Source organism: Chryseobacterium antibioticum (genome assembly GCF_012927325.1).
GTDB classification, from domain to species: Bacteria; Bacteroidota; Bacteroidia; order Flavobacteriales; family Weeksellaceae; genus Chryseobacterium; species Chryseobacterium antibioticum.
Window position 1 is genome coordinate 1 of sequence record NZ_JABBGI010000027.1, and the last position, 57,671, is coordinate 57,671.

The window sequence follows — 57,671 nt, forward strand, 5'->3', positions numbered from 1 at the left end:
AGTTTTCGATCATTGCTTAATCGTTTTGACACAACAGTATCGAGTTGGAAGTCTTTTAATTATATCGCTTTTATGGTTATAGCTCTGAACAAATTTTATAAATCTAAAAAAGTTTAAATGACCTCAATAATTTAACCATAAAGGGACAAGAGTTTTTTTTAACACTTAAGTAATTTTCTTTAAGTTTATGTATTGCGTAGTAGGAAGTACACTTAAGTTTTAAACATCAAAGATTTCATTTGCTGTGATAAAAATCTGTCTGATCTGTTTAATCTGCGGAAGATAAATATTTGAGTGGTTTTTGAAACATTAAGATTAGTGAAGGAGGTAAGGCAAGTTAAGAAAAAATCAGATGATTTTTTTCAGCGTTTCTTAAAGGGAGTTTTACTTAAAAACTTTCACTTTAACCAACAAAAAAAGCCCTTTAGATTAACAAAAGGACTTTTATGATTTAGATCGTCATGTTGTTTTAAGCCATGACCATATTGTTTCTTCTTGGAGCTTTGTCGCAAAGAACGTCTGCAATACTCTTTGAAATAAAATTGTCTTCGGTCAGGTTATCCAGCCAGAAAAATTCGCCGGCTGCATTGATTTCGATGAAATAATATTCATCTTCAGGGGAAACAATGATGTCTATTGCCCCGTAATCTACATTATAAATATCTAAAAGTTCAAGAAGTTTTGCTTCGATATCTGCAGGAAGTTCTGTTCTCACCCATTTGGTCAAAAGGTTGACACCGTCTTTTCTCCAGTCAACTTTAGCATCTTCAGACTGCTGGGAATCTATTTCGAAAGCATACACGTCCTGTCCTACAATAGTAACGCGAAGCTCTTTTTTCTTTTCTATTTTTTTCTGAAACTGCATCGGGCAATACACCAATGAATCCAGTTCTTCAAGTTTATCTTCACCAACCACATTGGTAAAAACGACACTTTCTACACCGTCTTCATAGATCGCGAAACCGGTCTGCATTTTTGCGACTACATTCTGATGTTTAAGGATGAATTTTCTCGCTTCCTCAGGGTTGTTGGTAAGGCAGGTTTCAGGAATTTTAAGTCCTAATTTAACCGCAACTTTTAACTGCTCTTCTTTACTGTCTAATCTTCTGTAAACCCCGGGCTTTCCAAGCGCATAAGCATCTACAGACTCTATAAATCCGAAAAGCGTATTGCGGATCTCACCCATAGCAGCACCATAGAATTTTTTATCCATTTCTTCTTTCACCCCGTTTCCAATGTTATAAGCTCTTCTATACCAAATGGCGGCAATATCGTCCAAACGGTATTGTGCATCTTTGGTTTCTAGGATACTTACCCATTCTCCATCCTGAAAAATGGTCGATAGTTTATTTTGTATAGGATACAGGTCTACATCGAAACGGATGACCTCACAACCGTTTTTCTCTATGTATTCTGTTACTTTCTCGATTGAAAAATTATCTGCAGTATGCGTAATGATTAGTATTTTATTCATGGATATTGATTCTTTTTATAAGGTTATCGGCAATTCTTTCTGCAATGGGAAAGCCCAGTTCTTTCTGCAGCATTCCCCATTCTCCCTGAGGATTTACTTCCAGAAAATAATAGGCTCCGTCTTTTCCCTTGATCATGTCAATGGCTCCGATATAAAGTCCCATTTCTTCCATCATGGAGGCAAGACCGGTTTTGACATTTCCAGGAAGCTCATAGGCTGACCAGAAATAATCTCCCTGTGCTACTCTCCAGTCGACATTATCACTATTGTTGATCTTTCCTGTAAAAAATTCTCCCGCGATATAGACAATTCTTAATTCATATTCTTTGTCCACATACGGCTGGAAGATCATTGGGCAATAAGCAATGTCTGAAATATGTTCCAAAGTATCCTCTTCAATGATCATTGTTGAGATAAGATTCTCTCCGTTCATGGTCTTTGCAGTCAGACTGTGAAGTTTTGCAACCGCTTTTCCGCCACAGAATTCATGAAAAAAGGCAGTGATCTTTTCCTCGTCGTTAGAAAAAATAGTTGGTGGGACTTTCAGATTATTTTCTTTGGCTAATTTTAACTGAAGCATTTTACTTCCGTCGATTTTTCTTTCGTCTTCAAAAGGATTGATCCACGGAACGTCTTCTAATAAAGTGATCAGGTTGTAACGAAGGTTTCCGTACCCGCTCAGGAATACTTTTCTGTAATCGTCATCCAGTTCTTCAGGAGTACTTATCCCCCATGCTTTCCTGTGCCATACTCCCTGAATGTCTTTGGAATGAACCGTATTTCCGAATTCATCTGTCAGTTCAAATGAATTTTCATTCACACTGATCTTCTGGAAATGATTCATACGGTCAGAATTGAGTCTGAAGTATGAAATATTTTTAGAGGCCAGATATTCAAAAAAGATGTCGATATTGTAAAAATCGTTTGAGTGGGTGATGCAGAGAATCATTTGCCGTTTTTTATTAAAAAAGGAAACTTAATGGTAAGTTTCCTTTGAATATGATTGTATTAATACGATTAATATTTAATTTTTAATGTATTAGTCTACTGGAACAGATGGAGAATCGTCATCTCCGTCAGATGGATATTTCATGGTAACCATAAGATCATCCTGAGGAGATGTTACGTTATCCACTACAGGTTTTGTGATCACGTCTCTTTCAGGGATTGTAATGACTCCTCCTCCTTTTACAGTTTCAGGATCTTTAAGTTGTTTTTCTAAGAATGACGCAAAAAACGGCTTCTTTTTTGAATTTTTGTCTTTCATAATAATTTAGTTTGGGTTAAAAGTATAATTGTAATTTCCTTTATGATAGAAATTTAAATAACAGATTCATCGCCATCTGAAGGATACTTCATGGTCACCAAAAGATCCTTGCTAGGTGAAGTTGCATTATCTAATATAGGTCTTGTTACATTATCCATAGAGGGTACTGTAATCACATCAATATCCGGCGTGGTTACGATTCCACCTCCCTGAACGGTTTCAAGATCTTTAATCTGCTTTTCTAAAAATGAAGCAAAAAAAGGTTTCTTTTTTGAATTCTCGTCTTTCATTGTGATTGAGTTGGATTAATAGTTTTTATTCTAGCTTGATTATAAAATTTCCAATTCTCCAGACTCATCGCTGTCAGACGGATACTTCATCGTTACGACCTGATCTCTTACAGGAAGTGTTGCATTGTCTACAAGCGGTGAAGTGGTCACGATATCTCTCGTTGGTACCGTAAGAACATCTGTAGTAGGTGTAGTGATTCCTCCTCCCTGAATAGCTTCAGGATCCTTAATTTGTTTCTCTAAAAATGAAGCAAAGAAAGGTTTTTTTGAGTTTTTCTTTTCCATAAGTTATTATATTTAGTTTTTATGTAAAACTAAAGTACAAAAAATATCAACACGTGGGGAAATATAATCTTATTTTAAGAAAATTTTAACTAAATAATCAAATAGACGGAATTAAATCAATGCAATTCCAAAAATTCCTTGACAACATTCGCGAAGTCTACAGGATTTTCTGCCTGAACCCAATGTCCGGCCTTTTTTACTGTCACTATTTTCGCTTTTGGAAACTGCTGTCTGATCCCATATTCATCCTGTGGAAGGATATAATTTGATTTTTCACCGGCAATAAATAAAGAATCACCTTCAAAAACACCAAATTTTACGGCATTCGACACAAACTCGTTATATTTTTCAGATAACGTTTTGAGATTAAATCTCCAGTTCAGTTTCTTATCATCATCCCAGTATAAGTTTTTTGCTAAAAACTGGATGGTAGATTTCTCCGGAATATACTGACTCAAAACAGTTTCTACCTCACCTCTTGAACTTACCGTATTGAAATCTACAGTTTCAAGAGCCTTAATAATGCCCTGGTGATGCGGAGGATACGCTTTTGGCGAAATGTCTACCACAATTAGTTTTTCTAATCTTTCAGGATATTTCAAAGCAAACTGCATGACCGCTTTTCCTCCTAAAGAATGTCCTAAAACATGAGCTTTCTGAATACCATAATGATCCATATAACGGGCAATATCATCTGCCAGATCATCGTGGGTCATGCTTTCCGAGTGAGAGCTTCTCCCGTGGTTTCTAAGATCAATAAGATGTACGGGAAGGTATTCACCTAAGTCTTTTCCAAAACTTCCCCAGTTGTCTAGCATTCCAAACAGTCCGTGAAATACAAGAAGTGGCGTAACATTAAGGTTTTCGCCGAATATTTTTGAGTTAAGTATATTATTATCCATAATGTATTAGTCTAAAAATGATGAAAAAAACTCTCCGACTGCCTGAAAAAGATCTCCAAGATCCAACCAGGATAAATCAATTTCTGCGTCAGAAAGTTCAGGAAGAACGAAATTTAACCCCTCTGAAGAAATTCCGTCAAGCATGGTTTGCTTCATTTCAGCATAATCACAGATTTCTCCCGAAGCTTTATGATAAGAATCAAAATCCTCATGTGAAGAGAAAACAGACATCCCCCAACAGGAATAATCACTGCCACTACCCCATGGAGCCTTTTGATTAGCCTTTTTTATTTCTTCAGGTTTATAAAAATCTTTTTTGCCGTAATCATCTACAAGAATGCTTCCCAGATCTTTAATATATTTTTTCCTGTCTTCAGGTAAATGTGTACAAAATTCGCTCATTGTATTAATCAGCTACCATTTTGCCAGTCTCTTCAAATAAGCCTGAACTGTATTTTCAAGTCCCATATAAAGGGCTTCAGAAACTAAAGCATGTCCGATGGATACTTCAAGAAGGTTGGGAATATGGTCGGCAAAGTATTTTACATTTTCCAGGCTCAGATCATGTCCTGCATTAATTCCTAATCCGAATTCTGTAGCAGCAAGTGCTGTATCATAATAAGGTTTTATTGCCTGTTCCTTGTTCGTAAGATAATTTTTCGCGTAGGCTTCTGTATACAGTTCAATTCTGTCAGCTCCTGTTTTTGCAGCGTGCTCTACCAATTCCGGCAAAGGATCCAGAAAAATTGAAGTACGGATTCCTGCATTTTTAAATTCTGCAATAATTTCTGTTAGAAAATCGAAGTGTTTTTTGGTATCCCAGCCTGCGTTGGATGTAATGGCATCATCTGCATCAGGAACCAGCGTAACCTGCTCCGGCTTTACTTCCAAAACCATATCAATAAAAGAGCGGTGTGGGTTTCCTTCAATGTTGAATTCAGTGGTAACCAACGGTTTCAGATCGTACACATCTTTTCTGGTGATGTGTCTCTCATCAGGTCTTGGATGAATGGTAATCCCCTGTCCACCGAATTCCTGAATTTTCACTGCCGCTTCTGTTACACTTGGCGTTTCGCCTCCTCTTGCATTTCTTATGGTCGCAATTTTATTAATGTTTACGCTTAGTTTTGTCATTTCTTTATTTAGATGTTAGATAATAAAAGAGGGAAGTTTGAAGATAGAAGCCTGAAGTAATTCAGCGTTTATCAATCTCTCTATTCCTTAATCATTATCAAAATTTAATTTAAAAATTTACGGGAAGTTCTATGACTTCCCCTTTTACTTTTTCTGCATCAGACTCTAACGCTTATCTGCATCACCTGAAGGTCAAATTCTTTTGAAGCAACCAGCAAATGGTCAAAAATATCAGCCTGGATCTGTTCAAAATGTTCCCATTTGGAATCATTAGCAAAGCAGTACACTTCAAGAGGAAGCCCCTGCGGAGTAATATCCAGCTGACGGACCATTCTTGTTCCATTTTCATCGATGTCCGGATCGTTTTCTATATATTTCTGTGCGTAATATCTGAAAACGCCAATATTGGTTAACTGCCTGCCATTGATGGTTTTATCATTATGTTCCACCCCTTGGTTTTCCTGTCTAATTTCCTGTGTTTTTTCTTCCAGATAGTCCGAGATCAGATTGATATCTTTTAAACGTTCAATATCTTCTTCATTTAAAAATTTAAAGGAATTGATATTGAAATAAACAGATTTCTTGATCCTTCTTGTATTGGATTCAGACATCACCTGAAGGTTTTTGATCTCCGTGGTCAGAAGGTCGTAGGTAGGAATCGTTGAAACGGTTTTATCAAAGTTGGTGATCTTCGTGGTCAGAAGACTTATATCTGTAATATTTCCTTCAATACTGTATTTCGGAATGCTTACCCAGTCCCCTACTTTCAGGTTCTTGGAGGTAGCCACATGTATCCCGGTCACAAAACCTAAAATCGTATCCCTGAAAACAAGTACCAATACTGCGGTAATAGCTCCCAAACTCCCGACAATCGTGGTTCCTTTGATCCCGAATATGACACAGAGACCCACTACAGAAAAGACAAAGATTCCCAGGATCTTTACGGTTTCTGAAATGGCATTCAGTGCCATAATTTTATAAAAGTCCTGCTTTATGGTAAAGTAATATCTAAAACCTGTGAGTGAACGGTAAAGCATTCCTGCAAGAATCATTACCAAACCTAAATTGATAGATCTGTTGATGAAAATATTCGTTTTAGGGAGTGCTGTTGCCGGAAATATTGAGGGATGGATCGCTCCTACGACCAAAAGTGCAGAGAAATGAGCAACAGAATTGCTTATTTTAGACTGATAAATGGATCGGATGATCGGATATTTTTCGTCATTTCGGAAAAACCTGAATATAAAGTTGATGGCGAATTTAAAAACAAAATCAACCACTAAAAATACGGCACACAGCAGTGCCAGTTTGATCATAATATGAACAATCCAATCCATCCCGCCTGGCGTTACCTGGCTGATATAGATGTAAAGCTGATCACTTATTTCCTGTAAAAAGTTTTTAGTGTCCTGTATTTCGTCTTTCATTACAGCAAATTTATAAAATTAAGAATGATGATGTCACTATTAACAATCAATTTTCATCCCAAATATTTAAAACGTCTTTGTAAATCTTCTTTTTTCCTATCTTGCATTGATAATTTTAAAGAATGGATACAACCTTAATTAATATTCTATGCCTCATTTTACTGTTCCTTGGGATGCTGGGAACTTTTCTGCCAGTCCTTCCAGGGCTTGTACTAAGTATTTGCGGTCTTTTGATCTATAAATTCGGAACGGATGCCGATCTGCCAATGATTTATATCTGGGCATTCGGAATTCTTACGGTTATTTCAGTGGTGCTGAGCTACGTTATTCCCGCAAAAACCAACAGGAAATATGGAGGAACCCGTTGGGGAAGCATTGGATCTATTATCGGAACAATTGTAGGGATCTTTATTCCTATTCCTCTAGGATTTCTGATAGGAATGTTTGCTGGGGTATTTATCGGGGAGCTTCTTCATGACAGCAAGGATATGAACAAAGCACTTCAGTCTACTAAAGGGGCATTTATCGGCTTCATTTACGGAACAGGTTTCAGTCTTGTGGTAGGTGTGGCAATGTTTTTGGTAGTAGTTTTAGATATGCTTAATATTATATAAAAAAAGATATGTTCCATAAAGCCATCATATTCAGCCTTGGATTGCTAACCTTAGCGGGATGCAATGCCCAAAAGAAAACGAAAACACCGGAACAAACTTCCGGAACAACCGCTCCAATGAATGACACTAAGAATTCAGCACAAAAAGGAGGCATCATTTATTTTAATCAGGGAGAAAATAAATTCCTGAAAGACTACCAAATGAATGTCACCTTCAAAGGTATTTCTGAAGACAGCCGCTGTCCCGAAGGGGTTGCATGTGTCTGGGCGGGAATAGCCGTAGCACAGATAGAAATGATGGGAACGTACTCCCGGCCTATGGTCTTAAGTCTCGCTACTTCTGACAATGCAGGGCGAAATTACCGCCGGTCAGAAGTATACAACGGTTACAGTATTTCACTGGAAGAAGTGACTCCTTCCCGGAAAGCTGAACCCGGAGGAAAAGATCTGGAAGGAAAATATAAAATCGGGATTAAAATAAAAAAAACAGAAGGTCCCGGAGATCCTACCACGAAATAGGTTTCTTTCCTTTTGAGACCAGATATTCGTTGATCTTCGAGAACGGTTTGCTTCCATAAAAACCTCTGTACACAGAAAACGGTGAAGGGTGCGCCGATTTTAAAATAAAATGCTTAGCCGGATCAATAAGTTCGGCTTTTTTTTGTGCAAAAGCTCCCCAAAGAACGAAAACCACATTTTCTTTCTTATCCGAAATTTCCTTGATGATAAAGTCTGTGAATTTTTCCCAGCCCAGGTCTTTGTGAGAATTCGGTGAATGGGCACGTACAGTTAAGGTTGCATTTAATAATAAAAACCCTTGTTTTCCCCAGTCATCTAATTCTTTTGAAGTTCTTTCAACACCCAGATCATCTTTTAGTTCAGTAAAAATATTTTTCAAGGAAGGTGGCGCTGTTACCTGTTCTGAAACAGAAAAGCACAAACCATTTGCCTGAAAATCATTATGGTAAGGATCCTGCCCGATGATCACCACCTCAATATCATCAAAAGGTGTGATTTCCAGGGCTCTGAATATTTGATTTTTAGGAGGGAAAACTTTGGTTGTAGCATATTCCTGTTTTACTTTTTCCCACAGGGTTGTAAAATAGGTTGTGCTTTTTATGGGGGCTAAAACGTCTGTCCAGGTCATGGTCATGGGATTGATATGATAATTTGAAAATGTATTAATATGATATAATTCTTCCTTTACCGGAAACTATATTACAAAAATATTCTTTAATTCCTGGATGGCCAAATCTGGTAATATAATGATTGGATGATCTAGTTATTGACATGGCTGGGCGAGCTACGTTTTAAATATTTTCACTCTTTTTTCAATAAGTATATAAGAGAAATAGGACAATAGTATGGAAAATCCAATCAACAGAAAATTATTAAGATGGTAAGATTCTACAATGACTATTTTCTGTCTCCTTACGATATAATGGATAATATATAATGAATATGAAATATTTCCTAAAAAATAAACTGCTTTTGTTTCTAAAAAAGTTTTCACAAGACTTTCTTTTTTTGAATATAAATTTTTTATGATCACAGCCGACAAAAGTGGGATAAAAAACAAGCCTCTTCCAGTGTAAAGCAGTAAAAAGGATTGAATAACTACACCATAAACAAAAAAATTATTCTTCTTTATTTTTATTTCCGGTATAAATGCAATGCCTATTCCCAAAAAATAAGATGATACTGTTCGTACTAAAGAGCTTATCCCAAAAACTACATCAAGATATTGCGAAGATCTGTCTATCTCAAGCGATGCATCATCAAAATACATGTCCGGCAGATAAGAAACAATACCTCTTAAAGCTAAACCTAATATGATAAGGAACCAACTTTTTATTTTATATTTAAGTATGCCCCATAGCAAAAAGGGAAATATCAGATAACAGATCCATTCTGTGCTCAATGACCAGTACACTTCATTTAATGAATAATTTGGATTAAAAAAACACTGTAGAAGTGCTGCATTGACTAAAAATTGAGACCATGAAGGATCTTTTGCTATAAAAAAGATGATAAAAACAATAGACAAAAAATAGACGGGATAGATCCTGTTGACTCTTTTTTTATAAAACGTCTGTACTCCTTCAAAAGTCAGGTGCTGAAATTTTCCGGAATAAGATACAGTCAGCAGAAAAGCACTCAATACAAAAAAAATATCTACTGCTACATATCCCTTCCCATTCACCGACTGAATCCAAAAACTTTTAAAGTAACTGAAATGGAAAAACGTGACCCATAGCGCAACAATGCCTCTAAGTCCCGTTAATGATTTTATTTCATTTTTCATATGCTAAAACAATGTAGTAGAGAGATCAATAATTACAATTTAATTGTTTTCTTTAAACTAAAAATAATATTTTCAGGAAAACCATCATCTGTTCTGCCTTCTTCCAAAATAAAATGGTGTTTTGCCAGAAGTGATTTTGAGTTTTCATTGAATTTATTAGTAAAAGCTAAAATTTCCTGCAGATGTAATTCATTAAATCCAAAATTTAAAACAACTTTCAAAGCCTCAGACATAATTCCTTTTCTATGATGATCAGGTAACAATTCATAACCGACTTCAGCTGTTTCCCGGTCTTCAGAAAATTTCCAGAGACAAATGGTTCCGATAAGATTAGATTGGCCTTTATAAGAGATTCCGAAGAAAATAATTTCCTTACTTTGAGTCCTTCTTTTGATGCTTAAAATAAATTCCAGCGCATCATAATTGGATTTTGGAGACACTCTTTTAACAAACTTGTTGATCTCCTGATTGCTGCGGATCGTCAGAATATCATCAACGTGACTTTCATTAATTTCATTTAAAACTAATCTTTCGGTTTCTAATTTCATTTTTCAAATGTACTAAAAACAGACGGTCGAAAATCACCTCATCTCCCCCATTAATAGATGCTGTCAACTATTCAAATTAACTCATTTTCAAATTGTCCGTCAAGAGATTCACATTTTCTCACTAAATTTGCAGTGTGTATATAAATAAAGAAGATTTAAACGAATTAGAGTTTCCGCAATTGCTCGCGGAGATCTCTCCATTTGCGTATTCTCCGAAAACGAGAGAAAAAATTCTTCAACTTCGTCCCATGGAAATTGACGAGGCGGAACTTTCCCTGAAAAAAACGTCGGAATATCTTTCGAGTTTTGAGAGTTCAAATGCAATTCCGTTCGCTGAGTATGAAGATATTGAAACCGAGCTAAAGGTAATGCTGATTGAGAATTACCGCTTGGAAAACAATGCTTTTATTAAAATAAAAACCTTAACTGAACAGATAGGAAAACTTCAGAAGTTTTTTGCCAGTATGCCGGATACCTTCCCTACTTTGGTAGGTGATGTTTCTGTGCTGGAGTTTAAGAAAGAGATCATTGATAAAGTAGATAAAGTTTTTAACCGTTTTGGGGAAATAAAAAGTGATGCCTCACCCATTTTAAAAGAACTGAGGGCAGAAATCCAGCTTGCTAAAAAAGCAATCCAGGAAAACTTCAACCGTGCTTTGTTCAATTACGGACAAAGCGAATTTCTGGATGATATCCGGGAAACTATTATTGAAGACCAGAGGGTTTTAGCTGTAAAATCAGGGTTTAAGAAGAGAGTTGCGGGAAGGGTTTTAGGAATTTCAAAAACAGGTTCTATTACCTATATGCAGCCGGACAGTGTGGTAAAACCCTACTTCAAGCTGAAGGAAAGTGAAGAGGAAGAGAAGAAAGAAATCGACAAGATTCTTAGAAAACTTACGGCTGAACTCGCGGAATTCCAGCCTCAATTATGGAAATACCAAGTATATATTTTTGACCTTGACTTGACGAGAGCGAAAGCAAAATTTGCTGAACAGGTCAACGGAATACTTCCGAAGATCAACCGTCACAGAACGCTGAAGCTGAAAGATGCATTCCATCCGCTGTTATGGCTTAGAAATAAAATTGAAAACAAGACTATTTTTCCACAAACCCTGTCATTGACGGACCAAAACAGAATTATCTGTATTTCAGGACCGAATGCGGGAGGAAAATCCATTACCCTGAAAACAGTCGGACTGCTTCAGCTGATGATCCAAAGCGGAATTCTGGTCCCTGTGCATCCAAGATCTGAAATGTTCTTTTTTGAAAAGATGATGACGGATATCGGAGACAACCAGTCTATCGAGAATCATTTGTCGACTTATTCTTCAAGGCTTAAGAAAATGTCGGGAATCATCCGTGAGGCAGATGCCAATACTCTGCTTCTTATTGATGAATTCGGAACAGGATCTGATCCTGAGCTTGGTGGTGCACTGGCTGAAAGTTTCATGGAGTATTTCTATGATAAAAAAAGTTTTGCGATCATTACCACTCACTATACGAACATCAAACTGGTAATCGAAGAGCTTCCGAATGCTGAAAATGCAGCCATGCTTTTTGATGAAGAAACGCTGGAACCGATGTATAAGCTGGAGGTAGGACAGGCAGGAAGTTCGTTCACTTTTGAGGTTGCGGAGAAAAACAGGATTCCACGATTTATCATTCATGCGGCAAAAAAGAAGGTAGAGCATGACATTGTGAATCTTGACAAAACAATTGTGAAGCTTCAGCAGGAAAAATTTGAAGTTGAAAAGCTGAAAACCGATCTTGCGGAAAGAAAGGAATCTGTGGAAGACAAACGTGACAATCTACAGAAGCTTAATGAGCAGCTGCAACAAAAACTGTTCAATTTCCAAAAACTGTATGAAGAGGAACACCGTAAGCTTCAGTTTGGAAATAAAATTGAAACGTTCATCGACAGTTACGTAAAAGGTAGATCGAGAAAAGATGTTGTCAAGGATTTTGTGAAAATTCTTGAACAGGAAAAATTCAGGAAAATTGGCGCTGATAAAGACGAAACTAAGCGTCTTCAGGTGGTTAAAAGAAAGATCACCCAGCAACTCAAAAAGGATGATGTGATTGAAAAAATCGCTGAAACCAATGAAAAAATGGAGGAGAAACGTAAAACTGACCGCGCCGTATGGATGAAGGAGGGACAACGTGTCCGTATTCCCGGAAGTACGAGCGTAGGAACAATTGAAAAGATTTCTAAAAATAAAGTGATCGTCAACTATGGAACTTTTAAGACCACGATTAATGCGGATGAGCTTGAAAGAATTTAATGATGTATACCTTTTAATCCTATAAAAATAGCGCTGAATGTTCAGCGCTATTTTATTTTAACTACTAAACATTTGCATGTTGAAGCATACAGATCAAATTTTCTTGTTATTTTTGGATCATGGATAAAAGCTTTACTGTCCTTTGGATTTTTTATAGAAAATTAATGATTCCTGCGGTATTATTTTCTCTGTTGTTATGCTTTGGTACTCAATTTACTTTTGAAAACTTTGGGCTTTATTTTTTCCTGATTCTTCCCCTTCTCCACTTTTTTATTTATGATATAAGGCTGAAAGGCGAATATTTTTTCTACGCCAATTTTGGATTTTCAAAATGGTTTTTGTGGGGTTTCACCGGATCATTAAGTTTAATTATTAAAGTCATTACCCGATTCTTATGAATAAACTTCACATCGACAGTGTTACCAAATCTTTCGGCGGAAGAAAAATCCTCCAGGATATCTATTTAGGCTGCGAAACTGGAAAAATAACAGGAATTCTTGGTCCGGCGGGCGGCGGAAAATCTACTTTATTAGAGATCATCTTTGGAACAATTAAAGGGGATACGCAGTTTATTAAATTAAATGATACTATTCTTAAAAGCCTGTCCAACAGGAAAAATAAAATTGCTTATCTGCCTCAGCGTTCTTCATTTCTCCCTAAAGAATGTAAGATCAGGAAGCTCATCCCACTATTCTGTACCCAAGAAAATGCGGAAAAGCTTTACGACTTAAAAATGATACAGCCCTTTTTGAATGAAACACCAAGAAACCTTTCAGGCGGTGAGAAAAAAATTATTGAAACCCTGATCATTACTTATTCAGACGCGGAATTTATTTTACTGGATGAACCTTTCAGCGGTGTTTCTCCTAAAAACGTTGATGAATTGGAAATGATCATTAAAAGGCAGGTACCCTATAAAGGAATGATCATCTCCGATCATAATTATATGACCTTATTCAATATGGCTGATGATATTTATCTTCTCTCGGATACCCATTTGAGAAAGGTGAAAGACCTTAAAGAACTGCAACAATTTAATTATCTTCCGAAAAATTAAAAATTGATTTAAAAATAATCGGCATCAGCCTCCCAATGAAGAATTTTACAAGCTTTTGAGAGTATATTGACAATTTTAATCAAATACCATTACATTTTACTAATCAAAAAAACATTTAATTTATATATTTGAGGGATCAAAAAATTTCATAGAATGATTTCCGTAAACAGAGCATTGTACTTATCCGCTTTCAGTCTTTTTTCCTTAGCATTTGTTAAAGGACAGAATAAAGTTCCTTTCGGTGTTGTAAAGGCTGAAGAAGGCTACGCCAATGTACGTGTCCACAAGGATGACTACAGAAAAATCGTAGACAAGATCAGGATGCGTAAAGGTGATGTATTTGTTTATGTAAAGCCTGCTCCGGGAGAAACAGAATGGATCTGGATCAAATATCCTGAAAAACAGGATGAGGAAAAACCTTTTGTGAGATATGAAAATCTTGAAAAGGAAGGGATGGTGAATAAAGGGCGTATTGCTTTTATCGACCAGCTTCCTCAGTTTACCCCTTCTAAATCCAAAAACGGAAAATCACTTATTTTTACAGACAACAGCAATCCCAAGATACCGACTTCCCAAAGAACCAAGGTGGTGATCGATGTTTATCCGTCGAATGCTGGCTATAGAAAACAGGAAAAAGATACAGATGGAAAGATCCTTACGATAGATAAAGTAAAACCCTGGGGAATCAAGGACGGACTTCCGGAAGGCATGACGGAGATCAAATCGATCCGGGTTCAGCAACCTGGAAGAGGTTCTGTTTTTGTAAGGGAAGCTATTAAAAATATGTTCCAGCCTACTATGGATTTCAACAATGTCGGAGTAACCGCTCTTGACAACGATCACATCTATCTTTATATGATTAATGGTTCCGGTGAGAACAGGTATATCACGCTTTGGACCATCAAGGAAGGAAGGGTGATGAGCCAGATTATTTACAATAGTCCGGAATAATTGCCGTTTTTCTCTGTAATATTCTTATTTTTGCCCTGAAAAAGTTTAACGCTTATTCATCACAGAAACTGGTTCTGCTTAATGCAGATTAAAAGGGAACCGTGTGAAAATCACGGACTGTCGCGCAACTGTAAGTAACTGAAGTCTTTATCAAGGATCCACTGTGCAGGGCACGGGAAGGAGATAAATGATGTTACAAGTCAGGAGACCTGCCTATTTCTTTAAACAAAAAACTTTCGCGATTTGAAGTTTATTGATCTGACGGACTGCTTCAGGAATTCCTATGATTCTTGTCACTGTTCTGTTATTTTGATCTATTTCATTTCGCATTAATTAATAATGAAATATGACTACAGAAGAAAGAATTGCAGCATCCGAAACCCGAATTTTTAAAGCGGTTTTCCCAAACACCACTAACCATTACGATACTCTTTTCGGAGGTACAGCCATGCAGCTGATGGATGAAGTAGCCTTTATCACAGCAACCCGTTTTGCAAGAAAAAGAGTGGTAACTGTAAGCAGCGATAAAATCGACTTTAAAAAACCAATCCCTGCTGGAACCATTGTAGAACTGATCGGAAAGGTTTCCTATGTGGGAAAAACAAGTATGAAGGTAAATGTAGAGATCTATACGGAGCAGATGTACTCTTATGAAAGAGAAAGAGCGATCGTTGGTGATTTTACTTTTGTGGCTATTGATGAAGAGAAAAAGCCAATCAGAATACTATAATTGGTAAGTTTCGGGCGGCCTTTGGCCGCCCGAAACCATTTTATACTATAATTATTTTAATTTGTTCTTTTGCCTTGAAGCAAAATGAACCAAAAATTCAAGACTAGAAACTTCCACTAAAAATGAAATCTGCTCTCTAAAAACTCTAAAACTCGTGCGGTAGCTATCTACATTAAGAATCATACTTTGTCCCGCACTCAGACATAAGAGTTTTCTTAACGTTCACAGAATCCAGTTTCTTAACGTTACAGTTTCTTAGGTCGACCTCTTAATAACTTAAGGTAGCCATCTAAAATAGATAGAATTCATTAACTCATATGATTTCGGGCGGCCTTTGGCCGCCCGAAACTATTATAAAAAACAGCGATTTAAAAACCACTGTCTTGCTTCTCTGTAAAATTATCTAACTACCTTATCAGTATCCAAACTTCTGCTCAGCAATGTTTCAAAAGCCTCTCCCATTTCATCAGATGCTCTTGTAATTGCATTTTCGAGCATATTTCTGATCTGTTTTTCGGTAACCCCGGCTTCTGTCCAGCTTTTCCCTGACGTGTGGGAGTTTAGAATAAACGGCATGATCCTGTCAATGGAACAGGCAAAAATAGCATCCGGAGTTTTTTCTTCTTCAAATTCTAGCCATAGCTCAAAAAATTCTGTACGCAAAGGCTCATTCAGGATTCCGAAGATCTTCTGTGCAGAAATTTTTTCTCTTTCGAATTTCCCAACCATGGCAGCTTCATCAAATAGAAATGTGTCTCCTGCTTCAATCTCCACCAGATCATGAATGGACAGCATTCTGATCACCCTTAAAAGATCAATATCTGTGCGGTTTTTAGCATAGGGATATAGAATCTGTGCCAGAATAATGATCTGCCATGAATGTTCGGCAGTATTTTCCCTTCTGGAATCATCAGCATTGTAATTTCTCCTCTGTACATTTTTCAGGGCATCTACGGCCAGGATAAAATCGATCTCCTTTTGTATCTTCATTTTCTTTCTTATTATACTATTATTTAGATGATTTTTTAACCACCCATTTATTATTGATCTTCTCTTTTATGGTTATTTTTGATGGTTCTTCACTTACATCTCCAATTTTTTCATATACCAGATCTATCCCTTTATTAGGAATCACCTGATATTCATAGGTATAATGTAAAGAAGCTCCGGACCTTGCATAAGTAATCAATCGTCTGCGTGCGTAATCTACTTCAAACATTCCCTGATAACTGCTGGCAATTTCGGTAAGTTCTTTACTTGGGACAAATTGATTCTGTGTCGAATTAAAGACATACACATCATATGAAGCACTCCCATAATTTCCTCCGTTTCCGTTTCTGATGGCAACATCTTCGGTCCCATCAAAATTAAAATCACCGAATACCACAGGACTTTCATAGACCATTTCTGAAGTAAACGGTATTACATTTACTTTGGAGGGTTTAAATTTTTCCTTAAAAGATAAAACCAGATCATCTGAAACCAAAGTCTGTATTTTTTCACCGTTTTTATTGAAAAGGACTACGTTTGCCTTATATCTGCACTGATCAGTGAGGCATTCTTCCACATCAATTTCAGTGTTATATTTTTTGGATGCATTTTCAATGGCAAAGCGGTATTGTCCGAAACAAAGAGGTCCAAGCAGCATCAACGCTGATAAAGACTTATAAAACAGGGATGTATTGATCATGTGTGATTTGGATATTGATTGAATATTTTAAACAAATTCTATGCAAAAATAAGGGTTTTGGTTGAAAGCTATTTCATATAATAGATTAGTTGTATTTTTAGTGAAAATATATAATATGGCTCCAGAATTCAATTATCCAACGGAAATTAAAGGAACAAGAAAGTTGTATTCTCTATTGAAAGGATTGAAAAATCCGCTATTGGTGATTACCGGAAACCATGACATTGCAGGAGATAACTACTGCATCAAAGACAGTCTTACGAATAAAAACTTTATTTTTTCTCAGGATAAAGAATTCACAGAATATATTTTAAAACAGAATCACAAAAACTATTACAAATCCGAGATCCAATCCATCACTTTAGGAAAGTATCTGGGAAACGGTTTGCTCACTAACAACGGAAAAGATTGGCTAAAACAAAGAAGACTGATCCAACCCGGTTTCAGTAAAACAAAAATCATCAACCTTGTTTCCATTATGGAAGAAGAAATTGATAAAGCTTTTCAATCATTTAAACCTGAACAGGATCTGGACTTGTATGATTTCTTTCACAAGCTTGCTTTTAACATTGTAGCCAAGACCCTTTTCAGTTCTGATATTGATGAAAATCGGGTGAAAGAACTGGGTAAAATCATTACAGAAGTTCAGGAAGTTTTCGCGAAAGAAGTCCGTTTGCCTTTTTATTCTAAAATATTAAAAATGTTTGGAGTGCTTGACAAGACTCTTGAAAAAAGCGAAAGAGCAAAGGCTATTATTCAAGGGGTTTTGGATAAACGAAGAAGTTCAGGAGAAGAGAAAAATGATTTGCTGGACATGCTTATCCAGACAAGATATGAAGACACGCAGCTTCCGATGTCCGATGAACAACTGGTCGATGAAATGCTCATTCTCTTCATTGCGGGCCACGAAACAACTGCTAATGCTTTAAGTTTTATCTTTTTCGAGATCGGTCAGAATCCTGAAGCCGAGGAAAAATTAAGAAAAGAAATCACAGAAGAAAATGAAATGGTTTTTACTTCTGACAGCTTAATGAAAAAATCTTTTACTTCAAATATTATCAAAGAATCTATGCGACTGCATTCTCCAGCCTGGGCCATTGATCGTCAGGCTTTGGAAAATGACAGTTTCAAAGAATATTCCTGGCCGAAAGATACTTTGATCATCCTTTATATCACTGGTCTCCACAGAAACCCTAAATATTGGAAAGATCCAAACTCTTTTATTCCGGAGCGTTTTGATGATGAAAATGCCAAGAATTTTGCATACTACCCTTTTGGTGCAGGGCCCAGACTTTGTATTGGTGAGCACTTTGCCATGATGGAAATGGCTCTTATCATCCGTAAATTCTACAAAAAATTCAGTTTTATATCCTATCAGAAAGAATTAGAAAAAAAAGCTCTTGTTACTCTAAGACCAACCAGCTTAAAAGGAAAATTAATAACAATTTGATCCGGTTTCTTTAAAATTTTCATTTCTTAAAATTCATCAATAAAAATAATTATACTGATTATCAATTAGTTATATTGTTTATTTATATTTTTTCACTACTTTGTATTGCATATTACCATTTTAATTACATATCTTTGTAATGTAAAATAAGAAGAAGCTCATCTAGCTAGGAGTATTATTCTTAAAACATAACTAATTAACAAAACTTATTAAAGATGAATACTGAAAATACCAAAGCGCAAATGCGTAAAGGGATTCTGGAATTCTGCATATTAAGTCTCATCAATCACCGTGAAATGTATGTTTCTGACCTAATTGATGAACTTAAAAAAGGAAAACTGGATGTAGTGGAAGGAACCCTCTATCCTCTCCTTACAAGACTGAAAAATGGAGAATTTCTTTCCTACAGATGGGAAGAATCTACAGGAGGACCACCAAGAAAATATTACCAGATCACAGAAAAAGGAAAACTTTTCTTGACTGAACTTCAAAATACCTGGGCAGAGCTGACAGCGTCAGTCAATCAAATCACTCAAAAAATATAAAAAACAAAGCTATGAACAAGACACTCTCAATAGGACTCGCAGGTTTTTCTTTCACCATAGAAGAACACGCATATATAAAGCTCAGCGATTATCTGAATGCACTGAGAAGCTCATTAGATGCTTCAGAGGAGGAGGAGGTAATGCATGATATAGAAATAAGAATGGTTGAAATCTTCAGAGATTCTTTAGGAAAACGTGAAGTGGTAAATGATTCTGATGTAGAAAGAGTAATTGCTCAAATCGGAACTCCTGAAAAGATCGAAGAGCAGGAAGAAGCATATTTTTCTGAGAAAAACACTAAAAAAACCAATACTTCAGGTACTGAATATACAGATAAAAAGCAATTATTCCGTGATCCTGAAAGACAAAAGATAGCAGGAGTATGTGCAGGTCTTGCCTACTATGTAGGAATGGACATTACTGCGATGAGAGCTATCTGGCTTGGAATCTTTGTATTAGGTATTTTCACAGCAGCTATCTCTTCTTCACTGATTGGCCTTCTTTATGTAATTCTCTGGATCGTACTTCCTAAAGCAGAAACAGCTGCAGACTTCCTGAAAATGAAGGGAAAGCCTATGAACTTCGACAATCTTAAGAATGAGTCTAATAAATTGGTTCAGTTTGCCAATGAATCTACTCAGAGAGTTGGAGAAATTTACATCGAAAACAAACCTTATATCAACAATGCAGGGAGCGGAATCTGGAATGTAATAAGATATATTCTGGGAGGAATTTTCGCATTAATGGCATTCGGAAGCTTATTAGGTGCATTTGTAGCATTTGGATTTATGGGAAATAACGATTTTCCTCCTATCAATCATATGAACTACCTGTTTGATGATGGGAACATGAAATATGTACTGATGGCAATGATCATTATTGGAAGTTTAATCCCGGCAATGATATTCGCACTGTTAAGTATTAAACTTATTTCACCAAAAACTAAATTAAGAAATACAGGATGGGTTTTAGGAGCATTATTCCTTACATTAATTGCAATTTCTACTTATTTCGGAATTAGTATGGCGAAAAAAGAAATGTTCTTGAAAGGACATAAGGAAGATACGGAAGAGATTTCTATCAATACAGCTTCTGATAGTTTATATGTAGATATGAAACAGATATCTATTCCACAAAACTTTACAGGATACGATGATGATCTTTACTCTGACAAAGTCTCTGTGTTTGAAAAAGACTGGGTACATGTAGAAGTTACAAGAAAGGCAGATATTAAAACACCTTACCTGATTATTAAGAAAGAAGCTAAAGGATACAATCTTCCTCTTAACGTAAACGTTCCGGTAGAAATTGTTAACAACAAAGTTATTCTTCCAAATTATATCAAATATCCTTATGAACACAGATTCAGAGATTACAGTATTAATTACGAACTGGTAGTTCCTCAAAATATGATTGTCCTTCCAGTGAAAAAAGACGGAATCAATTTTGACGGAGATCTAAACGGGGACGGAATCAACGACAGTGATCAGGAAAAAGATGAAGACGGAAAAATCAGAATTGAAAAGAACAAAATTTCTGTCAATGGTTCTACAATTGAATATAACTCTGACGATAAAGACAGTATTATCATCAATGGGAAAAAAGTTCCGAATTCCCAGGCTGACAAAGTAATGGATTCTATGAAGTCTACCATCAAAAAGATGAACAAAAATGTAGACATCAAAATCAAAGACGGAAAAGACGAAATTTCCATACAAACTAAATAATTACCTTCAGAGAGTGCAGGAGGTGTGAATGGAAGGCAACCGTTTGAAATTCACACTCTTCTTCTCTCAGAAAACTAAAAAAAAAGAGTATTTAGTTCGCTATGTTAAAAAAATGTTATACATTCGTATAGTTAAAAATAATTAACCAAATCAATAAAAAACACCCTAACCATGGTACAAGTTGCATTAGAAATTGTAATGAAAATCGTAGATTTAATCAGCGGTTTGTTTTAAGAGCGATAATATTTCAATATATTTGTAAAGTATAACCTGTTTGGTTGTACTTTTTTGTTTTTAATCTAAAGATATATGAGAAAACTGATAGGTAAAATAATGTTAAAGATACTGGGCTGGAAAGTCGTTCTACAAGGCGATGCAAAAAGCCTGGACAGATGTATCCTTGTGGTAGCACCACATACCCACAACATGGAATATCTATTGGGAAATCTTGCCTACTGGTCTTTGGGGAAACCTTTGAAAATTATCATCAAAGATGCCCACACAAAAGCATGGTACGGTAGTGTGGTAAGAAGCCTGGGAGGAATTGGAATCGACAGAACCCAGAAAAATGATCTGGTGAGTTTTGTAGCCAGGCAATTTGAAAAAGAAGATTTCAGTCTTGTTATTACCCCAGAAGGAACGAGAAGCTGGGTTCCGAAATGGAGAAAAGGATTCTATCATATGGCATTAGCTGCAAAAGTTCCTATCGTTCTCGCAGCCGGTGATTTTAAAAGAAATATTGTTTATTTAGGCTATACCATTCCTTATGAAAGGATTGCTTCTGTTCCTTTTTCTGAGATCATGGACGAGATTCAGGATTATTATATTAAAAATGACATCGGACCTAAAATCCCTGCTAACTGGAACCCGAATATTATGGGAACAGACAATGAGGAAGAAGTTAGAAGTTAGAAGTTAGAAGTTAGAAGTTAGAAGTTAGAAGTTAGAAGTTAGCGAAATTACTTTGACTCATCCGATCATCAATTATCATTCATTATTTATCATTCATCACTTATAAAATGAAAGGTCAGACTAAAGAAGAGCTCCTTACGTTCTTAAACAACTGGGGAAACGGTGTAACATTAGCAAAAACACTTGAAATACAATTCATCGATATCGACATTGACAATGAAACCCTTACTGCGACCATGCCGGTTGAGCCCAAGGTACATCAGCCTTTTGGTATTCTGCATGGTGGTGCAAGCTGTGTTCTGGCAGAAACTTTAGGGTCAAGCCTGTCTAATATTTTTATCGATGGCAGTAAATATTATGGGGTAGGAACGAATATTAATTCTAACCACCTCAAAAGTAAAAAAGATGGAATTGTAACGGCTACGGCACGTTTCATCAGAAAAGGAAAGACAATGCATGTTTCTGAAATTGAAATCAGGGATGAAAAAGGAACGCTCATCAACCATACCACGATGACAAACAATATTATTCTGAAATAGTTTTAAAACACCAACTAAAAAATATGAGACTCAATTTTTTTGAGTCTTTTTTTATTTGTTCAAAATTCAATACCGAATCATGCCGAAATTTCTTCTGTCTTTAGAATACCAGGAATATAAAATGAGAAATATTTCGCTAAAAAACAGCTCTTTTAATTTTGACATTTTTAAGACTAATAATACCTTTGCTGAAAGGAAAATCAACTTGGGAATTTCCTACACTATTTCCGGGTGGTAATTTTCAAAACCTATCCACAGCTCATGATTTATTTCAAACTTCCTTTCGACGAAACATTATATTCAACCGATCAAAAACAAGATGGAGAATCCATCAGTTTTCACTCTTTTGATCTCTTGAGGCACATCAGTTTCGAAAGCAATATCACCGAAGCTTCCGAACCATTTGAGCAGACAGCGATGACCAATGAAACACTGCTGAAAGATGAAAGTCATTTCAAGGCAGAAACCAAAGACGAATATACAAATACTCTCCAGCAGGTTATTGATGTTATCAAAGACCATCAGCTTCCTAAACTTGTGTACTCAAGAAGAAAGATATTCACTGGTTTTAACGGAATCGATTATAAGGAAAGTTTCAAAAAGCTTTGTATTACGTACCCAAACGCATTCAGGTATATTTTTAATGATGGAGAGAACGCGTGGATGGGTGCTTTTTCGGAGACCCTTGGGAAATTCAATAAAACCACTCACGAGTTTGAAACTATGAGCCTTGCCGGAACACTTCCGGTATCCGAGGAATGGACAGAAAAGGAGATTGAAGAACAGAAACCCGTTACATCTTACATTAAAGACATTCTTGAAGATTATTCGGAGAACATAGAGTTGTCAGAAACACACGATCATATTTCAGGAAACATCAAACATCTGAGAACGGATTTCAAAGCCCGTATCCGGCCTGAAGACCTGGACAATCTGATCCATGACCTCCATCCTACTCCCGCTGTCTGCGGAATTCCAAAGGATTTCTGTAAAAAGAGTATTCAGCAATTTGAGAAATTTCCACGTGAATTCTATGCCGGCTTTATTAAAGTGGAAACAGACGAATGGGTCATGTATTTTGTGAACCTCAGATGTGCAAGGCTATATAAAGATTCCGTACACGTCTTTGTAGGAGGCGGCATTACAGCGCAAAGCAATCCTGAAAAAGAATGGCGGGAGACAGAACTCAAATCAGAAGCAATTTTAAAGAATCTTATTATTTCTTAGGATTAAAATCCAGGTAAAGGTGCCTTCGAGGACCTCAGCCACCGGAACCGATACACCCCCTTCTATTTCTAAATCATAATATAAAACAATCATGGGCGGCTGAGGCTCTCGAAGCCACATACCATAATTAGCTCATACAAACAGAAAAACCTCCTTCAAACGAAAGAGGTTTTAGTATATAGAATAATGTGATTCTTAAATTATTTCTTCACTCCAATTCTGCTCCATGTATCTAACACAAAAAGCAAAATCAAACCGAGAACTGCTGAAGCAATTGAAAATACAAACTTCAGGTTATCTTCTGATAAAAGATCCGTCTGCCAGTCTAATGCATAAAGATTGATGGCAATGAAAACGATAAACACAACTAGAAATACTTTATAAAACTTCTGCATGATTCTTAAAAATTAATATAATTCTGCACCAATTGGGCAAAGTTAGCGGTGAATAATTTTATTGAAATAGCCAAAAGGATGATTCCGAAAACCTTCTGAAGAATAGACAGGGTAGCCTCTCCCATTTTGTTTTCCAGCCACTTCGCTGATTTCAGCACCAAATATACGAAAATTGTGTTGAGAACAATTCCTAAAATAATATTAATATCATGAAATTCAGCTCTAAGAGATAGCGTTGTGGTCAGGGTTCCGGCTCCAGCTACCAGCGGAAACGCAATAGGGACAATGGATGCAGCCTTTGCTTCTGTCGTTTTGTTGATTTCAATTCCAAGAATCATTTCCAGTGCTATGATAAAAATCACAAAAGCTCCGGCAATGGCAAATGAATTGACATCTACTCCAATAAGCTTAAGGATTTTGTTTCCTACGAATAAAAAAACAATCATGATCACTCCGGCAGTAATCGATGCCTTTCCGGCTTCAATCTTTCCGAATTTCTGCTGAAGGCTTACCACAATAGGAACAGAACCGATAATATCGATTACCGCAAAAAGAACCATAAAGCAGGTAACGATCTCTTTAATAGAGAAATCATTAAGTATTTCCATCTCTTTGTAATTAATAATTTCGCAAAAATATGAAAAAAAAGTGATTATTTGCTAATTCGTGAATACAAATTAACAACTGCTTTCAAAAGTTCCTCCATTCCTTCAGGTGATTTCAAAGGTGAGTATTTCTCCATTTGAATTCTTTGGGATAGATTTCTGTATTCCTCAGCAACAGCAGGTCCTTTATAACTTTCCAAAAATGTTCTGAAATCTTCTGAAGGGCTCTGGAAATAATGTTTTCTTACATCCAGGTCCATATCCTCTACAGTATCAAAGAACTTTTCATAATCTCCGTTATCTTTAAGGTTTTCAAGATAGCTGAAGTAATCGTTAATATCCGTTTTCAGCGTTTCTCTGATTTCTTTTTCTGTTTCAGCCACAGAGCCAAGTGGTTTCGGAGATGTTGTTTCTCTAACTAACGTTCGCTTTTTTTGCCAAGTCTTAAATAACAGATAGACAATAAATAATCCTACAAGAATAGCAATATTGGTTAAAAGAATATTCCAGTGGAATTTACTCTTTTCTTTTACTTTAAATGTTGTTGTCTTTAGAACAGGCGTATTTACTGTTTCTAAAAGAGTATTGGTATATTCGTTTACTTTCTCAACGGTCGTACGTGATTCCAGAATCTGATCATGAGAAAATGCATTCAGTGCAAGGATTTTCTGTCCAAGGTCTACATATTCGCGGCTGGCCGGGTCAAAGAAAGCAAACTGCTCGGTTTGGATGGAAATAGGTCCTGCTTTTTTAGGAATCACCACATAATGAGCGAAAATGTCCCCTTTCATTCCTGTAGTTCCGGGAGCCACTTTGGAAGTGATTTTTGGAGTAAAAACCTCATAATCCGGAGATGACATGATCTTCGGAAGATACATATCGGGCAGGTTCCCCTCTCCTGAAACTTTCACAATTACGTTAATTGGTTTTTCAACCTCTATTTTATCCTTTGATGCATTATAAACATTCACAGTGAAATTCCCGACTGCATTTTTAAAGTATTCAGGCGATCCCTCGGGAAGTTTTTTTACATTAAGTTTTACTTTATTGGAAACAATTTTATTCTTGTTGGAGTAAGAGCTTACAGACGCTGAGACCGAAGGAACATCTACATACCCTGATTCATTAGGAAACACCATAAATACTGCTACAATCTGGGAAGCCATATTTCCGGCCCCTGAAGGGTCAATCTCCGACTTGCTGAAGCTTATAGGATGGACATTAATATTATCCTGATGCGGAAGACGAACATCTTTCACTTTTCTGAAGTTGTCCATGTTTTTAGAATATACCCTCAATACAGCTATGGTTGGCTGATCCTGGTATACCTCACGGTCTTCTATCTCCATATTAAGATACATCTCGCTGGACATATTACTCGCAAGAGATCTCTTTTCAATGATATCTTTTATATTGACGTCGAAAGGTTCTGTCTTGTAGATCTTATTGTTAACCGTTACCAAAACGGAACCTATTTTAATTTTCCCTTTTTTCTTAGGTTCAAGAGCAATTCTGGATACTTTCTGGGTAACAAGTGTATTGGTTGCGGGATCAATCAACGTATTGGTTACGGATCCGCTTCCTATGATGGTAAATTTTGAAAGATCAGGAAGCTGAAAACGGGTCTGTGGTTCAAGATCAACGCCATTAAGTTCCAGAATAATCGTAAGGTTGACAACATCCTTTCCATTGTACTCTGCTTTATCAGACTCCATATACAGGTTAACCTGTCCGTAAGAAATTACGGATGCAAAAATGAATAATATGTAAATTAATTTCTGTTGCATCACCAATCTTTTTCGTTGCTCTGGGGCACCGAATAAGAATTCTTGTTTAATATTTTTTTGGCGGTTTCTTTTTCTTTTTCGCTTACTTTATCTAATATGGCATTTTCAAGGTTTTTAGGCATTTTCCCTTCATCATTCTGATCCTGCTTAGAAGTATCTCCTTTTTCGCTCTTCCCTTCTTCCTGCTGGCCACTACCCTGATCCTGCTTTTGATCTTTTTTGTCGCCTTTCTGATCATCATTTTTATTCTTATCATCTCCGCCACCGCCTTTTCCTGAATTTTTCTGCTCGTTTTTTTGCTGCTGTTCTTTTTCCTTTTCTTTCAGCTTGGCAATTTCATAATTCTTTCGGGTTGCCTCATTATAAGGATTCTGCTTCAGAGCCTGCTTATAATAATCCGCCGCCTTTTCCGGCTGGTTCATCTGCATATAAGTATTGCCCAGGTTATGGAGAGCTGCCGTTTTATCGGGCAGTGTCTGCGAAAGCTTCTGTGCTTTGTCAAACTCTGCTTTAGCCTCTTCATACTTCTTGCTTTTATACAATGCATTCCCAAGATTATAATGAGCTGTAAAATCTTTTTCATTGGTTTTTACGGCCTCCATGTATTTAGAGGACGCTCCATCATAGTCTTTACCATTGAATTTCTGATTACCTTCATATACTAACGTTCTATAGTTTTCCTGCCCAAACACTACGCTTGAGAACGAAAAAGCAATAAGAAACGATAAAAAAATGATTTTAGTATTCATTACCTGCAAAATTATTCGTTTATATGTTAATAAACAGACTTCTATTTGTTAAAGTTCGGTTAAAGTATTGATTTAAAATATTGATAAACAAAGTGTAAAAAATTATAAATTGAAATCTTTTTTCGGGTTCAATATATAAATTAAAAAGAAGAAGAAAATAGAGACGATTAAAAAATACTGATAGTAGTGATTCGCGTTCTGGGATCTCACCAAAGTTTGTGCAGATGAAGATTTTTTATTCATGGCATCGATGATCTTATTGGGAGCTTCGTTCACATTATTTCCATCAATATAGTCCCCACCTGTAGACTCTGCCATCTTCTTCAGGGCTTCTGTTTGTCTTTTAGAGATTACCGTTCCGCCGTCGATATCCGTTTTATAGCCCATCAGCTGTCCGAAAACATATTCCGGTACCGGCGCACCTTCATCCGTTCCTATGCCTACCGATGTTATGGAGATACCTTCTTTATTGGCCAGCCTGATAGCGGCATTGTCATTTCCTTCATTATCCTCACCATCGCTCAGCAGGATCACCTTTCTTGAGCCTTTGCTTACATTTTTAAACTTCTCTGCTGCTGCCTGCATTCCTTTCAAAAAATCCGTACCCTGGATCTTCATGGAATTTGTTTCTACAGCACTTATGTAGGTTTCCGCAGTACCGTAATCAGTGGTAAGCGGCATGATAGAAACTGCTTCACCAGCAAAAATCACAATACCGATCTTGTCATTCTTCATCTTCTGCATGGTGTTCACCATCAAATTTTTCGCTTCCACAAGACGGCTTGGATCAATGTCTTCCGCATTCATGGAATTGGAAACATCCAGCATAAAGATGACATTATTAAGCCTTTGATTGGTTTTCACTTCTTCCGAACCGTTCAGAAGGTCTATAATGGAAAATATCAGAAACAGCGTTCCCAAAAGATATAAAGCGGGAAAGAATTTTGTAAATCCTGACCTTTTTTCAAATAAGCTTTCATGAAAACGGCTCTCAGCAAAAATCTCCCTTTTCTTCTTTTTCCATTTCAAAAAACGGATCAGAAAGGAAGCCAGCAACGGCAAAAGCAGCAGCAAAAGTAAATACCAGTAATTTCCTAAAGACCAATTCATCAGCTTAAAAATTTATATAATACCCATCGCAGCAGTGCATCAAAGAACAGCATCCCCAGCGCGATCCAAAGGAAGATTTTAAAATATTCATCATAGTTGTACAGCTTGGAAACTTTGACATCCGATTTCTCCAATTGGTTGATCTCGTCATAAACTTCCTCCAAACTGCTGTTGGAAGTCGCTCTGAAATATCTTCCGCCAGTAACTTGTGCTACTTCTTTCAACGTATTTTCATCGATCGTTACTTCCGTTTCGGTAAAAATCAGATCCCCGAAAATATCCTGAGAGGTTGGCATCAGTGCAAAACCGTTGGTTCCGATCCCGATCGCATATACCTTTATATTATTATTCTTAGCCAGTTCTGCTGCCAGCTGTGGAGGTATTGCATTCTGAATATTGCTTACCCCATCGGTCATCAGGATCACTACCTTACTTTTAGCTTTGCTTTTGATAAGATGATTTACCGCCACAGAAAGTCCTTCTCCGATCGCTGTTCCCGGTTCAAGACCTGCAGAATTAAGATTTTTAATTTCGTCAATCACCACCTGATGATCTGAAGTCACCGGTACTTTGGTAAATGCTTCTGCTGCATATGCCACTACTCCTATCCTGTCATTCGGACGCTTCTGAACAAATTTCACAGCAATATCTTTTAGTGCCGTAATACGGTCCGGATTAAGATCTTTCGCAAGCATACTCAGGGAAACATCTATCGAAAGCATGATATCTACCCCTTTGGTATCATCTCTGTCCTGAGAGACCGTAAAAGTCCTCGGTCTCGCCATGGCAACAATAAGCGCTGAAAGAATGATATACTTCGAGAGTTTAAGCAGAACAAGCACCGCACGGATTCCTCCACTATCTTCCATATTCTGGACAGTGGGAACTTTAATTCCTTTCTTTTTCTTTCCGCCCGCATCTTTAATGAACAGCGGAATGAACAGCAGAAAAAGCAGCAGGAACCACGGACTGTAAAATTCGAAATTAAACATCCTTTCTTAAGTTTTCAAATTCTAAATCTTTTGATGATCTCTTCACAAAATCCCGGATGTCTGCAAAATCTTTTTCCATAGTCACCTGGTCTGGGAAGGTCTTGGCAAACTTTACAAGATCTCCTCTTAAGAATACATCTTCCACTATTTTTTCGTTTTCCTGAGAAATGGTGTTATTCTTTTTCATGACGTCAATAAGATCGTCGGTAAGAAGAACATCTGCGGGAAGATGATACTGTTTGGCAATAAATGTTCTTGATATTTCTATTAATTCAACATAGAACGAACGGAAATTTCCGTCTTCAATGTATTTTTTCTTTTTCAGAGAATCCAGTTCCTTTAAAGTCTGATTGGTTGCAACTACCGGTGAACTTTTAGATTTCCTGCCCCATTTGATAAACATAATGACCGCAATAATCAGAGCAATAACTGCAAGAGCCGCCAGAATATAAAATTTATAAAGTTCCCAGTAATCTTTAGTTTCAAGTTTTACCTCTTTATTATTCATGATATCATTGATCTGATCTGCCTTTTGAGCTGTATTGATCACATCAATTTCATAAGGAATGGTTTTCAAAATCTTCCCTCCTACATTAAATTCCAGTTCAGGAATAGTAAATTTTCCCTCATCATAAACTGAAAACTCAATTTTTCTTTCGTAGAAATTCTGGTTCTGTCCAATGCTATCTTTGATTTCCTCGAAATGGAAAGGAAGCAGCTCATTTTTAGGGGCTGCAACCACCTGCAGATCATGGACATTGTCAATTTTAATAATCAAGCGATTAACTTCACCCAAAGCAAGGGTCTTCTTTTCAAGCTTCGAAGACAATATCTGTGAAAAAGCATTTGCACAGATTAGAAAAGACAGTATGAATAATATTTTTTTCAATTTCAAATAATGGTGGTTAAGGCCGGAGCCTTTGTTATTTAGATTTACTTCTTCTGAAAATAATTATACAGCATTTTAGAATAATCCGCACCTGTGCTGATATTCATAAAGCTGGCCGAACTGGTAGCAAAATCTTCTTCCAGAGCACGGACTTTCTGTTTCTGGGCTTCCGCGAAGGTGTATCTCCACCTTGCATTGGAAGTATTGGCCCAGACTTCTTTTCCTGTTTCAGCATCATGCAAAAGAACATAGCCTACATCAGGAATTTCGTTATCTTTTTCATCATAGATTCTCATCCCCAGCAGCTGATGCTTTTTTGAAGCTACCCGGAGCATTTTGGAATCATAAGTATCTTCAAAATCCGAAAACAGAAAAACCAGAGATTTCCTTTTGAAAATCCCCATCATGTATTCCATAGCCTTATCGATCTTTGATACAGCTGGCACGTAATCAGCCGTTAGAATAGTACTGATAATGGAAAGAATATGCTTTCTGCCTTTTTGCGGCGGAATCACTTTATACACTTTATCTGCAAACAGGATCACTCCTACTTTATCATTGTTTCCTGCGGCTGAAAACCCCAGACTGGCAGCAATTTCTGCTACATATTCCCTTTTCAGCTGGCCTTTGGTTCCATAATCCATGGAAGCAGAAATATCTACCAGAATCATCATGGTCAGTTCTCTTTCTTCTTCCATCACTTTTACGAAAGGTTCACGAAACCGAGCTGTTTTATTCCAGTCGATTCTGCGGATCTCATCGCCAAACTGATACGGACGAACTTCCGAAAACGTCATCCCCTGTCCTTTAAAAGCACTGTGATACTGTCCCATAAGCGAAGCTTCCGTCTTCTTTCGGGTACGGATCTCAATTTGCTTTACTTTTTTTACAATATCTTTTATTTCCATAAATGCGTTGCGGGTTTCGAGGTTCAAATTGCGCTTCCATCTCCCATCTTCCTTACTTTCATCCTCTCACTTCTAATCTCTCAATTCAATCGAAACATTTAGCCATTCATTGTCAAATTTGGGGCTGTATTTCTTATAAAAATTAATGGCGGGTTCATTCCAGTTCAATACCTGGAAAACCATTCCGCTGTATTGGTTAGATTTTCCATATTCCAAAGTGGCATCAAACAAAAGTTTTCCGATCTGTTTCCCTCTCATTTTTTCTGTTACCACCAGATCTTCAAGATACAGTCTTCTTCCCTTCCAAGTTGAAAATCTGTCATAATATAGTGAAATTCCTACGATCTCATGATTCAGTTCAGCTACAAAAGCTCCCCAAACCGGAGATTTTCCGAAGCCGTCTTCTGTAAACTCGTCCAAAGTTAAAGTCACTTCATGAAGTGCCTTTTCATATTCTGCAAGTTCCCTGATGAGCTCCAGCATGGGAGCACAATCTTCCTGAACCCCTTTTCTGATGATCACTTCACTCATTACGGAGCCTGAATTTTTGCTAAAATTCTGTTGATGATCTCTTCTGATGAAATTTCTTCTGCTTCTGCCTCAAAAGTAAGACCAATTCTGTGTCTTAGTACATCCTGAGCCAATGCTTTTACATCTTCAGGAATAACAAATGCCCTTCCTTTCAGGAATGCATACGTTCTGGATGCAATCGCCAGGTTGATGGATGCTCTTGGTGAAGCTCCGAAACCAATGTAATTTTTAAGTTCAGAAAGTCCATAGTTTTCAGGATAACGGGTCGCAAAAACCATATCCAGAATATATTTTTCGATCTTTTCATCCAGATAAATCTGATTGATCAGTTCTTTAGCATCTACAATATCCTGTAGTGAGATAACAGGCTTGACAACAGGCTGATGAGAGGTAGAAACCATTCTCATCACCGTTCTTTCATCTTCAAAATTCGGATAATCGATCTTACATTTCAGCATAAAACGGTCGCTCTGGGCTTCCGGCAGCAGATAAGTTCCCTCCTGATCGATTGGGTTTTGAGTAGCCAGTACCAAAAACGGTTTTGGAAGCTTCATGGTTTCGTCACCAATGGTTACCTGCTTTTCCTGCATTACTTCCAGTAGTGCCGACTGTACTTTTGCCGGCGCACGGTTGATCTCATCTGCCAATACGAAATTGGCAAAAACAGGACCTTTTTTTATGGAAAAATCGTTGTCTTTAATATTGAAGATCATGGTCCCGACAACATCTGCAGGGAGTAAATCCGGCGTAAACTGTATTCTGGAAAATTGTCCGTGAACAGCTTCTGCCAGGGTTTTGATCGCCAAAGTTTTTGCCAGTCCGGGTACCCCTTCCAAAAGAACGTGTCCGTTCCCCAAAAGCCCCACCAAAAGGCGGTCTATCATATATTCCTGTCCAATGATCACTTTGTTGATTTCCTGCCTCAGAAGGGAAAATAAGTAGTTTTTTTCTTTTACTTTTTCCGTCAACTGGCGGATATCTTCGGCTTGATATGTATCTGACATAGCTTTAATTAAAATAAGTGGTAAATTTCTGATAAATACTGGCATTAATCAACATAATGAATGCCATTTTTGAGTTAAAGTTTGTTAAATATTCCGGGATTAGTAAAGCACTCGGAGTGACATAACAAGGACTTCACTGCACAAGATCAATTCATGCAGTGAAAGTTACGGTAATAATTTCTTATAAAACAGTATGTTAAATCAGGTTTTTTATAAATGCTCAATATTGCTACGCAAGTCAACTGCGAATGGTTTCTTACTAGTAAAATTTACTATTCATTATTGACAATTCACTATTCACTATTGACAATCCACCTCTATTAAAGTTTAATAATTTTAATGGTAAAAACATTTTCCGGCATATCGACTGTTTCTTCATAGGCTCCAACATTTATAAAATATTCGGTTCCTGCTGTAGTTGTGAATGTATAGGTTTCTGCAGCACCGCCACCACCGTTATCCATTGCTTTCACACACGCTAAACTGCTGCATGTGCCGCTGTATATATCCATCTGAGGATCATAGGTACTGCCAGCAGGCATTGTTATACCAACGGTAAACTGACCTCCGTCTCCGGTAAATTTAAACCACGTCCCGTCATTCATTGCGTCGGCACACGAGGTTATGAATCCATTATTATTAGTAGAAGATATTGCATCAATCTGGGTATATTCATATGGGAAAACTGATGCCACTAAAGCACCGGAACAAGCATCATTTAAAGGAACCGAAGGTATCGTTTTAAAAACTACATCGGCACATCCTGAAGATTCAATACCCGCTGAAACAGCACTTACTTTTAAATAGTAGTTGGTATTCGCATTAAGAGGAGCTGAGGGAGTGAAATTAGTACCCGTTACAACCTGCTGATTGATAACATCTGTACTTCCAAGGCTTGTTCCTAATGAAATTTTATAGGAATCTGCTACCGAAACAGGGAACCATTTGATGTTTGGAGACAAAGGAACAGATTGGGCATTATTTAAAGGATAACTCACTAAAGGACAAGCAGGAGTAGATCTTGGCGTCAATCCTGAAATAGTGATCGCTGATTTATAATCAGCTCTTATTCCACCTGGAGGAACTGCAGGATCCACGATCATACGGTCTCCCTTGTAATAAAGGGTTGAATTGGGTGTATAGGGATAAACACGAAAGGCTTCATCGAAATTATTAATATCAATACTCTGAGAATTTTCCTTTGCAGCAACGACTAAATCATCGGTATTATTATAGGCAAATGGCGTTGTAAGAGTAACTTCTACTCTATTGTTATTCTTAACCACGGTACCTGCGTACACCTGAGTAAGCTGTGAAACAGGAATCCAGTCTGTACCGGACGCAAATGCTGTCTTTGAAGTATGTCCAAGATAAACCGTCCAGTCTGAAGAATCAGAAATAGTTGCTGAAGGGTCTATATAAAATACAAGACCTGTGATATTCCCTGCAGCATTGGCATTGATTTCCTGTTTAGGATAAAGCTGCTGAACATAAGAATACGAAAAAAAGCTACTCACCGGTGCCGTACCGACATTTGTGCTTCCAATGTTTAAATTGATTTGGGCATTAAACATTAATGCTGTCGATAACAAAGAGAAAAGTAAAATTTTTTTCATCATTGATTAATTAATATTGAACATTGCGCTAATTTAAAGATAAAATTTTAATTTCTCAAACAAATGTGATTTTTCAATATGATTTATCAATACTTTAAACGAATATTTAATATATTTGTGATAAATACAGACAATATGTATAAAAAGTTATTTTTTCTGAATATTTTATTGGCCGGCCTTTTTCAGTCACAAACCACTCAGGTGAATGTGATCTCTCAGGCAACGTATTATGACGGCTATGCAGCCACGGTATCCGATCCGGTGCCGGCAGGTCTCATCAGGCTTTCCAATACAAGATATGCCAGAAAACTTACAGATGCTGAACTCAACTCCTTCAAAGCAAAAATTGCCATGAGGGTAACCATAGGTGCCTTGTGTGACAACTATGACCGTCTGGGAAGTGTTTTTCTGGCGATGATCCCTAAAAATCAGCCCACCTACACTTTAAATGATGCCAATGTGAAAAGAGTTGAAGTAGGCAGATACATCACCCCGTTTATGAATAAAAACCGCTCTCCTCTTGAAGTTCCTTACACTTATGATTTGAGTAATCTTTATAGTGTATTTCATGATACCGGACTGCGTAACGCTTATGATATGTATATGGAACTTGATGTTTTTGGAGTTCCTTATGCAGCACAAACCCAGGTTGCAGGATGCTCCGGCAGGATTGATGTTTTTTCCGGAACCCTGAATTTCTTTTCAACAGATACAGGAGCTACGCCTACAGATTACAATACTATCGTTCCTATACTGACTTATAATACACTTAATAACTATAATAGTACGAACGTTCCGGGTGAGACAGTAAGAATTGTCAACTTTAATCTTCCTAACCCTGTTACTAATGCCCGTTTCTACGTAATATCTACTCCACACGGAGCAAACAGTGGCGGTGAAGAATATGTAAGAAGACAAAACTACACCTATATAGATGACGTACAGATGCTCACCTATACTCCTGGAGGAATTTCCTGTGAGCCCTACAGAGTGTACAACACACAGGGTAACGGAATCTATGGGACAGTTCCAAAAACCCTCAACGAATGGACCTCATGGAACAATTGGTGTCCGGGAAATTCAGTTCCCATCAGAGGATTTACATTACCCAATATCACTGCCGGAAATCATACTCTGAAACACACCATACCAACCGCCGTTTTCAATCAACAGCAGGGAGACGTTTATTTATCAGTTTATATGCAGGGTAAAAGCAATGCAGCTTTGGATATAAAAGATATTAAGACTGTAGATGTAAGCATATACCCTAATCCTACGTCTGATTTTGTGAATATAAAGTCAAAAGAAGATATTGTGTCAATAAGCCTTTTCAGTATAGACGGAAAAAAATTAGCTGAAACCCATCAAGAAAGCAGGATTGACCTGTCTCCTTACAGCACAGGAATTTATTTTGTCAATATCGTTTTAAAGGGTGGAATAACTTTCAAGCATAAAATCATTAAAAAATAAGCATTCAAAACATACAATTTACCTAGATAAAGCCTGAACCATAATCACTATAAAATCATATTCAGATCACGTGCATCTGAAAAACAATAATAAACTCCTTTGAATAATCTTCAGAGGAGTTTTTTATGATTCGTAAAACAGACCACCATTCTGTTGTTTTTATTGACATTAAAACGATAAGAATTAACCTATTTTTTCACGATTTAAGAACATTTAATTTAATACCCTATCCAAAAAATTGTCACTTCCAGTTTATTAGACTATTTTTGGTGATTAAAAAAATTTGTAAAATGAATTATCATTTTCAAGCACACAGACAAGTGAGAAAGAACCTTTTAGGGGTCCTGCAAAACACTTCCCACGAAGATCTTTTGCTGATTCCTGACGGCTTCAACAACAATATGTACTGGAATATTGCCCATACGGTTGCTACTCAGCAGCTGCTGCATTATTATCTGAGCGGAAATCCTTTCAGAATTGATAAATATTGGATCGAAACCTACAAAAAAGGCACTCTTCCCAACTTGAATGTACAAAAATCTGAAGTGGAAGATCTTGAGTTTTTACTCACCGAAACTTCAAAGATTTTGATGAAAGATTATGACGGCGATTTCTTTTCAGATTATACTCCGTACACCACAAGTTTCGGGATGGATCTGAAAAGCATTCAGGATGCCATTATCTTTAACAATATGCATGAGAGCCTTCATTATGGCTACATCATGGCACAGAAAAGAGCAATATTAGGCGAAAAATATTAATATTTTACTGAAGATTACTACAGATTCTCGCTTTGAAAGCAGATACAAAACTGTAGAAGAGCCGCCCTGCCTTGATTAAGTTTAACAACAGAAAAAATAAATTTTGACAAACGAAAACAAAAAAGACGATTTCATTTTCGGACTTCGTCCTGTAATAGAAGCCATTGAAGCGGGAAAAACGATTGATAAGATCTTTGTGCAGAATGCACTTCAGGGTCCTATTTATGCTGAGCTGAAGACTATTTTAGCTAAACATAAAATTCGTCCTAACTATGTACCGATTGAAAAACTGAACCGTTTTACAAGAAAAAACCACCAAGGTGTGGTTGCTTTTATTTCAGATGTTCCGTTTCACAGAGTGGAAGATCTTGTTCCACAGCTGTTCGAGGAAGGAAAAACACCGTTCTTGCTGATCCTGGACAGACTTACAGATGTGAGAAACTTCGGAGCGATATGCAGAACAGCAGAATGTGTAGGGGTAGATGCCATCATTATTCCTGAAAAAGGAGGGGCGCCTATCAATTCAGATGCTATCAAAACGTCTGCAGGAGCACTTTACAATATCAAGATCTGTAAGGAACCCAATCTTGCGCACGCAGTAGATTTCCTTCAGCAGAGTGGTATTTCTGTATTTGCAGCCACTGAAAAGGCTCAGAAACTGATCTATGACGTAAATTTCACAGAACCTTGTGCGATCGTTATGGGAAATGAAGAAACCGGAATTTCTAAAGAGGTAATGCACCATTCTGACGAAAAAATAAAGCTTCCGATTGAAGGAAAAACACAGTCGCTAAATGTTTCTGTAGCATGTGGGGCCATTTTATATGAAGCGGTAAGACAGAAAATCGTTGCAGCTCCCAATCTTTAATCAGCCGTCAGGATATAAGTATTTTATCGTTCTGTTTTATGGTATCGTTATTGATGCACAGAACAGAAATATCAGTAAAATTTAAACTTAAAAAAATTAAAATGAAAAACGTAGCAGCATTAATGCTCATCTCATCTATAGCTCTAGTTTCTTGTAAAAAAGAAACAGCAACCATCACTAAAGTAGATCCTAAAACCGGAAAAACAATTACCGTAGAAGTTCCTGCAGATTCTGTAGCTAAAGTGGCGGAAAATCCAGCAATCAAAGATTCTGCCGGAGTGTTCACTCAGACTTTTAAACTGGAAAAAGGAAAGACCTACCCTCTTACCACGTACCAGAGAGACGTAAAAACCATGGAAGATCCTCAGGGAAAAACCATCACGGCAACCAGCGAATCTACGGACGAAATGAATTTCACAGTGAACGATATCAAAGGGAATGTATATGATATGACCCTTAATCTTGTAGCAAAAAGAAATTCACAAAGTGCTCAGGGTAAAACCATCATTGTTGATACCAAGCAGCCCATTCCGAAAGAAGATGATCTGAAAATGATTTGGAATATCAACAAGGCGCTTACAGGAAACAAGCTGAACATGAAAATGGACACCAAAGGAAATGTAGTTTCTATTACAGGTTTTGATGCGGTGTATACCAAAGTGACCAATTCAGTAGGAACGCTGATCAAAGATGCCAACCAGAAGGCAAGCGTTGTAGCCAGTCTTAAAGAAACTTTCAATGAAAAAGTATTGAAAGATCAGCTTAATAAAAACTTAACGATTATTCCTAAAAAAGGAGTGAAAATCGGTGAAAAATGGACTACTTCTGAAAATGCTGATGCAAGCGGAACCGTTAAAGTAACTTCCAACTATGTATTAAAAAGCGTAGGAAATGGAACTGCGGAAATTTCAGTAACGGGAGGAATTCCTAAAAAAACTGAAAAGAAAACACAGGGACCGATTACCCACAGCCTAAGCAGCGAGCTTGTTCAGAACGGAACCATTAAGTTTGACCAAAGTACAGGATGGATCGCCAACCAGAATATCGATGTAAAAACAACACAGGTTGAGACTATTTCAGACGGAAAACAGTCACAGTCTATGAAAAGCACTTCCAAATCTTCTGTAATGGTAAATCCTTCTGCAAAATAATTGAATTAAAGACGTTTTAAAGTCAAAAGGTTTGAGAGTGAAAGTGTATTAGAGTTTGAGAGGGGGTTTTTATTATTGATAATTACTTTCAGGATCATTTTATACCCTTGAATTTTAAACTTCAGACTTTAAACCATACACTTGAATTTAAATTAGAAATTATGAAGTACATTCTTGAGTTAGTACTCACCGCTATTATTATGTTCTTTGTCTGGAATATCCTGAGAAGGCTCTTTTTCAAAACTTTTTATAGTTACAGGTTTAACAATAATAAGGACAATACGAACAAGCAGCAGGATATCAACAGCTCGAATAAGAATAAACAGAACCTCAACTGGGATGCAGAAACAGTTGACTATGAAGAGGTAAAAGAAAGTAAAGACAAAAGGTAAAATCCAAAGAAATAAAAGATAATAACCAGCATGGCTAAAAATAAAAACTTAATTTATATTGCAATTTCATTAGTTGTATTTATAGTTTTAGCATTTTTATACTCCACCCCTGTTTTTTCAGGAAAACAGCTTTTTCAGCATGATATCGTACAGTACAGAGGAGGCGCAAAAGAGCTCCTGGACTACAGAGCCGATACCGGAAACGAAACCTACTGGAGTGACTCCATGTTTGGCGGAATGCCAACCTATCAGATGGGAAGCCAGTTCAAAGGTGACATTATCAAAAAGATAGACAGCAATCTGAACTTCCTGCCAAGACCGGTTAATTATCTTTTCCTGCTTTTTGCAGGATTCTTCTTCCTTGGAATGGTAGCCGTCAGAAACTGGAAGTATGCCTTATTGGGTGCCACTTTCTTTGGCTTATCCACCTATTTTTATATCATTATTGCGGCCGGGCACAACGGTAAGGTCAATACAATCGAGTATTTCGCACCATTGCTTGCCGGAATTATATTAGTCTATATCAGAAAACAATATATCTGGGGATTCATTGCAACAACCCTGTTTATGGGACTTCAGATTGCAGCCAACCACCCGCAGATGACCTATTACCTGTTTCTGGCGTTAGGATTTTTATTCCTTTCCGAACTGGTAAGAGCGATTCAGAAAAAGATTTCGATGAAGCATTTCCTTATTTCATCAGGAATTATTGCCGCTTCATGCCTGATTGGTGTCGGGATGAATTCCCAAAGGATTATGGCCAATTCCGAGTACATCAAAGAAACTGTACGTGGAAAACAAATCCTGACCAATGACAGCCATACTTCAGGAGAATCAGGACTGGATAAAACCAGCATTTTGATGTGGAGCTACGGAAAATTGGAAACATTGAATCTTTTTATTCCAAGGCTAATGGGTGGCGGAAGCCAGGAACCTGAGGCCAAAGAAATGATGAATAAAGTGCAGGAACTTATCCAGGAAAATGTAGGTTCACAGGCAGAAATGGACAGAATTTCCAAAGGTTTCAACGGGGTAACCTATTGGGGAGACCAACCGGGAACTTCAGGGCCTGCCTATCAGGGGGCCGTCGTATGTTTCCTTGCTTTATTAGGATTCTTCTTTGCCTGGAAAAAATACCGTTACTGGATTCTCGGAGCTTCCATTTTGACCGTTTTACTGGCATGGGGAAGCAACTTTATGCCGCTGTCTGACTTCTTTATCGACTACGTTCCTTTTTACAGCAAATTCAGAGCACCATCTTCTATTCTGGTGGTTGTAGAATTATTATTCCCTTTGATTGCCATTATTGGAATTTACAGATTCTTTACCGATGAGAAACTGACAGAGGACTACAAAAAGAAAATCCTAATGTATGTAAGTGGTGGAACTTTGGGTCTATTGCTAATCCTTCTTCTTTTTGGAAAATCACTGCTTGGTTTTTATACAGATGGAGAAAAAACATATTTTCCCCCTTTCCTTCTAGACTATCTGGCTGAGGAGAGATTCAAATTATTCAGAATTGATGCGATCAAAGCATTGATCTACGTTGCTATTACAGCAGCAGTCCTTTTCATGACTATGAAGAAAAAACTAAGTCAGAATGTGGCTTTGATCATCATTGGAGCAGTGAGTTTATTTGATCTTTGGACCGTAAACAAACGTTATCTGAATGATGAGAATTATGTAGACAAAATCTTTGCAGAACACCCGTTTCAGACTGAAGGTTCAGATCTTCTGGCTGAAAAAGTTCAGGGAAATCCGAATTTAGAATCTATTTTAGCCAATGTCAACGTGAATAAAACGCTTGAAACCATCGCCGAAAAAGATAAAACGCACTATAGAGTTTTCAATAATATTTTAGGAACATTCAGTGAGACGAATACCTCTTATTTCAAGTCTTCAATCGGGGGGTATCATGCCGTAAAACTGAGAAGATATGACGATGTGATCAATGAATATTTCCAGATCATGGATTCTGTAAAAGTACCGAATGTTCTTAATCTTCTTAATGCAAAATATTGGGTAATGGGCGGACCGGAAAAGCCTCAGGCTATGCCGAACCCTAAAGCCAACGGAAATGCATGGTTTGTAAGCGATCTTAAATTCGTGAATACACCAAATGAAGAGATCAAGTCTATCGGGGTGATCAACAGCAAGAAAACAGCTGTTATTGCATCATCAGATAAATCCTATTTCAGCACTAAACCTGTTCAGGCAGATTCTACGGCATTCATCAATTTAACGAAATATCAGCCGAACGAGCTTGAATTTAAGTCTCAGTCTAAAACACCTCAGCTCGCTGTATTTTCTGAGATCTATTATCCTCACGGCTGGAAAATGTTTGTAGACGAAAAAGAAGTTCCTTACATCAAGGCTGACTATCTTCTGCGTGCTGTACATGTTCCTGCAGGGAACCACAACATTAGAATGGTCTTTGAACCTGAAGTGATTGAAAAAGGTAAATGGCTATCGCTTTTATGCTTTGGGCTGTTTATCGCACTGAGTGCATTCGGAATCTTCTGGATGTATAAAAATAAGAAAAAGATAACTTTAACTGAAGAAAAAGCCTAAAACGAAGTTAACACTTAATACTCTTAATCCTTAACTCAAACCTTAATGGTTAAATTTTAAAACATTAAGAATTATTTAAGCTGTTAAGACTATTAAGACTTAGATTCAAATCTTCAATTAATGGAACAAAAAAAAATACTGATCATCACCTATTACTGGCCTCCTGCGGGAGGTCCTGGTGTTCAAAGATGGCTGAAGTTTGCCAAATATCTGCCGGGATTTGGCTGGAATCCCGTGATCTACACTCCCGAGAACCCAAGTTATCCCCTACTCGATGAAAGTCTTCTAAAAGATGTTCCTCAACATCTGGAGATTGTAAAAACCAAGATCTGGGAACCTTATCAGCTTGCTGAAAAACTGAATAAAAGCAATAAAAAATTCAAAGCCGGACAGTTTGATGTAGGCAAAAACCAGAGCTGGAAATCCAAACTTTCAATCTGGGTAAGAGGAAACTTCTTCATTCCGGATGCCAGGGTATTTTGGGTAAAACCATCCATAAAATTCTTAGAGCAGTACTTAAAAGACAATAAAATAGAGGTGGTGGTGACCTCCGGGCCGCCCCATTCTCTTCACATGATCGGTCTCGGATTGAAAAAGAAATTTCCGGATCTGAAATGGATCGCCGATTTCCGTGATCCATGGACGGAGATCTCTTATTATAAACATTTAAAACTCACTAAAAGTTCAGACAGGAAGCACCGTCAGCTTGAAAGTGCGGTTTTTAAAACTGCCGATATCACATTAGCCACAAGCTATACAGACGCAGAAAACTTCAGGAAAGCTGGAGCCAATGCCGTTTGTATTACGAATGGATTTGATGAAAGCGATGCTTCGCCCACACACGATGTGACAGGCAAAAATACTCAAGAAAAAGCCTTTACTTTAAGCTATATCGGGGTTCTTGAGCAGTTAAGAAATCCTGAAAACCTTTGGAAAATCCTTGATGAATTAGTAAAGGAAAATAAAGAGTTTGCGGACCATTTCACCTTGAAGTTTGCGGGTAGAATTGATGATAAGATCCTTCTGGCCATAGAAAATTCAAACCTGAAAAATCATATTCTGAACCTTGGGTATATTTCTCACGACAAAGCAGTGGAAGAGATGGCCCAATCAGATCTTTTACTGATCACCAATTTTCCGAATGAATCTTCTAAAGGAATTATTCCGGGAAAAATATTTGAATATCTGGCCACTGGAAAACAGATCATATCTTTCGGTCCGGATGAAGCTGATGTTTCAAGAATTCTTACTGAAACGGCTGCCGGAAAACATTTCAGCTACGAAGATTCTAAAGTGATTAAAGATTTTATTCTGGAAAAATTTGAGCAATGGAAAAAAGGAAGTCTTCTCGAAAATACTCAGAATATTGAACAGTTCTCAAGAAGAAATCTGACTAAAAATCTTGTTGAAATTCTACGATAATATTAGTCGTTATCCTTGTCAAGGTTTTGAACCTTGACAAGGATATAAGTAGCTTCCAGCCTACCTCTTCCAGCTTCCAGCCTTTCCCTTAGTTCAGGTTAGATTAAATCGTCCATTGGTCGTTGACAACGGCCACCAGATATTGCTTACCCTGAAATTCTTCAAAGACAAAACGAATGGTTTTCCAATCCATTTCGCCGTTCTTTTCGGTACCTTTTATATAGTTTTCAGTAAAGTCTTTACCGGGATATATTTCCTTTAAATTATTAAGTGAATTTCCGCCACCCTGGAATTTGTTTAATGAATATTGCGATACGGTAAAATCTTTGGAGAAAACCCATTTCGTAAAATAATCATTAATCGTTGCTTTATACGGATCTCCCGAACCATCCTGAGCACCCCATGTAAATGCCGTTTTTGTTGGTTGATATTTTTCGAAATCTTCCTTGGAAAAATGCCTGTCTTCTTTCGGATTGACAAATCCATACATTGAAAAACTGATTCCTTTTTCCGGATGAATCAATGAGGCAAAAGTTTTATAATCTTTACTTTTTAAAGCCTGCAGGATGTCATCATTTGCTTTCTTTACAGCGACTTCATCCGTTTTTTTCTGTTGCGCTGTATTCTCAATGTTTTTTTCCTTCGCCTGAGCCATAGAATCTATCACGTTCGGAACAGGTTTTTCAGGATTTTTCTTACAAGCGGTCAATAAGGTCAATGCAAATATTGGAATAATCAGGTTTTTCATTTTTTCAATTTTTTTAATAGGTAAGAAACACCAAAACTGGTGCCAACACCATATGCCTGATAGATAAGTTCTGTTGCCAATTTCCTTCTTAATATAATGGTTTTAAGTAAATTTGTCTCATGGAAATTTTAGATATCCTCATCATCGGAGGCGGACCAATCGGCCTCAACTGTGCGCTTGAAGCTCAGAACAATAATCTGACTTACCTGATCATAGAAAAAGGAACCATCGTCAATTCCTTATACCATTATCCTTTATACATGCGCTTTTTCTCAACAGCAGAAAAACTGGAGATTGGCAGTATTCCTTTTATTTCCCCGGCGCCCAAGCCCGGCAGACAGGAAGCACTGGAATATTATCAGGGAATTGCAAGACAAAAGGAAGTCCATATTAATTTGTATGAAAAGGTGCTGCAAGTTTCCAAAACCGGAGATGTCTTTGATATTAAAACCTCAAAAGCCACTTATCAAGCAAAGAACGTCATCATTTCTACAGGGTTTTATGATATCCCGAATCTGATGAATGTTCCGGGAGAAAACCTGCCGAAAGTGAAGCATTATTATACAGAGCCCTATCCTTATGCCCAGCAGAAAATGGTTGTAGTAGGATCCAGCAATTCCGCAGTAGATGCTGCCCTTGAAACTTACCGGAAAGGTGCTAATGTAACCATGATCATCCGTCACTCTGAAATCTCAAAAAACGTAAAATATTGGGTAAAACCTGATATTGAAAACCGGATTGCAGAAGGAAGCATCAAAGCCTATTTTAATTCCGAAATAGCAGAAATCACAGATAATACAGTTATTTTTAAAGATGAAAACGGACAGATCTATGAGATTGAAAATGATTTTGTTCTGGCATTGACCGGTTACCTCCCCGACTTTGATTTTTTAAAGAACTCCGGAATTGAACTGCAGGGCGACTGCCTGAATCCGTTGTACCATCCAGAAACCATGGAAACCAATGTTCCGAATTTATATCTTGCGGGCGTTGTTTGCGGAGGAAAAGACACCCATCTGTGGTTTATAGAAAACTCCAGGATTCATGCGGAGATGATTGTGAGGAATATTGTATTGGGAGAATCAAGATTGTAGAAGTTAGATATCAGACATCAGATTTTAGACTTGAGACTTGAGATGCTAACTTAAAAAACTTTTTATAGATTATCAAACCAACCTTCTTTTTATCCTAAAAGCTGGTTGTTGGTTAATCGCAAAGACGCAAAGATATTTAAAAATATAATGTTGGTAAGGCGCAAGGGTTTTATCAAAGATAAAATTGATTGGGGATAATTTATTCTGCAAAATCTGCCCGATCCGTGAAATCTGCGGGAGTTAAAGATATGAGATTTCAGACATCAGAAATCGTTTACACACCTCCATAACCCCCATCTTCAGGCTTCCACCTTCCATCCTAAAAACTCTAAACCCCTCAGACCCTAAAACTCTCAAACTTCACATCCCCAAATCCCCGGAACCCACACTTAACTCCCCGCTTTCCTTTTCAGCATCCACGGAATCACAAAATAAAACCCAATAGCGATACCAACAGCCAATACTCCTGTTCCGATCCATAAAGTATTGAAGCCTAGTTTGTCGGCTGTCATTGTTCCCACATAAGGGGTAATGATAAAGGCTAAAGCAACGGATATTCCATTCATTCCCATATACGCTCCTTTGTTGTTTTCTCCTGAGCGCAAAGCCGTTATCGTAGACATAAACGGAAGAGTCCATATCTCGCCAATACACAGCAATGTCATCGAAACAATAAGCGTCAGAATGGAATAATCAAAGGCTAGCATTGCATAGGAAACACCACATAATATGGTTCCTATAAGTAAGGTAAAGGCAAGACTGAAATATTTTTCTGCAATCTGTACAAAGCCCATTTCAAGCAGAACGATGAGAAAACCGCTATATCCGAGGATATACCCAATATTCTGCTGGCTTAAGTGAGCTGTATCTTTATAGAAAATAGTCAGTGTACTGAATAACTGGAAAAAACAGATCGAAAACAGCATACAGAAGAAACTGTAAATCAGGAATTTTCCGTCGCGATATGGGGAATTTTCTTTTTTAACAGCAATGGCTTCTTTTACTTTTTTCGGTTTCAATAAAGCCATCTTATTTCGTTTTCCGAAAAATCTAATATACATCAAACCAGCTAGCAGTGCTGCCAAAGCATTACTGTAAAATAAAAATTCGTAAGAAATAGCAGATAATATCCCGCCCAATGCAGGTCCTATCGAAAACCCAAGGTTTACAGCCATCCGGTTGAGTGAAAAAGCTCTCGTAATATTTTCAGGTTTAGCATATTTTGTAATCGCAACTGAGTTGGCAGGTCGGAAAGTTTCGCTCACGATACTCTGGATCAAAATAATAGCCGCCAGTCCCACTTCGGTTTTAAAAAGAGGAATAAGGCAGAATAAGGGCACGCTCAGCAGCAGACTCAGACTCTGAACACGGTATTCTCCAATTTTATCCGTGATCAATCCGCCCAGCCATGACCCCAAAACAGACCCTATTCCGAAAAAGCTCAGAATAATTCCTGAGTTTTCTATACTGAAATGAAGGTGACCCGTCATGTAGACTCCCAAAAAAGGAAGCACCATAGAACCTGCCCGATTGATGAGCATGACCAGCGCCAACATCCAACTTTCTTCCGAGAGTCCTTTAAAAGAACCCGTATATACGCTAATTAATTTCACACTATTATTTTTTGGGAGAAAACCCGGTAAGCTGCAAATTTAAGCAAAATGGCCCGGAACATCCTTCAAAAGGCACTTTATTTATCAATAACATCAATAGAAATAAAAACACATCAGGTTAAGTTGAAAATGATTGATATTGTAACACAATCTACATTCAACTTTTTAATTGCATAAACTACAGGAAGCCATTAAATAAACTACCCCGGGGCAGAGCCCCGAAGTATTAAAAGTCAAAAAGTGTAAGTTGAGCCTCATGCACTTTTTGATATTCTTTTTCTTTTCCTTGATTTTCTATATATTTTTTAATGACATCTTTGTTTCCATATTGACCTACTGTGTTTGCGTAATAACCACTTGTCCAAAAATTTCCACCCCAAAGCTTAGCTTTAACTTCAGGAAAACGTTTGAAAATCTCTTTAGCTGTGATACTTTTTACTTTCATACAAATTTCACTAATTGACAAATTTGGAACACTTTGTATCAAAAAATGAACATGGTTATCTTCATAACCAATTTCTAAAAAATGAATTTCATAGCGATGAGACAATTCAATACATATTTCTTTCAAGCCAGTTCCAACTTCTTCACTTATAACCGAATTCCTGTATTTCACAGGAAAAACAATATGGTAAAGAAGTAAGGTTTTATTATGTCTTTTCAAAATATGATCGTCCATAAATCAAAGCTACATCTTTTTATTCTTTTGAAAAACCATCCGTTTTTCAAACTTTTCCTCTTTTCACCCCGAGGCAGAGCCTCGAGGAATTCTTTAGATTAAAATCATCCTATTCTTCTTCATTACCGAAAATCAAAAACAAAAAAGCAGGACTTGTGAAAGTCCTGCTTTTATATATGATAATTGTAAGATTATTCCGGTTTAAAAGAATCTTTCAATGTTACTGTACGGTTAAATACCAATTGGGAATCCGTAGAATCCTGGTCTTTTGTAAAGTACCCGATTCTCTGGAACTGAAGTGGCTCTCCTACAGCTACATCTTTTAAGCTTGACTCAGCAAATCCTTTAATCGTAGTTACCGACTCAGGATTTATGAAGTTCAGGAAGTCTACATCCTTCTCTGCATCGGGTTGCTCAACAGTAAAGAGTTTGTCATAGATTCTTACATCTACCGGAATCGCATGAGTAGCAGATACCCAGTGAAGTGTACCCTTTACTTTTCTTAAGCTTTCTTCCGTTCCGCTTCCGGACTTGCTCTTTTCATCATAAGTAGCATAGATCGTAGTGATCTCGCCGTTTTCATCCTTCTCTACCCTTTCTGCTTTGATGATGTATGCTGATTTTAAACGAACTTCTCCACCTAATTTCAGTCTGAAGAATTTATTATTAGCTTCTTCTTTAAAGTCTTCTCTTTCAATATATAATTCTCTTGAGAAAGGAACTTCTCTTGTCCCTGCATTTTCCTGTTCAGGATTATTTTCAGTTTCAAGCCATTCTTCCTTACCCTCAGGATAATTTTCAATAATCAGTTTTACCGGATCTACCACTGCCATTACACGTTTTGCTACCTTGTTCAGGTCTTCACGTACACAGAAATCAAGCAACTGAATTTCGATCAGGTTTTCTCTTTTAGCCACCCCTACTTTTTCAATGAAGTTTTTGATTGATGCCGGTGTGAACCCTTTTCTTCTCATTCCTGAAATGGTAGGCATCCTTGGATCATCCCATCCTGTCACTGCATTTTCGGCAACCAGCCTCTGCAATTTTCTTTTGGAAGTGATCATGTAAGAAACGTTCATTCTTGCGAACTCTCTCTGTTTTGGCGCTACTTTAGATTCGTCATACACCTGCTCTAGGTACCAGTTATAAAGTGGTCTGTGGTTTTCAAATTCCAATGAACATAATGAATGAGACACCTGCTCCAGATAATCAGATTCACCATGTGCCCAATCGTACATCGGGTAAATTTTCCAGGCTGTACCTGTTCTGTGGTGAGGTCTTTTCAGGATTCTGTACATCACAGGATCACGCAAATTCATATTGGGAGAAACCATATCGATCTGAGCACGAAGAGACATTGCGCCTTCTTCAAACTCACCGTTTTTCATTCTTTCGAACAGGTCAAGAGATTCTTCTACCGGACGATTTCTGTATGGCGACTCAACTCCCGGTTCTGCAGGATTCTTTCTCTGCTCGGTGATCACTTCAGACGGCTGCTCATCTACATAAGCTTTTCCTTCTTTGATCATCTGTACAGCCCATTCGTAAAGTTGCTGGAAGTAGTCGGATGCATACAGCTCTTTGTCCCATTTGAAGCCTAGCCATTCAACATCTTTCTTGATAGAATCTACGAATTCCTGTTCTTCTTTTTCAGGGTTCGTATCGTCGAAACGAAGGTTTACGGGAGCGTTGTATTTTTCGCCCAGACCAAAGTTGATGCAGATGGCTTTTGTATGGCCAATATGCAGATATCCATTAGGTTCAGGGGGAAAACGGAAACGAATCTGGTCTTTTTTCAGACCGTTTGCGATATCATCTTCAATAATTTGCTCAATAAAATTGAGTGATTTTTTTTCTTCTTCCATTATTAAATTAGCTTTTATTGTATGCAAAAAAAGTTTTACAAAGTTACGGAAAATTTGGGGCTTACGGAAATGATAATTTAAAAGCTAAACTGATGATAATTCAATATTTTTTTATTAATTTAGAGAAAACTAAAAACCGTTTCCAAAAATTACCGACTATGGCTGTTTATATCCTAAGCAATCGTAAGATCGTCCGGCATAAGGGCGAAAAAGTAGATTCATTTTCTAATGATGAATACTCTATTCCCAATTTCAGGATTGCAAAATGTGATTTTGACTCCTATAAAGAACCAACTGCAGCCGCCAAGAAGAAAAAAGACTACACTAACCGAAACATTTTAAACTACAAATTATTTTCCGAACCTGAGAAGCAAGGCTATCAAGAAGTCCTGGAAGTCTTACAGAATGAAAAAGGCCTTAAGAAATCTGCGCTGACCGCCAATAACCTGGGTGGAACCCAAAGACTGTTCTATGAACTTTATAAGAATATGTCTTCCACAAAGGACCGAAGCGATGTTCTGATCTTTATCCATGGATATGCTTACGATTTTGATGATGAATTAAAAGCTATCATCGATCTTAAAAAACTATTTATCGACAATCCGGCTTCACCCGTAGAACATATCTTATTTGTTAGCTGGCCTGCTTCAAGCAGCATTGTGCCACTTACTTATTTCGATGATAAGGCATCGAGTATCAATTCAGGATCATCGCTGATGAGGCTGTTTTATTTTTACACCCAGTTTTTAAAAGACATTTTTTCAAACCGTGATCTGATTCCCTGCAATCAGAGGATCCATCTCATGGCTCACTCCATGGGAAACAGGGTGCTGCAAAGTATGCTGTACAGTCTTAAAAAGGAAAACATTCTGCGCGTAATCGATCAGGTCCTTCTTTTAAATGCAGATGTAACGTATAAGGTTTTTGAAGATTCGGAAGACTCATTCAATAAGCTTCCGCTGTTGGCCAACCGTGTTTCTATTTATCTAAACAGAAAAGATACTATTTTGGGAATCTCACAATTCACTAAAAATATTCTAACTCCGCGATTAGGTAAGAACGGACCGAGTGACATTGCAAAACTTAAAGATATTGTTTCTATAATCGACTGTACTTTCGTAGAAGATGATGTCCTGAACAGTTTTAAATATGAAATAGGAAATCACTGGGGATACCTTTCCAGTTCGATGGTACAGAAAGATATTTTCCAAAATTTATATGGCGTAGATCGAAACTTAATCACTGGAAGATCAAAGGATAACGAAAATATTTTCACAATTATTTCTTAACACTCTATTAAAATACATACTATGAGATGAATCATATGTTAAACTTCAAACTAATGTTTAATTTGGCACAAAGATTGTAAATTTTCATTAAACTGAGAAATACAAATTTTTATTATGAAAAGATTTAAAAGCAGGTTTTCTTATTTATTAAGCTATATTAAGAAAGCAATTTTCGTAAAAGATGTGATTTAATTGAAAAACATAAACCCTAAAAAAACACTATCCGACCCTAATACTACTCTACCCCTTACTTTCGAATACTCATTATCTTCCATTGTAATCTATGGAAGATTAAATTGTTTATGCTTCACAATTTCTTCAGTAAACAAAATGATATCACACGAATTTCAAATCCCATCAGAGTGAATTTAGTTAAATTCTTGTACAATAAAAAAAGAGGTTGATATTTACTTTACCAATCACATTAAAATCTTTTATTATAAAAATTTAACTGACAACATGAGAAAACTTAAAAACAATTAAAGGAGGAATCATCCCAATCGACTGTAGTAGCTGGGATCCAAAACAAAGATGTTGCAAAGCGAGGGATGACAAGCCTGCTTGTCCTGAGCTTTAATTAACTCTCTCTACCTGGCTTTAAACCTGAGCAATTCATTGTTCAGTTCTAAACTAGATTCAAAATTATTGACAAATAAAGATCCGGTGCCCAAACCTTGTGGCATCGGATTGTTTTTTGTGAAGGTATATTGTGCAATCGCATTTAAGCCTATATTGCTTTCCAATGCAGAAGTGATCCACCAGCCTATATTGAGTTGTTCTGCAAGAGAGATCCATTCATCTGAACCTGCAAAACCGCCAACCAAAGCTGGCTTGAGAATAATATATTGCGGTTGAATCATTTCTAAAAGCTTTTTCTTTTCAATAAGATCTGTAACTCCAATCAATTCCTCATCCAGGGCAATAGGAGTCGGAGTTATGACACATAATGATGCCATATCCTTCCAATTGCCTGCTTTTATAGGTTGCTCGATAGAATGAATATGAAGATCTGCGAGCTGCTGTAAAACCGTTTCTGCTTCTTCCTTGCTGAACCCGCCATTGGCATCTACCCGAAGTTCAAGCTGATCCTTTGAAAATTTTTCTCTTAATGTTTGAAGAATTTTATGTTCAGACTCCCAATCAACCCCTATTTTCAGTTTAATACAGTGGAACCCTTTTTCAAGCTTCTCGCGAATCTGCTCTTCCATGTAGTGGATATCTCCCATCCAGATCAGTCCATTGATTTTTATAGCTGACTTTCCCTCTGTAAATTCACTTGGGAAAAACAGATGGTCTCCATGCTTCAGATTCACAATAGCCTGTTCATATCCAAACCATATGGATGGAAATTCTTTCAATTCTTCTTTTAAATAGAGGTGATCCTGATTAATATTTTCGCAGAGCCATTGTAGCTTTTCTTCATAATCAGGTCTGTCATCAAAACTTAATCCTCTGAAGAGAGCACATTCTCCTGTTCCTTTTTTCCCGTTGTCTTCAACTTCGAGAACAAAGGTCTCTTTTTCATGCAAAACGCCGCGAGACGTTCCGCTCGGGCGTTTGAATTCTAATAAATATCTAGAATATGTTGCTTTCATTATTTTACACTGTCGATCCGCATAAATTCCTCTGCTTTTTCTACCATCTGAATGCTTCCGCAGAAAAACGGGATTCTCTGGTGAAGTTCTGTGGGCTCCACTTCAAGAATTCTTCTGAATCCGTCTGTAGCCTTTCCTCCAGCCTGTTCAGCAAGGAATGCCATAGGATTACATTCATACAGTAATCTCAGTTTTCCGTTTGGAGACTGGGAATAAGAAGGATAAATATAAATTCCTCCTTTCAGCATATTTCTGTGGAAATCTGCCACTAAAGAACCGATATACCTCGATGTATAAGGACGGTCCCCCTCTTCCATCTGGCAATACTTAAGATAGTTTTTAACACCTTGTGGGAATTTGATGTAGTTTCCTTCGTTGATGGAATAAATTTTCCCCATCGTCGGAAATTTCATATTAGGATGAGAAAGATAATACGTTCCCAGTGAAGGATCCAAAGTAAACCCGTTTACTCCATTTCCGGTAGTATAAACGATCATGGTAGAAGAACCGTAGATCACATATCCTGCCGCAATCTGATTGATCCCCTTTTGAAGGAAATCTTCTAACTGAACCGGAGTTCCAGGCTCTGTTACTCTTCTGTAAATAGAGAAAATAGTTCCTACAGAAACATTCACATCAATATTGGAAGATCCGTCTAAAGGATCGATCAGTACTACATATTTACTTAAATGACCGTTTTCACCACATTTAATGTCAATAAAATCATCATTTTCCTCTGAAGCAATACCACAAACAACCTCTCTTTGAGACAAAGCCGTAATAAAGATATCATTGGCAATCACATCAAGTTTCTGCTGCTCCTCCCCTTGAATATTCTGGTTGCCGGCAGCTCCTGTTATATCTACAATTCCGGCTTTATTTACTTCTCTGTTTACCACTTTCGAAGCCAATCTTATTGCACTTAGAAGACGAGAAAATTCACCTGTAGAATACTGAAAATCATCCTGTTTATCTATAAGAAATTCCCCTAAAGTCTGTAATGGTTGATTTGACATATTTTTCTTTTTACGTTTTCACCAAATTTCGGAAAATTTATCGGAGAAAGAAAGCTTTTATTATAAAAGACCTTAATCACTGTATTCCAAAACGATACAGCAACCCTTTAGCTGTACACTTAAAAATACCACTCTATTATTAATCCCCATTTGATGACAATAAATCAATGAAATTCTGATAATATTCATCAAGTCTCAATTTTAATAAAATCTTAATTCCTTCCAACCGCCAGACTCTTTCATATCTCGTTGTAAATTTATAATTTTGACCTCCGTAAAAAACTCATGTATTTTTTAATCTAACAATTTTATTTTAAACAAATTAATGAAAATTTTCAAGTTTGGTGGAGCGTCTGTAAAAGATGCTGAGAGTGTAAAAAATGTGTCTATGGTTTTACAAAGCCAGGGATTTACCAAGTGTTTGCTGGTTATTTCAGCAATGGGTAAGACGACGAATGAATTGGAAAAGGTTGTAGAACTTTATTTCAAGAAGGATAACTATCAAACTGAGATTGAAAAGATAAAACGAAAACACATCGAGATTGCGGAAGGTCTGTTTCCTGAAAATCATGCAGTTTTTGCAGAGATTAATGTATTTTTCGATGATATCGATTCTTTTTTAAGAAGAAATAAATCTCCTAATTACAGTTTCGTGTATGATCAGGTAGTAAGCTGTGGAGAAATGATCTCTACAAAGATCTTAAGCGAATATCTAAACGAAATTCAGTTTCCAAATCAATGGTTAGATGCCAGAGATTATATTAAAACGGATAATTCTTACAGAGAAGGTAACGTAGACTGGGCAAAAACAGAGGAATTTATTTCCACGTTAAATACAGAAATCTGCTATGTCACACAGGGTTTCATAGGTTCTGATGATAATAATTTTACGGTTACTTTAGGAAGAGAAGGCTCTGACTACTCTGCCGCTATTTTTGCCTATTGCCTGAATGCTGAAGCTATGACTATCTGGAAAGATGTACCCGGAGTAATGACCGGAGACCCAAGAAAGTTCAGTGATGTGACTCTTCTTTCTAATATTTCTTATGAAGAAGCGATCGAACTGGCTTATTATGGGGCAAGTGTTATTCACCCGAAAACATTGCAGCCGCTGCAGCAGAAAACTATTCCTTTTTATGTAAAATCTTTCGTAGACCCTACCAAAGAAGGAACTAAAGTGGGAGCTTCAGATAAAAACCAACATGAAGAATCTTATATTTTAAAAGAAAATCAGGTTCTCTTAAAGATCTCAACCCGAGATTTCTCTTTCATTGCTGAAGATCATATGAGCCTTATATTCGGATACCTTTCCAAATATAAGATCAAGGTATCTCTGATGCAGAATTCTGCCATCTCATTGGCTTTATGTCTGGAAGACAAATTCAATCAGGTGGATGAGCTTAATGATGAACTTCAAAAAATATTTAAAACCAAAGCAGTTAAAAATGTATCTTTATTCACAGTAAGAAATGCGAAGATGGATCATATTGATAAATTTTACCAGGAAAAAAATGTATTATTGGAACAGATTTCCAAAAATACGGTTCAAATGGTAACACAATAATTTTAACTGCGACTAAACACCTATGAGTTTAATTTCGAAAAACGATCTTATCACAGCTTCCGGCTTAAGCAAAATCGGGTTCCTAAAAAACCCGGTAGCATCTGCCGTGATGAGCATTGCCAAAATAAACGAAGTCAATAGATTATACGATAAATTAAAAGATAAGGAAGGCAAAGACTTTTTCGACTCATTTGTAAGAGAAAGAAACTTAAGTTACATCGCTTTTGAAGAAGATCTCGCAAAAGTTCCCAAAACGGGACCATTTATTTTGGTTTCGAATCATCCGTTGGGTGCTATTGATGGAATTTTAATGTGTAAAATCCTTTCAGAAGTACGTCCGGACTTTAAAGTAATGGGTAATTTCCTTTTGGAAAAGATCAAACCTATGGAGCCGTACGTGATCTCTGTGAATCCTTTTGAAAACAGAAAAGAAGCTTACAGCAGTACTTCTGGAATGCGTGAAACGCTGAAGCATCTTCAAAACGGAGGCTGCGTCGGTATCTTCCCTGCAGGAGAAGTATCCAATAAAAATAATCCTTACGGGGAAATTCTCGACAGAGAATGGGAAAAACCGGCCCTTAAGCTGATCAGAATGGCCAAAGTACCGGTCGTTCCGTTATATTTTCACGCCAAAAACAGCCGTATTTTTTATCAGGTTGCCAAACTTCATCCAAGTTTACAAACCCTGATGCTTCCTGCCGAAATGATGAATGACCGCGAAAAACCGATCAGAATCAGGATAGGAAAGCCCATCACTGTAAAAGCGATGGACGAGATGGAAACCATTGAAGAACTTGGCGAATTCCTGAAGCGTAAAGTGTATATGATGAAATCATATTACGAAAAGAGAAAATCACTTGCGCAAAGTATTAACCTTAAAAATTTAACGGTAAAATTTCCACTTTTAAGAGAAGAAAATATCGTTCAGAATATCATTGATGAAACGCCAAAGGAGGATATTCTTAAAGACATCAACAGACTGAGGGGCACTGATAAAATGCTTTTCAGTAACGGAAACTATGAGATCTATTTCACGACTTACGAGGAAATCCCTTCCGTAATGAGAGAAATCGGACGCCAGAGGGAACTCACTTTCCGTGCTGTAGGTGAAGGAAGCAACCTACCGTTCGATCTTGATGAATACGATAAGCATTATCATCATCTTTTCCTTTGGGACAATAGTGCCGAGAAACTTGCCGGAGCTTACCGAATGGCTTTAGGAAAGGATGTCATGAAGAAATACGGTATCAAAGGATTCTATACAAGCTCTTTATTTGAGTTTGAACAGGACATTCACCCATTCTTTAAGAAAGTGATTGAAATGGGCCGTGCTTACATCAGCGAGGAATATCAGCAGAAACCACTTCCGCTTTTCCTTTTATGGAGAGGAATTGTGCATGTATGTTTAAGAAATTCTGACCATAAGTTTTTGATGGGCGGTGTAAGTATTTCCAATAAATTTTCGGAGTTTTCCAAATCTCTGATGATCGAATTCATGCGCTCGAACTATTTCGATTCCGCCGTGGCACAATATATTACTCCTAAAAACGAGTATAAAGTAAAGCTGCGCGACAGAGATAAGAATATCTTTTTTGAGGAAATGGAGTCTGATCTGAATAAGCTTGATAAGATTATTGACGACCTTGAACCGGAATTAAGACTGCCTGTTTTGATTAAAAAATATATTAAGCAAAATGCCAAAGTGATTGCTTTTAACGTGGACCCGAACTTCAATGATGCGATCGACGGATTGATGTATATCCGAATCAGTGATCTTCCGGAAAGTACGATCAAGCCTGTATTAGAAGAGATGAGCGACCATATCAGAAAAGAACAAGAAAATAATTCGGCTGAAAATCAGTAAGTTTTATTTTTATCAAAAAAAAGCACGGTTAATACTTGCTTCATATAAGAAAACTTACTACTTTTGCATCACTTTAAAACAACGAAGTAAGTCAAACAAAAATATAATGGTTTCTTAGCTCAGTTGGTAGAGCAATGGATTGAAAATCCATGTGTCCCTGGTTCGATTCCTGGAGAAACCACTGGAAATTAAACAATTTCTAACAAAACCCCTCAAATTGTACAATTTGAGGGGTTATTTTTTTTGATCATATATCAAAATAAGACAAATTCTCTCAAATTGAAGGTGACCTTTTCGGTTACCTGAGCATATTAATTTTTTAGGTAACCGAATTTCTCCAAAAGTCCCACTATCAAAGCAAGCCTGTTCAAAATTTGAACATCTTGACTAAAGGGTCACCGAAAAGTAATTTAACCTTTAAAATCAATAATCATGAACACTAAAATTTCAGTATTATTCTATGCTAAAAAATCTAAAGCAAAAAGTAATTTGTGTGTACCAGTTTATTTAAGAATTACAGTTAATGGAAGACGAGCTGAATTCTCAACAGGTAAAACGGTGGATGCCTCTAAATGGAGTTCAAAAATGAGCCGTTTAAAAGGCAATTCTGAAGAGGCACGCACAATAAACAAGTATTTCGATGTTTTGTTATCAAAGATCCTTGAAATCGAAAGAAATCTTGTTTTATCTGCTGAATCTTTTGACGCCACGGATGTCAGGAATCTTTTAACAGGAAAACAGGATACCGAACGTTACCTAATCCCAATTTTTCAAGAGCATAATAACAGAATGGAAAAACTCATTGGAAAAGAATATGCATTGGCTACTCTGAAAAATTATAAAACCTGTTTATCCCATTTAAAAAAGTTTCTATGGAGCTTTTATAAAAAATCAGACATTAACATCAAAAAAATAGAGCCTGCATTCCTCAATGATTTCGATTTCTTTCTTAGAACGGTAGCAAAATGCAATAACAATTCGACAGTTAAGCATACCAAAAACCTATCAAAGATTCTGAAAATATGTTATCATAACAATTGGATTGAAAAAGACTTGGCAATGTATTACAAGGGAAAGTTTAATGAGGTTACTGCAAATTTTCTTACAGAAGAAGAAATTAAAACTATGCAGGATAAAGATTTTGCAGGTCAGGGATTAAATCTGGTTCGAGACATTTTCATCTTTAGTTGTTATACAGGGCTAGCATATATTGACATTTATAATTTAACAAAAGATCGTATTTCTACGGGAATTGATGGCAACTTGTGGATTATGACTAACCGACAAAAGACCAGTTCTGTTTCAAATATACCTTTATTGCCTATCCCTGAAGAAATCATCCGAAAATATGAAAATCATCCTGTAGCTTTGGAAGCAGGTAAATTACTTCCTGTTTACACCAATCAGAAAATAAATGAATATTTGAAAACCATTGCTGACAATTGTGAAATCAACAAGAAACTTACATTTCATGCAGCCCGACATACCTTTGCAACAACGGTAACTTTAGGAAATAATGTCTCCATGGAAAGCGTAAGCAAGATGTTAGGTCATAAAAGTATTAAAACAACTCAGCATTATGCTAAAATTCTGGATAAACAAGTCAGTGAGGACATGAAGAATTTAAAAAGCTTGTTACAAAAGAATAATTGACTGTTATTACTTACCCTAAATAATGATTGATGCATGAAATTTATAAGTATATTTAATAAAACAAATGAAAATCTATTCAGGTAAGAATCTTCCCAAATTACACAAAAATGACTCA

General features: G+C 37.0%; 56 protein-coding genes, 1 tRNA gene, 1 pseudogene and 1 riboswitch (1 of these 59 running past the window's edge). Of the genes and pseudogenes, 27 read left to right on the plus strand and 31 right to left on the minus strand.

Features of this window, described 5'->3' with window-relative positions:
* Positions 1-117: pseudogene (locus tag HHL23_RS22580) on the plus strand (IS5/IS1182 family transposase); the annotation flags it as partial.
* A 352-nt stretch (positions 118-469) separates the two neighbouring features.
* On the opposite strand, the gene HHL23_RS17775 reads toward HHL23_RS22580, so the two are convergent.
* The 9 genes from HHL23_RS17775 to HHL23_RS17815 form a co-directional block, all read right to left on the minus strand.
* Positions 470-1,474 (minus strand): MvdD family ATP-grasp ribosomal peptide maturase, encoded by a 1,005-nt coding sequence (locus tag HHL23_RS17775; RefSeq protein ID WP_169236123.1) that lies wholly within the window; start codon positions 1,472-1,474, stop codon positions 470-472.
* The gene (locus HHL23_RS17780; protein ID WP_169236124.1) at positions 1,467-2,423 is read right to left on the minus strand and encodes an MvdC/MvdD family ATP grasp protein; all 957 of its coding nucleotides are present in this window, start codon (positions 2,421-2,423) and stop codon (positions 1,467-1,469) included. The genes HHL23_RS17775 and HHL23_RS17780 overlap by 8 nt, the downstream gene beginning before the upstream one ends.
* A 90-nt stretch (positions 2,424-2,513) precedes the next feature.
* Positions 2,514-2,741, minus strand: a complete 228-nt coding sequence (locus tag HHL23_RS17785) for a microviridin/marinostatin family tricyclic proteinase inhibitor (protein ID WP_169236125.1) — start codon at positions 2,739-2,741, stop codon at positions 2,514-2,516.
* Between the two features lie 53 nt (positions 2,742-2,794).
* Complete coding sequence (locus tag HHL23_RS17790) at positions 2,795-3,031, minus strand: microviridin/marinostatin family tricyclic proteinase inhibitor (RefSeq protein WP_169236126.1); 237 nt, start codon at positions 3,029-3,031, stop codon at positions 2,795-2,797.
* 39 nt (positions 3,032-3,070) lie between these two features.
* Positions 3,071-3,316: a microviridin/marinostatin family tricyclic proteinase inhibitor gene (locus HHL23_RS17795; RefSeq protein WP_169236127.1), complete on the minus strand. Its 246-nt coding sequence runs from the start codon at positions 3,314-3,316 to the stop codon at positions 3,071-3,073.
* Between the two features lie 116 nt (positions 3,317-3,432).
* Complete coding sequence (locus HHL23_RS17800) at positions 3,433-4,218, minus strand: alpha/beta fold hydrolase (RefSeq protein ID WP_169236128.1); 786 nt, start codon at positions 4,216-4,218, stop codon at positions 3,433-3,435.
* Between the two features lie 6 nt (positions 4,219-4,224).
* Positions 4,225-4,620 (minus strand): hypothetical protein, encoded by a 396-nt coding sequence (locus HHL23_RS17805; RefSeq protein ID WP_169236129.1) that lies wholly within the window; start codon positions 4,618-4,620, stop codon positions 4,225-4,227.
* Between the two features lie 12 nt (positions 4,621-4,632).
* Positions 4,633-5,352 carry a pyridoxine 5'-phosphate synthase gene (locus HHL23_RS17810; RefSeq protein ID WP_169236130.1) on the minus strand — a complete coding sequence of 240 codons (720 nt, stop codon included), beginning with the start codon at positions 5,350-5,352 and terminating at the stop codon, positions 4,633-4,635.
* 158 nt (positions 5,353-5,510) lie between these two features.
* A complete protein-coding gene (locus HHL23_RS17815; protein ID WP_169236131.1) occupies positions 5,511-6,779 on the minus strand; it encodes a mechanosensitive ion channel family protein in 1,269 nt (422 codons plus the stop codon).
* A 122-nt stretch (positions 6,780-6,901) separates the two neighbouring features.
* Here HHL23_RS17815 and HHL23_RS17820 point away from each other — a divergent pair, with 122 nt between their 5' ends.
* Together HHL23_RS17820 and HHL23_RS17825 are read left to right on the plus strand one after the other, a co-directional pair.
* Positions 6,902-7,393, plus strand: a complete 492-nt coding sequence (locus HHL23_RS17820; protein ID WP_169236132.1) for a DUF456 domain-containing protein — start codon at positions 6,902-6,904, stop codon at positions 7,391-7,393.
* An 8-nt stretch (positions 7,394-7,401) separates the two neighbouring features.
* A complete protein-coding gene (locus HHL23_RS17825) occupies positions 7,402-7,911 on the plus strand; it encodes a hypothetical protein (protein ID WP_169236133.1) in 510 nt (169 codons plus the stop codon).
* Here the strand turns inward: HHL23_RS17825 and HHL23_RS17830 are convergent.
* The 3 genes from HHL23_RS17830 to HHL23_RS17840 all read right to left on the minus strand — a co-directional run bounded on the left by HHL23_RS17830 (position 7,898) and on the right by HHL23_RS17840 (position 10,245).
* Positions 7,898-8,539 carry a uracil-DNA glycosylase gene (locus HHL23_RS17830; RefSeq protein ID WP_169236134.1) on the minus strand — a complete coding sequence of 214 codons (642 nt, stop codon included), beginning with the start codon at positions 8,537-8,539 and terminating at the stop codon, positions 7,898-7,900. The genes HHL23_RS17825 and HHL23_RS17830 overlap by 14 nt on opposite strands.
* A gap of 156 nt (positions 8,540-8,695) precedes the next feature.
* On the minus strand, positions 8,696-9,697 hold the full coding sequence (locus HHL23_RS17835; RefSeq protein ID WP_169236135.1) for an acyltransferase family protein: 1,002 nt from the start codon (positions 9,695-9,697) through the stop codon (positions 8,696-8,698).
* A 32-nt stretch (positions 9,698-9,729) separates the two neighbouring features.
* Entirely contained in the window at positions 9,730-10,245 is a 516-nt protein-coding gene (locus tag HHL23_RS17840) for a GNAT family N-acetyltransferase (RefSeq protein WP_169236136.1), read from the minus strand.
* A gap of 134 nt (positions 10,246-10,379) precedes the next feature.
* Here HHL23_RS17840 and HHL23_RS17845 point away from each other — a divergent pair, with 134 nt between their 5' ends.
* From HHL23_RS17845 to HHL23_RS17860, 4 genes are all read left to right on the plus strand, one after another.
* On the plus strand, positions 10,380-12,527 hold the full coding sequence (locus tag HHL23_RS17845) for an endonuclease MutS2 (RefSeq protein ID WP_169236137.1): 2,148 nt from the start codon (positions 10,380-10,382) through the stop codon (positions 12,525-12,527).
* A 394-nt stretch (positions 12,528-12,921) separates the two neighbouring features.
* Positions 12,922-13,584 (plus strand): ATP-binding cassette domain-containing protein, encoded by a 663-nt coding sequence (locus tag HHL23_RS17850; protein ID WP_169236138.1) that lies wholly within the window; start codon positions 12,922-12,924, stop codon positions 13,582-13,584.
* Positions 13,585-13,737: 153 nt separating this feature from the next.
* On the plus strand, positions 13,738-14,535 hold the full coding sequence (locus tag HHL23_RS17855; protein WP_169236139.1) for a hypothetical protein: 798 nt from the start codon (positions 13,738-13,740) through the stop codon (positions 14,533-14,535).
* A gap of 52 nt (positions 14,536-14,587) precedes the next feature.
* Positions 14,588-14,766, plus strand: a riboswitch (cobalamin riboswitch).
* 115 nt (positions 14,767-14,881) lie between these two features.
* Entirely contained in the window at positions 14,882-15,265 is a 384-nt protein-coding gene (locus HHL23_RS17860; protein ID WP_073333042.1) for an acyl-CoA thioesterase, read from the plus strand.
* Positions 15,266-15,664: 399 nt separating this feature from the next.
* Here the strand turns inward: HHL23_RS17860 and HHL23_RS17865 are convergent, their stop codons facing one another.
* Positions 15,665-16,255 (minus strand): HD domain-containing protein, encoded by a 591-nt coding sequence (locus HHL23_RS17865; RefSeq protein ID WP_169236140.1) that lies wholly within the window; start codon positions 16,253-16,255, stop codon positions 15,665-15,667.
* Between the two features lie 19 nt (positions 16,256-16,274).
* A complete protein-coding gene (locus HHL23_RS17870) occupies positions 16,275-16,955 on the minus strand; it encodes an FG-GAP repeat protein (RefSeq protein WP_169236141.1) in 681 nt (226 codons plus the stop codon).
* 115 nt (positions 16,956-17,070) lie between these two features.
* Between HHL23_RS17870 and HHL23_RS17875 the strand changes: the two genes are divergently transcribed.
* The 6 genes from HHL23_RS17875 to HHL23_RS17900 all read left to right on the plus strand — a co-directional run bounded on the left by HHL23_RS17875 (position 17,071) and on the right by HHL23_RS17900 (position 23,355).
* Entirely contained in the window at positions 17,071-18,405 is a 1,335-nt protein-coding gene (locus tag HHL23_RS17875) for a cytochrome P450 (protein WP_169236142.1), read from the plus strand.
* 215 nt (positions 18,406-18,620) lie between these two features.
* Positions 18,621-18,950 (plus strand): PadR family transcriptional regulator, encoded by a 330-nt coding sequence (locus HHL23_RS17880; RefSeq protein WP_073333048.1) that lies wholly within the window; start codon positions 18,621-18,623, stop codon positions 18,948-18,950.
* Between the two features lie 11 nt (positions 18,951-18,961).
* Positions 18,962-20,677: a PspC domain-containing protein gene (locus tag HHL23_RS17885; RefSeq protein ID WP_169236143.1), complete on the plus strand. Its 1,716-nt coding sequence runs from the start codon at positions 18,962-18,964 to the stop codon at positions 20,675-20,677.
* A gap of 309 nt (positions 20,678-20,986) precedes the next feature.
* The gene (locus HHL23_RS17890) at positions 20,987-21,589 is read left to right on the plus strand and encodes a 1-acyl-sn-glycerol-3-phosphate acyltransferase (RefSeq protein ID WP_169236144.1); all 603 of its coding nucleotides are present in this window, start codon (positions 20,987-20,989) and stop codon (positions 21,587-21,589) included.
* A 107-nt stretch (positions 21,590-21,696) separates the two neighbouring features.
* Complete coding sequence (locus HHL23_RS17895; RefSeq protein WP_169236145.1) at positions 21,697-22,128, plus strand: PaaI family thioesterase; 432 nt, start codon at positions 21,697-21,699, stop codon at positions 22,126-22,128.
* Between the two features lie 261 nt (positions 22,129-22,389).
* Entirely contained in the window at positions 22,390-23,355 is a 966-nt protein-coding gene (locus tag HHL23_RS17900; protein WP_169236146.1) for a chorismate-binding protein, read from the plus strand.
* A gap of 200 nt (positions 23,356-23,555) precedes the next feature.
* Here HHL23_RS17900 and HHL23_RS17905 read toward each other — a convergent pair whose 3' ends face one another.
* The 11 genes from HHL23_RS17905 to HHL23_RS17955 form a co-directional block, all read right to left on the minus strand.
* A complete protein-coding gene (locus tag HHL23_RS17905; RefSeq protein ID WP_034728849.1) occupies positions 23,556-23,750 on the minus strand; it encodes a hypothetical protein in 195 nt (64 codons plus the stop codon).
* 5 nt (positions 23,751-23,755) lie between these two features.
* Entirely contained in the window at positions 23,756-24,358 is a 603-nt protein-coding gene (locus tag HHL23_RS17910) for a MarC family protein (protein ID WP_169236147.1), read from the minus strand.
* A gap of 44 nt (positions 24,359-24,402) precedes the next feature.
* Entirely contained in the window at positions 24,403-26,142 is a 1,740-nt protein-coding gene (locus HHL23_RS17915; protein ID WP_169236148.1) for a BatD family protein, read from the minus strand.
* Positions 26,142-26,891, minus strand: a complete 750-nt coding sequence (locus HHL23_RS17920; RefSeq protein WP_169236149.1) for a tetratricopeptide repeat protein — start codon at positions 26,889-26,891, stop codon at positions 26,142-26,144. The genes HHL23_RS17915 and HHL23_RS17920 overlap by 1 nt, the downstream gene beginning before the upstream one ends.
* A gap of 102 nt (positions 26,892-26,993) precedes the next feature.
* On the minus strand, positions 26,994-28,001 hold the full coding sequence (locus HHL23_RS17925) for a vWA domain-containing protein (RefSeq protein WP_169236150.1): 1,008 nt from the start codon (positions 27,999-28,001) through the stop codon (positions 26,994-26,996).
* On the minus strand, positions 28,001-28,993 hold the full coding sequence (locus HHL23_RS17930) for a VWA domain-containing protein (protein WP_169236151.1): 993 nt from the start codon (positions 28,991-28,993) through the stop codon (positions 28,001-28,003). The genes HHL23_RS17925 and HHL23_RS17930 overlap by 1 nt, the downstream gene beginning before the upstream one ends.
* Positions 28,986-29,882, minus strand: a complete 897-nt coding sequence (locus HHL23_RS17935; protein ID WP_394354158.1) for a BatD family protein — start codon at positions 29,880-29,882, stop codon at positions 28,986-28,988. The genes HHL23_RS17930 and HHL23_RS17935 overlap by 8 nt, the downstream gene beginning before the upstream one ends.
* A gap of 44 nt (positions 29,883-29,926) precedes the next feature.
* A complete protein-coding gene (locus HHL23_RS17940) occupies positions 29,927-30,790 on the minus strand; it encodes a DUF58 domain-containing protein (RefSeq protein WP_169236153.1) in 864 nt (287 codons plus the stop codon).
* Between the two features lie 72 nt (positions 30,791-30,862).
* On the minus strand, positions 30,863-31,321 hold the full coding sequence (locus HHL23_RS17945; protein ID WP_169236154.1) for a GNAT family N-acetyltransferase: 459 nt from the start codon (positions 31,319-31,321) through the stop codon (positions 30,863-30,865).
* On the minus strand, positions 31,321-32,325 hold the full coding sequence (locus HHL23_RS17950; RefSeq protein WP_169236155.1) for an AAA family ATPase: 1,005 nt from the start codon (positions 32,323-32,325) through the stop codon (positions 31,321-31,323). The genes HHL23_RS17945 and HHL23_RS17950 overlap by 1 nt, the downstream gene beginning before the upstream one ends.
* A 320-nt stretch (positions 32,326-32,645) precedes the next feature.
* Positions 32,646-33,941 carry a hypothetical protein gene (locus tag HHL23_RS17955; protein WP_169236156.1) on the minus strand — a complete coding sequence of 432 codons (1,296 nt, stop codon included), beginning with the start codon at positions 33,939-33,941 and terminating at the stop codon, positions 32,646-32,648.
* Between the two features lie 135 nt (positions 33,942-34,076).
* Here HHL23_RS17955 and HHL23_RS17960 point away from each other — a divergent pair, with 135 nt between their 5' ends.
* From HHL23_RS17960 to HHL23_RS17990, 7 genes are all read left to right on the plus strand, one after another.
* Complete coding sequence (locus tag HHL23_RS17960; protein ID WP_169236157.1) at positions 34,077-35,411, plus strand: peptide-N-glycosidase F-related protein; 1,335 nt, start codon at positions 34,077-34,079, stop codon at positions 35,409-35,411.
* A 290-nt stretch (positions 35,412-35,701) separates the two neighbouring features.
* On the plus strand, positions 35,702-36,172 hold the full coding sequence (locus HHL23_RS17965) for a DinB family protein (RefSeq protein ID WP_169236158.1): 471 nt from the start codon (positions 35,702-35,704) through the stop codon (positions 36,170-36,172).
* Positions 36,173-36,275: 103 nt separating this feature from the next.
* Positions 36,276-37,040 carry a 23S rRNA (guanosine(2251)-2'-O)-methyltransferase RlmB gene (rlmB, locus tag HHL23_RS17970; RefSeq protein WP_194306316.1) on the plus strand — a complete coding sequence of 255 codons (765 nt, stop codon included), beginning with the start codon at positions 36,276-36,278 and terminating at the stop codon, positions 37,038-37,040.
* A gap of 101 nt (positions 37,041-37,141) precedes the next feature.
* On the plus strand, positions 37,142-38,191 hold the full coding sequence (locus HHL23_RS17975; protein WP_169236159.1) for a DUF6263 family protein: 1,050 nt from the start codon (positions 37,142-37,144) through the stop codon (positions 38,189-38,191).
* A gap of 161 nt (positions 38,192-38,352) precedes the next feature.
* Positions 38,353-38,583 (plus strand): hypothetical protein, encoded by a 231-nt coding sequence (locus HHL23_RS17980; protein ID WP_169236160.1) that lies wholly within the window; start codon positions 38,353-38,355, stop codon positions 38,581-38,583.
* Positions 38,584-38,613: 30 nt separating this feature from the next.
* Entirely contained in the window at positions 38,614-41,154 is a 2,541-nt protein-coding gene (locus HHL23_RS17985; RefSeq protein ID WP_169236161.1) for a YfhO family protein, read from the plus strand.
* Between the two features lie 120 nt (positions 41,155-41,274).
* Positions 41,275-42,576, plus strand: a complete 1,302-nt coding sequence (locus HHL23_RS17990) for a glycosyltransferase family protein (protein ID WP_169236162.1) — start codon at positions 41,275-41,277, stop codon at positions 42,574-42,576.
* A gap of 103 nt (positions 42,577-42,679) precedes the next feature.
* On the opposite strand, the gene HHL23_RS17995 is transcribed toward HHL23_RS17990, so the two are convergent.
* The gene (locus HHL23_RS17995; protein ID WP_169236163.1) at positions 42,680-43,324 is read right to left on the minus strand and encodes a hypothetical protein; all 645 of its coding nucleotides are present in this window, start codon (positions 43,322-43,324) and stop codon (positions 42,680-42,682) included.
* A gap of 119 nt (positions 43,325-43,443) precedes the next feature.
* Between HHL23_RS17995 and HHL23_RS18000 the strand changes: the two genes are divergently transcribed.
* Positions 43,444-44,418 (plus strand): YpdA family putative bacillithiol disulfide reductase, encoded by a 975-nt coding sequence (locus tag HHL23_RS18000; RefSeq protein ID WP_169236164.1) that lies wholly within the window; start codon positions 43,444-43,446, stop codon positions 44,416-44,418.
* A gap of 389 nt (positions 44,419-44,807) precedes the next feature.
* On the opposite strand, the gene HHL23_RS18005 is transcribed toward HHL23_RS18000, so the two are convergent.
* The 3 genes from HHL23_RS18005 to HHL23_RS18015 all read right to left on the minus strand — a co-directional run bounded on the left by HHL23_RS18005 (position 44,808) and on the right by HHL23_RS18015 (position 48,575).
* Positions 44,808-45,974, minus strand: coding sequence for an MFS transporter (locus HHL23_RS18005; RefSeq protein WP_169236178.1), 1,167 nt, complete (start codon positions 45,972-45,974; stop codon positions 44,808-44,810).
* Positions 45,975-46,257: 283 nt separating this feature from the next.
* Complete coding sequence (gene tnpA / locus HHL23_RS18010; RefSeq protein ID WP_169233696.1) at positions 46,258-46,710, minus strand: IS200/IS605 family transposase; 453 nt, start codon at positions 46,708-46,710, stop codon at positions 46,258-46,260.
* Between the two features lie 191 nt (positions 46,711-46,901).
* Positions 46,902-48,575, minus strand: a complete 1,674-nt coding sequence (locus HHL23_RS18015; protein WP_169236165.1) for a glutamine--tRNA ligase/YqeY domain fusion protein — start codon at positions 48,573-48,575, stop codon at positions 46,902-46,904.
* A 158-nt stretch (positions 48,576-48,733) separates the two neighbouring features.
* Between HHL23_RS18015 and HHL23_RS18020 the strand changes: the two genes are divergently transcribed.
* Positions 48,734-49,864 carry an alpha/beta hydrolase gene (locus tag HHL23_RS18020; RefSeq protein WP_169236166.1) on the plus strand — a complete coding sequence of 377 codons (1,131 nt, stop codon included), beginning with the start codon at positions 48,734-48,736 and terminating at the stop codon, positions 49,862-49,864.
* A gap of 587 nt (positions 49,865-50,451) precedes the next feature.
* On the opposite strand, the gene menC is transcribed toward HHL23_RS18020, so the two are convergent.
* Positions 50,452-51,459 (minus strand): o-succinylbenzoate synthase, encoded by a 1,008-nt coding sequence (gene menC / locus HHL23_RS18025; RefSeq protein WP_169236167.1) that lies wholly within the window; start codon positions 51,457-51,459, stop codon positions 50,452-50,454.
* The gene (fbp, locus tag HHL23_RS18030) at positions 51,459-52,475 is read right to left on the minus strand and encodes a class 1 fructose-bisphosphatase (protein WP_169236168.1); all 1,017 of its coding nucleotides are present in this window, start codon (positions 52,473-52,475) and stop codon (positions 51,459-51,461) included. Before fbp ends, menC begins: the two co-directional genes overlap by 1 nt.
* A 325-nt stretch (positions 52,476-52,800) precedes the next feature.
* Between fbp and HHL23_RS18035 the strand changes: the two genes are divergently transcribed.
* The 5 genes from HHL23_RS18035 to HHL23_RS18055 form a co-directional block, all read left to right on the plus strand.
* On the plus strand, positions 52,801-54,039 hold the full coding sequence (locus HHL23_RS18035; protein ID WP_169236169.1) for an aspartate kinase: 1,239 nt from the start codon (positions 52,801-52,803) through the stop codon (positions 54,037-54,039).
* Positions 54,040-54,061: 22 nt separating this feature from the next.
* Positions 54,062-55,903 carry a lysophospholipid acyltransferase family protein gene (locus tag HHL23_RS18040; protein ID WP_169236170.1) on the plus strand — a complete coding sequence of 614 codons (1,842 nt, stop codon included), beginning with the start codon at positions 54,062-54,064 and terminating at the stop codon, positions 55,901-55,903.
* A 108-nt stretch (positions 55,904-56,011) separates the two neighbouring features.
* Positions 56,012-56,084 (plus strand) — tRNA-Phe (locus HHL23_RS18045).
* 251 nt (positions 56,085-56,335) lie between these two features.
* Positions 56,336-57,556: a site-specific integrase gene (locus HHL23_RS18050; RefSeq protein WP_169236171.1), complete on the plus strand. Its 1,221-nt coding sequence runs from the start codon at positions 56,336-56,338 to the stop codon at positions 57,554-57,556.
* A 107-nt stretch (positions 57,557-57,663) separates the two neighbouring features.
* On the plus strand, positions 57,664-57,671 hold the beginning of the coding sequence (locus HHL23_RS18055; RefSeq protein WP_169236172.1) for a hypothetical protein. Its footprint extends 829 nt past the window's final position; the window shows 8 of its 837 coding nt (coding positions 1-8); the start codon lies at positions 57,664-57,666; its stop codon lies off the right edge, out of view.

Coding starts and splice junctions, on each gene's coding strand:
- HHL23_RS17775 (WP_169236123.1), bottom strand. CDS start 1,474: ATGAATAAAATACTAATCATTACGCATACTGCAGATAATTTTTCAATC.
- HHL23_RS17780 (WP_169236124.1), bottom strand. CDS start 2,423: ATGATTCTCTGCATCACCCACTCAAACGATTTTTACAATATCGACATC.
- HHL23_RS17785 (WP_169236125.1), bottom strand. CDS start 2,741: ATGAAAGACAAAAATTCAAAAAAGAAGCCGTTTTTTGCGTCATTCTTA.
- HHL23_RS17790 (WP_169236126.1), bottom strand. CDS start 3,031: ATGAAAGACGAGAATTCAAAAAAGAAACCTTTTTTTGCTTCATTTTTA.
- HHL23_RS17795 (WP_169236127.1), bottom strand. CDS start 3,316: ATGGAAAAGAAAAACTCAAAAAAACCTTTCTTTGCTTCATTTTTAGAG.
- HHL23_RS17800 (WP_169236128.1), bottom strand. CDS start 4,218: ATGGATAATAATATACTTAACTCAAAAATATTCGGCGAAAACCTTAAT.
- HHL23_RS17805 (WP_169236129.1), bottom strand. CDS start 4,620: ATGAGCGAATTTTGTACACATTTACCTGAAGACAGGAAAAAATATATT.
- HHL23_RS17810 (WP_169236130.1), bottom strand. CDS start 5,352: ATGACAAAACTAAGCGTAAACATTAATAAAATTGCGACCATAAGAAAT.
- HHL23_RS17815 (WP_169236131.1), bottom strand. CDS start 6,779: ATGAAAGACGAAATACAGGACACTAAAAACTTTTTACAGGAAATAAGT.
- HHL23_RS17820 (WP_169236132.1), top strand. CDS start 6,902: ATGGATACAACCTTAATTAATATTCTATGCCTCATTTTACTGTTCCTT.
- HHL23_RS17825 (WP_169236133.1), top strand. CDS start 7,402: ATGTTCCATAAAGCCATCATATTCAGCCTTGGATTGCTAACCTTAGCG.
- HHL23_RS17830 (WP_169236134.1), bottom strand. CDS start 8,539: ATGACCTGGACAGACGTTTTAGCCCCCATAAAAAGCACAACCTATTTT.
- HHL23_RS17835 (WP_169236135.1), bottom strand. CDS start 9,697: ATGAAAAATGAAATAAAATCATTAACGGGACTTAGAGGCATTGTTGCG.
- HHL23_RS17840 (WP_169236136.1), bottom strand. CDS start 10,245: ATGAAATTAGAAACCGAAAGATTAGTTTTAAATGAAATTAATGAAAGT.
- HHL23_RS17850 (WP_169236138.1), top strand. CDS start 12,922: ATGAATAAACTTCACATCGACAGTGTTACCAAATCTTTCGGCGGAAGA.
- HHL23_RS17855 (WP_169236139.1), top strand. CDS start 13,738: ATGATTTCCGTAAACAGAGCATTGTACTTATCCGCTTTCAGTCTTTTT.
- HHL23_RS17860 (WP_073333042.1), top strand. CDS start 14,882: ATGACTACAGAAGAAAGAATTGCAGCATCCGAAACCCGAATTTTTAAA.
- HHL23_RS17865 (WP_169236140.1), bottom strand. CDS start 16,255: ATGAAGATACAAAAGGAGATCGATTTTATCCTGGCCGTAGATGCCCTG.
- HHL23_RS17870 (WP_169236141.1), bottom strand. CDS start 16,955: ATGATCAATACATCCCTGTTTTATAAGTCTTTATCAGCGTTGATGCTG.
- HHL23_RS17875 (WP_169236142.1), top strand. CDS start 17,071: ATGGCTCCAGAATTCAATTATCCAACGGAAATTAAAGGAACAAGAAAG.
- HHL23_RS17880 (WP_073333048.1), top strand. CDS start 18,621: ATGAATACTGAAAATACCAAAGCGCAAATGCGTAAAGGGATTCTGGAA.
- HHL23_RS17885 (WP_169236143.1), top strand. CDS start 18,962: ATGAACAAGACACTCTCAATAGGACTCGCAGGTTTTTCTTTCACCATA.
- HHL23_RS17890 (WP_169236144.1), top strand. CDS start 20,987: ATGAGAAAACTGATAGGTAAAATAATGTTAAAGATACTGGGCTGGAAA.
- HHL23_RS17895 (WP_169236145.1), top strand. CDS start 21,697: ATGAAAGGTCAGACTAAAGAAGAGCTCCTTACGTTCTTAAACAACTGG.
- HHL23_RS17900 (WP_169236146.1), top strand. CDS start 22,390: ATGATTTATTTCAAACTTCCTTTCGACGAAACATTATATTCAACCGAT.
- HHL23_RS17905 (WP_034728849.1), bottom strand. CDS start 23,750: ATGCAGAAGTTTTATAAAGTATTTCTAGTTGTGTTTATCGTTTTCATT.
- HHL23_RS17910 (WP_169236147.1), bottom strand. CDS start 24,358: ATGGAAATACTTAATGATTTCTCTATTAAAGAGATCGTTACCTGCTTT.
- HHL23_RS17915 (WP_169236148.1), bottom strand. CDS start 26,142: ATGCAACAGAAATTAATTTACATATTATTCATTTTTGCATCCGTAATT.
- HHL23_RS17920 (WP_169236149.1), bottom strand. CDS start 26,891: ATGAATACTAAAATCATTTTTTTATCGTTTCTTATTGCTTTTTCGTTC.
- HHL23_RS17925 (WP_169236150.1), bottom strand. CDS start 28,001: ATGAATTGGTCTTTAGGAAATTACTGGTATTTACTTTTGCTGCTGCTT.
- HHL23_RS17930 (WP_169236151.1), bottom strand. CDS start 28,993: ATGTTTAATTTCGAATTTTACAGTCCGTGGTTCCTGCTGCTTTTTCTG.
- HHL23_RS17940 (WP_169236153.1), bottom strand. CDS start 30,790: ATGGAAATAAAAGATATTGTAAAAAAAGTAAAGCAAATTGAGATCCGT.
- HHL23_RS17945 (WP_169236154.1), bottom strand. CDS start 31,321: ATGAGTGAAGTGATCATCAGAAAAGGGGTTCAGGAAGATTGTGCTCCC.
- HHL23_RS17950 (WP_169236155.1), bottom strand. CDS start 32,325: ATGTCAGATACATATCAAGCCGAAGATATCCGCCAGTTGACGGAAAAA.
- HHL23_RS17955 (WP_169236156.1), bottom strand. CDS start 33,941: ATGAAAAAAATTTTACTTTTCTCTTTGTTATCGACAGCATTAATGTTT.
- HHL23_RS17960 (WP_169236157.1), top strand. CDS start 34,077: ATGTATAAAAAGTTATTTTTTCTGAATATTTTATTGGCCGGCCTTTTT.
- HHL23_RS17965 (WP_169236158.1), top strand. CDS start 35,702: ATGAATTATCATTTTCAAGCACACAGACAAGTGAGAAAGAACCTTTTA.
- HHL23_RS17975 (WP_169236159.1), top strand. CDS start 37,142: ATGAAAAACGTAGCAGCATTAATGCTCATCTCATCTATAGCTCTAGTT.
- HHL23_RS17980 (WP_169236160.1), top strand. CDS start 38,353: ATGAAGTACATTCTTGAGTTAGTACTCACCGCTATTATTATGTTCTTT.
- HHL23_RS17985 (WP_169236161.1), top strand. CDS start 38,614: ATGGCTAAAAATAAAAACTTAATTTATATTGCAATTTCATTAGTTGTA.
- HHL23_RS17990 (WP_169236162.1), top strand. CDS start 41,275: ATGGAACAAAAAAAAATACTGATCATCACCTATTACTGGCCTCCTGCG.
- HHL23_RS17995 (WP_169236163.1), bottom strand. CDS start 43,324: ATGAAAAACCTGATTATTCCAATATTTGCATTGACCTTATTGACCGCT.
- HHL23_RS18000 (WP_169236164.1), top strand. CDS start 43,444: ATGGAAATTTTAGATATCCTCATCATCGGAGGCGGACCAATCGGCCTC.
- HHL23_RS18005 (WP_169236178.1), bottom strand. CDS start 45,974: ATGTTGGCGCTGGTCATGCTCATCAATCGGGCAGGTTCTATGGTGCTT.
- tnpA (WP_169233696.1), bottom strand. CDS start 46,710: ATGGACGATCATATTTTGAAAAGACATAATAAAACCTTACTTCTTTAC.
- HHL23_RS18015 (WP_169236165.1), bottom strand. CDS start 48,575: ATGGAAGAAGAAAAAAAATCACTCAATTTTATTGAGCAAATTATTGAA.
- HHL23_RS18020 (WP_169236166.1), top strand. CDS start 48,734: ATGGCTGTTTATATCCTAAGCAATCGTAAGATCGTCCGGCATAAGGGC.
- menC (WP_169236167.1), bottom strand. CDS start 51,459: ATGAAAGCAACATATTCTAGATATTTATTAGAATTCAAACGCCCGAGC.
- fbp (WP_169236168.1), bottom strand. CDS start 52,475: ATGTCAAATCAACCATTACAGACTTTAGGGGAATTTCTTATAGATAAA.
- HHL23_RS18035 (WP_169236169.1), top strand. CDS start 52,801: ATGAAAATTTTCAAGTTTGGTGGAGCGTCTGTAAAAGATGCTGAGAGT.
- HHL23_RS18040 (WP_169236170.1), top strand. CDS start 54,062: ATGAGTTTAATTTCGAAAAACGATCTTATCACAGCTTCCGGCTTAAGC.
- HHL23_RS18050 (WP_169236171.1), top strand. CDS start 56,336: ATGAACACTAAAATTTCAGTATTATTCTATGCTAAAAAATCTAAAGCA.